At 60.0% G+C, this 57,671-nt stretch carries 36 protein-coding genes (2 of these 36 running past the window's edge); 17 read left to right on the top strand and 19 right to left on the bottom strand.

Annotated features, from left to right (window positions below):
* The 3 genes from EKD05_RS03415 to EKD05_RS03405 all read left to right on the top strand — a co-directional run.
* Nucleotides 1-3,110, top strand: partial view of a protein kinase gene (locus tag EKD05_RS03415; protein ID WP_129670900.1) — the 3' portion only. 562 nt of this gene lie to the left of the window's left edge; the window shows 3,110 of its 3,672 coding nt (coding positions 563-3,672); its start codon lies off the left edge, out of view; it ends in the stop codon at nucleotides 3,108-3,110.
* A 13-nt stretch (nucleotides 3,111-3,123) separates the two neighbouring features.
* On the top strand, nucleotides 3,124-4,224 hold the full coding sequence (gene hppD, locus EKD05_RS03410) for a 4-hydroxyphenylpyruvate dioxygenase (RefSeq protein WP_129670899.1): 1,101 nt from the start codon (nucleotides 3,124-3,126) through the stop codon (nucleotides 4,222-4,224).
* Nucleotides 4,225-4,347: 123 nt separating this feature from the next.
* Entirely contained in the window at nucleotides 4,348-5,400 is a 1,053-nt protein-coding gene (locus tag EKD05_RS03405; RefSeq protein WP_129670898.1) for a response regulator transcription factor, read from the top strand.
* A 189-nt stretch (nucleotides 5,401-5,589) separates the two neighbouring features.
* Here the strand turns inward: EKD05_RS03405 and EKD05_RS03400 are convergent, their stop codons facing one another.
* From EKD05_RS03400 to EKD05_RS03355, 11 genes are all read right to left on the bottom strand, one after another.
* A complete protein-coding gene (locus tag EKD05_RS03400; protein WP_129670897.1) occupies nucleotides 5,590-5,850 on the bottom strand; it encodes a hypothetical protein in 261 nt (86 codons plus the stop codon).
* Nucleotides 5,851-5,907: 57 nt separating this feature from the next.
* On the bottom strand, nucleotides 5,908-6,630 hold the full coding sequence (locus tag EKD05_RS03395; RefSeq protein WP_129670896.1) for an anti-sigma factor: 723 nt from the start codon (nucleotides 6,628-6,630) through the stop codon (nucleotides 5,908-5,910).
* 77 nt (nucleotides 6,631-6,707) lie between these two features.
* Entirely contained in the window at nucleotides 6,708-7,310 is a 603-nt protein-coding gene (locus EKD05_RS03390) for a sigma-70 family RNA polymerase sigma factor (RefSeq protein WP_129670895.1), read from the bottom strand.
* 170 nt (nucleotides 7,311-7,480) lie between these two features.
* Entirely contained in the window at nucleotides 7,481-8,818 is a 1,338-nt protein-coding gene (locus EKD05_RS03385) for an MATE family efflux transporter (protein WP_240695612.1), read from the bottom strand.
* A gap of 75 nt (nucleotides 8,819-8,893) precedes the next feature.
* The gene (locus tag EKD05_RS03380) at nucleotides 8,894-9,874 is read right to left on the bottom strand and encodes a 2-dehydropantoate 2-reductase (RefSeq protein WP_129670894.1); all 981 of its coding nucleotides are present in this window, start codon (nucleotides 9,872-9,874) and stop codon (nucleotides 8,894-8,896) included.
* A 205-nt stretch (nucleotides 9,875-10,079) separates the two neighbouring features.
* On the bottom strand, nucleotides 10,080-11,039 hold the full coding sequence (coaA, locus tag EKD05_RS03375) for a type I pantothenate kinase (protein WP_129670893.1): 960 nt from the start codon (nucleotides 11,037-11,039) through the stop codon (nucleotides 10,080-10,082).
* A 151-nt stretch (nucleotides 11,040-11,190) separates the two neighbouring features.
* A complete protein-coding gene (locus EKD05_RS03370; RefSeq protein ID WP_129670892.1) occupies nucleotides 11,191-12,720 on the bottom strand; it encodes an acyl--CoA ligase in 1,530 nt (509 codons plus the stop codon).
* Nucleotides 12,721-12,982: 262 nt separating this feature from the next.
* Nucleotides 12,983-14,605, bottom strand: coding sequence for a gamma-glutamyltransferase family protein (locus EKD05_RS03365; RefSeq protein WP_205703857.1), 1,623 nt, complete (start codon nucleotides 14,603-14,605; stop codon nucleotides 12,983-12,985).
* Nucleotides 14,606-14,793: 188 nt separating this feature from the next.
* Nucleotides 14,794-15,180, bottom strand: coding sequence for a DNA cytosine methyltransferase (locus EKD05_RS26635; RefSeq protein ID WP_240695611.1), 387 nt, complete (start codon nucleotides 15,178-15,180; stop codon nucleotides 14,794-14,796).
* The gene (locus EKD05_RS26630) at nucleotides 15,146-15,571 is read right to left on the bottom strand and encodes a hypothetical protein (protein ID WP_240695610.1); all 426 of its coding nucleotides are present in this window, start codon (nucleotides 15,569-15,571) and stop codon (nucleotides 15,146-15,148) included. Before EKD05_RS26630 ends, EKD05_RS26635 begins: the two co-directional genes overlap by 35 nt.
* Nucleotides 15,568-18,951 carry an AAA family ATPase gene (locus tag EKD05_RS03355; protein WP_129670890.1) on the bottom strand — a complete coding sequence of 1,128 codons (3,384 nt, stop codon included), beginning with the start codon at nucleotides 18,949-18,951 and terminating at the stop codon, nucleotides 15,568-15,570. The genes EKD05_RS26630 and EKD05_RS03355 overlap by 4 nt, the downstream gene beginning before the upstream one ends.
* Before the next feature lie 310 nt (nucleotides 18,952-19,261).
* Between EKD05_RS03355 and EKD05_RS03350 the strand changes: the two genes are divergently transcribed.
* The 5 genes from EKD05_RS03350 (at nucleotide 19,262) to EKD05_RS03330 (ending at nucleotide 23,927) form a co-directional block, all read left to right on the top strand.
* Complete coding sequence (locus tag EKD05_RS03350) at nucleotides 19,262-20,014, top strand: ABC transporter ATP-binding protein (RefSeq protein WP_129670889.1); 753 nt, start codon at nucleotides 19,262-19,264, stop codon at nucleotides 20,012-20,014.
* 370 nt (nucleotides 20,015-20,384) lie between these two features.
* The gene (locus EKD05_RS03345) at nucleotides 20,385-21,680 is read left to right on the top strand and encodes a hemolysin family protein (protein WP_129670888.1); all 1,296 of its coding nucleotides are present in this window, start codon (nucleotides 20,385-20,387) and stop codon (nucleotides 21,678-21,680) included.
* A gap of 204 nt (nucleotides 21,681-21,884) precedes the next feature.
* Complete coding sequence (locus EKD05_RS03340) at nucleotides 21,885-22,331, top strand: hypothetical protein (protein WP_129670887.1); 447 nt, start codon at nucleotides 21,885-21,887, stop codon at nucleotides 22,329-22,331.
* A gap of 52 nt (nucleotides 22,332-22,383) precedes the next feature.
* Complete coding sequence (locus EKD05_RS03335) at nucleotides 22,384-23,421, top strand: hemolysin family protein (protein ID WP_129670886.1); 1,038 nt, start codon at nucleotides 22,384-22,386, stop codon at nucleotides 23,419-23,421.
* Between the two features lie 83 nt (nucleotides 23,422-23,504).
* Nucleotides 23,505-23,927 (top strand): universal stress protein, encoded by a 423-nt coding sequence (locus EKD05_RS03330; RefSeq protein ID WP_165360562.1) that lies wholly within the window; start codon nucleotides 23,505-23,507, stop codon nucleotides 23,925-23,927.
* 25 nt (nucleotides 23,928-23,952) lie between these two features.
* Here the strand turns inward: EKD05_RS03330 and EKD05_RS03325 are convergent, their stop codons facing one another.
* Together EKD05_RS03325 and EKD05_RS03320 are read right to left on the bottom strand one after the other, a co-directional pair.
* Entirely contained in the window at nucleotides 23,953-25,497 is a 1,545-nt protein-coding gene (locus tag EKD05_RS03325) for a cryptochrome/photolyase family protein (protein WP_165360561.1), read from the bottom strand.
* 130 nt (nucleotides 25,498-25,627) lie between these two features.
* A complete protein-coding gene (locus EKD05_RS03320) occupies nucleotides 25,628-25,942 on the bottom strand; it encodes a hypothetical protein (protein ID WP_129670884.1) in 315 nt (104 codons plus the stop codon).
* A gap of 168 nt (nucleotides 25,943-26,110) precedes the next feature.
* On the opposite strand from EKD05_RS03320, the gene EKD05_RS03315 reads away from it, so the two are divergent.
* A complete protein-coding gene (locus EKD05_RS03315; protein WP_165360560.1) occupies nucleotides 26,111-27,325 on the top strand; it encodes a PAS domain S-box protein in 1,215 nt (404 codons plus the stop codon).
* A 90-nt stretch (nucleotides 27,326-27,415) separates the two neighbouring features.
* Here EKD05_RS03315 and EKD05_RS26265 read toward each other — a convergent pair whose 3' ends face one another.
* Nucleotides 27,416-32,617 carry an ExeM/NucH family extracellular endonuclease gene (locus EKD05_RS26265; RefSeq protein ID WP_205703853.1) on the bottom strand — a complete coding sequence of 1,734 codons (5,202 nt, stop codon included), beginning with the start codon at nucleotides 32,615-32,617 and terminating at the stop codon, nucleotides 27,416-27,418.
* A gap of 729 nt (nucleotides 32,618-33,346) precedes the next feature.
* On the opposite strand from EKD05_RS26265, the gene EKD05_RS03305 reads away from it, so the two are divergent.
* The 4 genes from EKD05_RS03305 to EKD05_RS03290 all read left to right on the top strand — a co-directional run bounded on the left by EKD05_RS03305 (nucleotide 33,347) and on the right by EKD05_RS03290 (nucleotide 43,933).
* Nucleotides 33,347-34,030 carry an RNA polymerase sigma factor gene (locus EKD05_RS03305; protein ID WP_129670882.1) on the top strand — a complete coding sequence of 228 codons (684 nt, stop codon included), beginning with the start codon at nucleotides 33,347-33,349 and terminating at the stop codon, nucleotides 34,028-34,030.
* 301 nt (nucleotides 34,031-34,331) lie between these two features.
* Nucleotides 34,332-35,015, top strand: a complete 684-nt coding sequence (locus EKD05_RS03300) for a carboxypeptidase-like regulatory domain-containing protein (protein ID WP_129670881.1) — start codon at nucleotides 34,332-34,334, stop codon at nucleotides 35,013-35,015.
* Entirely contained in the window at nucleotides 35,008-37,866 is a 2,859-nt protein-coding gene (locus tag EKD05_RS03295; RefSeq protein ID WP_165360559.1) for a CHAT domain-containing protein, read from the top strand. The genes EKD05_RS03300 and EKD05_RS03295 overlap by 8 nt, the downstream gene beginning before the upstream one ends.
* A 313-nt stretch (nucleotides 37,867-38,179) precedes the next feature.
* On the top strand, nucleotides 38,180-43,933 hold the full coding sequence (locus EKD05_RS03290; RefSeq protein WP_129670879.1) for a kelch repeat-containing protein: 5,754 nt from the start codon (nucleotides 38,180-38,182) through the stop codon (nucleotides 43,931-43,933).
* A 104-nt stretch (nucleotides 43,934-44,037) separates the two neighbouring features.
* Here EKD05_RS03290 and EKD05_RS03285 read toward each other — a convergent pair whose 3' ends face one another.
* The gene (locus EKD05_RS03285; protein ID WP_129670878.1) at nucleotides 44,038-44,871 is read right to left on the bottom strand and encodes an alpha/beta fold hydrolase; all 834 of its coding nucleotides are present in this window, start codon (nucleotides 44,869-44,871) and stop codon (nucleotides 44,038-44,040) included.
* Nucleotides 44,872-45,159: 288 nt separating this feature from the next.
* On the opposite strand from EKD05_RS03285, the gene EKD05_RS03280 reads away from it, so the two are divergent.
* The 4 genes from EKD05_RS03280 to EKD05_RS03265 all read left to right on the top strand — a co-directional run bounded on the left by EKD05_RS03280 (nucleotide 45,160) and on the right by EKD05_RS03265 (nucleotide 49,221).
* Nucleotides 45,160-47,307, top strand: coding sequence for a xanthine dehydrogenase family protein molybdopterin-binding subunit (locus EKD05_RS03280; RefSeq protein ID WP_129670877.1), 2,148 nt, complete (start codon nucleotides 45,160-45,162; stop codon nucleotides 47,305-47,307).
* 430 nt (nucleotides 47,308-47,737) lie between these two features.
* Nucleotides 47,738-48,379 carry a GAP family protein gene (locus EKD05_RS03275; RefSeq protein ID WP_205703852.1) on the top strand — a complete coding sequence of 214 codons (642 nt, stop codon included), beginning with the start codon at nucleotides 47,738-47,740 and terminating at the stop codon, nucleotides 48,377-48,379.
* Nucleotides 48,380-48,403: 24 nt separating this feature from the next.
* Nucleotides 48,404-48,955, top strand: a complete 552-nt coding sequence (locus EKD05_RS03270) for a hypothetical protein (protein ID WP_129670875.1) — start codon at nucleotides 48,404-48,406, stop codon at nucleotides 48,953-48,955.
* On the top strand, nucleotides 48,952-49,221 hold the full coding sequence (locus EKD05_RS03265) for a hypothetical protein (RefSeq protein ID WP_129670874.1): 270 nt from the start codon (nucleotides 48,952-48,954) through the stop codon (nucleotides 49,219-49,221). Before EKD05_RS03270 ends, EKD05_RS03265 begins: the two co-directional genes overlap by 4 nt.
* Nucleotides 49,222-49,886: 665 nt before the next feature.
* Here EKD05_RS03265 and EKD05_RS03260 read toward each other — a convergent pair.
* The 4 genes from EKD05_RS03260 to EKD05_RS03245 all read right to left on the bottom strand — a co-directional run.
* Nucleotides 49,887-54,266, bottom strand: coding sequence for a C39 family peptidase (locus tag EKD05_RS03260; RefSeq protein ID WP_165360558.1), 4,380 nt, complete (start codon nucleotides 54,264-54,266; stop codon nucleotides 49,887-49,889).
* A gap of 617 nt (nucleotides 54,267-54,883) precedes the next feature.
* Nucleotides 54,884-56,146: a hypothetical protein gene (locus EKD05_RS03255; RefSeq protein WP_129670872.1), complete on the bottom strand. Its 1,263-nt coding sequence runs from the start codon at nucleotides 56,144-56,146 to the stop codon at nucleotides 54,884-54,886.
* A gap of 114 nt (nucleotides 56,147-56,260) precedes the next feature.
* Nucleotides 56,261-56,917, bottom strand: coding sequence for a vWA domain-containing protein (locus EKD05_RS03250; RefSeq protein WP_129670871.1), 657 nt, complete (start codon nucleotides 56,915-56,917; stop codon nucleotides 56,261-56,263).
* 232 nt (nucleotides 56,918-57,149) lie between these two features.
* Nucleotides 57,150-57,671 carry the 3' portion of an SUMF1/EgtB/PvdO family nonheme iron enzyme gene (locus tag EKD05_RS03245; protein ID WP_129670870.1) on the bottom strand. 450 nt of this gene lie beyond the right edge of the window, so only the last 522 of its 972 coding nucleotides appear in the window; the start codon falls outside the window, past its right edge; its stop codon occupies nucleotides 57,150-57,152.

Raw genomic sequence — 57,671 nt, 5'->3', positions numbered from 1 at the left:
CGCGCTCGGATCTCTATGCGTTTGGGGCGACGCTGTATCATCTGTTGACGAATCGCCCGCCGCCAAGTGCGCTGACCCGCGCTGATGCGTTGCTTGGCGGCCACGACGATCCGCTTGTTCCTGCCCATCACGTTAATGCGGCTGTGTCGCTCGAAGTCGCCCAGTTTTTGGCCCAACTGGTTGCTGTTCACCGCGAAGAACGTTTTGCCTCGGCGACGATGGCGCGGAGGCATCTGCGCGAGCTTGCGTCGCAGGCGACCCATACGGTCATAATTGCCGGCTCTTCTTCGGCGCAGGCGATGCCCGGTCTCCCCGAGGCTTCGCCAGATCAGGGGCAACCAATTAGCGTTGGTTGGCAACAGGTGCGCGACGCGGCGAATGCCCAGGCCGAGCCTGCGCTCCGTGAGTTGATCGGGACGCCCCGCCGCCCTGGGCCGTATCTCCCCGAGCTCTATGTGCCTCGTGAGGCGATCGAGGCGGAACTGACCTCGTTCCTTGCTGAGTCTGTCGGTGCGTTGCTGATCCTCGGTGATGCCGGTGTTGGCAAGACCTGTTTGCTGGCCGATTGGGCGGTAGCGCTGCGCAAGGCTGGCGATGCGGTGCTCTTCTATCGCTGTGGTGGCTCGCTTGGCCCTGAACTTGACCGCGAGTTGGCGCGTGATCTCGGACGCGACCATGTTGATTTGGTGCTCCACGATCTTAGCCAGATTGCGCACCTGGCCCAGGTTGCACAACGTCGCCTCGTGCTTATTTTTGATGCGCTGAATGAGTATCGCGGCGATGGAACCGTCGGCCCCGAAGGGTTGCTCAAGCAGATTGATAGTCTCGTTGGCCGTGTCGCTGGGCTGTGGCTCAGGGTGGTCGTCAGTTGCAATACGGCGACCTGGGGGCAATTGGAACGTGCTGGTGCGACGCGCCTCTTCTGGAGCGCCTATTATCATGATGCCGATGGAAATCATGCGCTCTATCCCGGTCTCTTTTCCGAAGCCGAGTTGACTGCGGCGTATGCCCGTTATCAGGCTTTTTTTCAGTTGCAGACGCCCTTCGATCGACTGCCCCCGGCGCTCTGCGAGCGGCTGGCGCGCCCGTTGATGTTGCGCCTCGTCGCCGAAAGTTCGCGTGGTGGCCCGGTGGCGTTTGCGGCGCGTGGCTTGCATCTGGGCCTCTTTCGGCGCTTCTATGATGAACGGGTGCGCCAGCGCCGCGACCAGCTTTTTGTCGAAGAACTCGCCGAGCAATTGTTGCGTCAGGGCCAGACGGCGCTGCCCCTGCGCGACCTCGCTCGCAACGAGTTGCTCCGCGAGGCCTTGCTCAGCGATGAGCCCGACTCGACCTATATCCGCCTGCTTGATGATGGCATTCTGACCGAATTGAGTGGCGATCTGTTTGCCGGCGAGATGGTGAGTTTTGCTTATGCCGAGCTGGGCGCATATGTGCTCGCCAGGCACCTGCTGCGCAATCCCGCGACGCGCACCAGTTTGCCGACGCTGCTCAATGGCTTGATGGAGCGGGCGCGCAGCTTTCCGCTCGCCTTTGATATTGCCCGCACAACCCTGCTGATCGCCGGGCAGCCCGAGACCTTCGCGGCGCTGGCGCAGTCTTCCGATATCGAGTTGCGTGAACTGGTCGTCCAGAGTCTCGTTGAACTCTATGCCGACGAGCCCGCCCGCGGCCTCGAGTTGATGAAGCGGCTCTGCGAGCATGAGGCCGACGAGAGCCGGCGCACCGCGCTCAAGGCGGCCTACTACATCGGCCCGCAGGCGCGTGACCTCTTTCTCTGGGCGGCCAGTCGGGGCAGCACCGCCCTGCGGCGCGTGGCGCGTGATACGCTCTATCTGACCTGGCATTCCGATCCTGGGTTTACCTATGATCTGCTGCGCGAACTGGTCGCCCGCGTCAGGCCAGCGGCGATCCGTGATCTGCGCAATATTATCGAATTCTTCTTTGAACTCTCGGTGGTCATCTATATCAACCATCCTGAACGTGAGGATGTTCGCGATACGACCGTCGAACTCTATTATGAACTGGCCCGTCAGCGCTTGCATCTCGATCTGCTCAATACCGGGATGTTTGGCAAGACGATTGAAGATCTTATTTTTCAGGCGGTTGCTAGTGCTTTTTCACAGCCGATTCTCGATACGATGCTGCTGACTGAAGTGGTGCCGGTTGAGGAGTTTTTTGCGATTCCCAAGGAGCGGCGCTCGTTGCTGGTGACGGTTGCCCCGCTCTTTGATCCTGCGACGCCACTCCAACGCTATCAGCATGAACTCGAACTGCTACTGCAGGCCGAGAATGTCTTTTTCAACCTGGTGGCGATTGCTCAACTTGCCATTCACGCGACGACCGATTTTCGCTCGACCGAGACCTTTATCCGCACGCTCTATACCCGGCTCCCCGGTGAGGGGCGACTCTGGCTGTTGCTCAGTTTCTGTGTGCTGCTGCCGACGACGCCGCCGACCTGGACGCCACTGATCGAGTGGTTGACCGAGCAACTCTTTCGCGATCACCCCGATCTGGTCTACGGCGAAACGCCGGGCATCCTGCAGCGCCTCGAGGATCTGCTGCTTTTGCCGCTCGGCCTGGCCTATGGCAAAGTCGGCCAGACGATGCCCCTGATCGAGTTGATGCTCCAGGATGGCCTGCTCCGCGACGATGCCCGGCAGGTCAACCGCGTTGTCGCCGGTCTCGCCGCCGTTGGTTTCTACTACCCCGAGCCGGTGCTCCGCTTGCTCGGCAATGTCCTGACCGCCAGTGAGCACAACCTGCCTGCGACCCTGATTCATACCCTGGCGACCTTGCGCACGCTCCACCTTGATGCAGCCGATGTCTTTATGGCGCAGCACAGTCTGAGTGACGACTTCCAACGGCAGGTCGTCGCTGCGACCGATACCGAACTCGTGCGCCGCTATATTTATTGGCTCGGGCTCTACAATCAAGTTGTGCATTCGTGCTGTTACTACCCCAAAATGCGCCGCCAGATGGCGATGGCCGCGATGGAGATGCTGACTCAGGCTCAGGCACCGCAGGAGTTTATTGGCACCTATACCGCTACCGTGTTCCGGATGCTGCGCGAAGCTGGCTTCAAGCTCTCTGAGTGGACGACGATCTGAAGGAGGCCCATCTATGTTTACGCACGAGGTTGAGCAGACGCTTGACGGCATTGATTATCTCGAATTTTATGTAAGCAATGCCCGTCAGGCGGCTCATTTTTATCGCAGCATCCTCGGGTTACTCCCCGTGGCTTATGCTGGTCTCGAAACTGGTGTGCGCGATCGCTGCTCGTATGTGGTGGCTCGCGAGGGCGTGCGCCTGGTCTTGACGGCACCGTTGTTGCCTGATCACCCGATCGGGGCCTTTGTGGCGCGTCACGGCGATGGCGTCAAGGATATTGCGCTGCGGGTTCCTGATGCCACGGCTGCTTACCAGGCTGCCTTAGGGGCTGGTGCCGTCGGTCTGCTCGAACCGACGGTCTATGAAGATCAGCACGGGCAGATCATCAAGGCCACGATTGCCGCGTATGGCGATGTTGTGCATAGTTTCATTGAACGCAAAGCCTACACCGGCCCCTTTATGCCTGGGTTCACGGCGCTGACGCCACCAGGAGCAGACCTCGATACGGGCATTGTGGGCATTGACCATATTGTTGCCAACGTCGAAACGGGGATGATGGATCGCTGGGTTGCGTACTATCGCGACGTGCTTGGCTTTCGCCAGTTGCACCATTTTGATGATGAAGCCATCAGCACGGAGTATAGTGCCCTGATGAGCAAAGTGATGCAGAATGGCACCGGGCGCATCAAACTCCCGATCAACGAACCCGCCAAAGGGCGCAAAAAGAGTCAGATTGCCGAATTTCTCGACTACTTTGGTGGCCCAGGGGTGCAGCACATCGCCCTGGAAACCAACGACATCTGCGCCACCGTCGCAACCCTGCGCACCGCCGGGCTGCGCTTTATTACGGTACCCGCGACCTACTATGACGACCTGAATGAACGAGTCGGCCCGCTCGACGAGAATCTCGCGACGTTACGCGAATACAACGTGCTCGTTGACCGCGACGAAGAGGGCTACATGCTCCAGATCTTTAGCCAGCCACTGCAGGATCGGCCCACGCTCTTTGTCGAAGTGATCCAGCGCAAAGGCAGTCGTGGCTTTGGCAAAGGCAATTTCAAGGCGCTCTTCGAGGCGATTGAACGTGAACAAGATCGTCGGGGCAATCTGTAGCTTCTTGGACAAGGATTTAGAAGATAGAAAATAGGAAATAGCCGAAACGCATCAGGAAGCAATGCATGCCTTTGAACTGTAAACTAGCCTGAAACCTTGTCTTCTCGCAGAAAGGACATCCGCGTGGACACAACGAGCCTCACGGTTGTGGGCCAAGTATGCATCGTTAGCGGGGTTGACGAAACAACCCGATGGCTTACCGAACTGTTGTCGAACCAGGGCCACGCTGTGTCGGCAGTAGCTGATCTGGGCATGCTCGCTGAGACCTTGACCGCAACGCCTGATGTCCTGGTCATTGATGCGCGCGCCGATCTGCCGCAGGCTCGGGGGATCCTGGCGATGGCTGAGTCTCGTTCAGTGCTGGAATGTGTGCCGATCCTGCTGTTGGATGAGGAGCCGGCGGCAGCGCTGATCAAGCTCATCGCCGTTGCATCTGGCGATTATCTGGTGGGGCCTTTGTACAGCGAGGCGATAGTGGCGCGGGTGGATCTGGCGTTGCGGCGCGGGGCATATCAGCGGGCTACGCAGCAAGCGTCTAGTTCCTCTCCACAGCCGTCGGAGGCGCCAGCCCATGCGGGTGCTCATCGCCAAGCGTCGGTTCCTGCCGCGCTGTTTCAGCGGGCTATTGAGTACCTGCCCATCGGGGTAATGATTGCCTCGCCGATGAATCAGATTGGCAGCCGTGTCTGGGTCGAGGATCAACTCGCTCGCTATACCCGCTATCAACAGGCCCTTGCCAACGCCTCGCTGACGATGCTCACCGCCGCCCCGGATGCTGCGACGCGATCGACCGCGTTACGTCAGGCTCTCCAGCAACTGCTTGATGGTGCCATCGGCGTTGTCGGCGTACTGTGGGGCCGTCTTTGTCGCTGCCGCCCGCAGTTCACGGATCTCCGTCCGCCGACCACGCCAGGATGCCCGTTCGGCAATCATCACTGCGAAGCCGAGGTGAGCCGGCAGGCGACTCAGCAGATCGAGTTCCTCGGGGGTGTAGCTTGTTCTTGCGCTCATCGTGTTCCTTATGTCGGCTGTGAACCTACGTCTTCTCGACAGCTTTGCGCCTGTAGTAAGGTGTCAGGATGCCTTCCAATGTACGCTCATCGCAGTGCCGACTTATTGGTCTGTAACTTAAGTTTTCTGCCAGCACCGCCGTCAACGAATGCTGATAACGAATAAACGAATATGGGCTGCTCCATGCGCTATTCGGTCATTCGTGGCCCCAATTGGTGGACGGCTGAGGACGCCTAGTGCCTCACGCATGCCTCACCCCGCCGCCTCTGGTCGTACGCGGAACTGGGCCATATACAGATCGTAGTAAAGACCCTTGTGCGCCATCAGTTCCTCATCTCGCCAATCGGCTGGAGGTCATAGAAGTTGAGCGAGAGCGTCTGGATGTGATCGAAGAGCTCGGTACGCAGACGGAAGAGCGCGTCTTGGGCCAGGAACTAACTGGATGTTGCGGTTGCTCTGCCAGGCACAGATCCAGTAGAGACCCGCCGCACCGACGGTGATGAGCGCGATAGTGGCAAGCTCGTCAAGATCGCCCCTGGCACCGATCAGATCCACGGCGCGCCCCATTAGGTAGGGCAGCAGGGCGCTGAGCAGCACCGAGGTGATAAGCAGCACAAAAACCGGCTATGCCGGTTTTTGTACGCCTGCAAGCAAGAGTTTTAGGGTGTTCGCCTACCCATAACGCCGTCGCCAGACCACATACCAACCTACCGCGCCCCCCATCAGCAAGATGCCTACCCCAAGCAAAACTTGTGCTGCCACCGGCGAACGTCCACCCTCAGCAGGTTGCGCCTCGGCTGAGCGAGCCTCGTTGTTCGGCAGCGCGTCAGCCTCGGGCGCAGGTTCAGCCGCCATCATCGGGGCCATTGGCGCTACTGGGTCAACCCTCGCTTCAGGGGTTGCTGCCGCTCTGGCCGATGCCTCGGTCGGGACGCTTGCGACCTCGGGAGTCTCTAGGCCGCCAGCATACCCTACGCCTGCCTCAGGGCTAGCCTGGGCCTCTTGTTCAATCATCGCACTCATTGGCTCGAACATGGCGGTATCGGCCATCGCTTGGTTGCCCATCCCGAGCAACTGGACACTGGCAAACACGACGAGCAGCAGCCCGACGAGGCCACTGCCAAACTGCATCACCCAGGCGAGCGGCCAGGCAAACCTGGGGCGCACGGTTGTCGCTGGGTCAAGCGTGAACGACCGCGGCGGCACGACCGTTTCAAGCTCGCGCAGACTCGCCACCGTTGCCCGTAATGCTTCAAGCTCGGCTTTAAGTGGCGGCTCACGTTCGAGCCGACGCTCGAGGTTGACCCGCTCGGCCACGGTCAGTTGCTGATCAAGATAGGCCGAGAGCAAGAGCTCATCGTGTTCAGAGAGATTCGCTTTAGATGCGTGATTCATCGTCATGGCTGTCAGGTCATCAACCGGACAGATGGGCACCTCGGGAGATGGTGCAAGGCCAGGGCAAGCTGTATCAGCTAGCTATCATCATCATGACGGAATTGCGCTGGCAGAAGTTCCCCTGCGCGGAGCAGATCGCGCATCCGCGCTCGGGCGCGGCTCAAACGCGATTTGACCGTACCCAGGTTCGTGCTAGTGATCACGGCAATCTCTTCATAGGCCAGCCCTTGAACATCACTGAGGATCAGCACAACGCGCTGATCCTCGGGGAGTTTTGCCATCGCTTGTTGGATTGCGGCCGCCAGTTCATGGCGCAACGCCGTCTCTTCGGGCAACTCACCGGCGTCGGCCAGTTCTAGCACTGGCCCGCCCTCTTCGCTCTGCGTAGCCGCTTCCAGCGAGATGCTCGGGCGGCGTTTCTGGGTGCGCAGCACATCGTAACAGGCATTCGTCGCAATGCGCAGCAACCACGAACGAAAAAACCCGCCACGGAACTGGTTGAGCTTGCGGTACGCGGTGATGAAGGTCTCCTGGGTTACGTCAGCAGCAGCCTCAGCTTCGCCAAGCATCCGGTAACAGAGGTTGAAGACACGGCGCTCGTAGAGCCGCACAAGCTGATTGTACGCCTCGGCATCACCTCGTTGACTGGCTTGCACCAGCCGCTGCTCTTCATGCTCCATAACACCAGATCGACTGCTCGCGGGCGCATTTCCGGCCCGTATTATACCAGAGTTACCCTGTGAGGCTGTCTGAAAAGGGTGTCAGCATCGTTCGCCACCACGTGGAGTGCCGGCTTTAGCCGGCTAAAGCCGGCACTCCGGAGTAACCCGTCGACGTTTCAGACAGCCTCTCAGGCTTCCCATGCCCTCACCACGCTGCGCCACGCCCGCCACAGCAAGTAGGTTTCGATTGGCCCGCTGATTAAAAAGGCCCCCCAGACAATCCAGAGCGCAGGTACGAAGAGGACGCCAATAAAGGCGATGACAACGGCGAGCCAGTTGATGATACCGGTGATGATCAGCGGCGTACGTGTGTCGCCGGTTCCCCGTAACGCGCCAGCATAGACAAAGGTTGCTGCCCAGAGTGGTTGGGCCAGGGCGACGGCAATGATCGCTGCGGTGCCGTGCGCGACAAGATCCGGATCGTCGTTGAAGAGCCGGATCAGTGGGCCGGCAAAGAAGATGAAGATCAGGCCCAGGGCGCTCATCCAGAGCACCGCCCAGCGCAAGGCGACCCTGGTATATGCCTGTGCTTCATCCATCCTGCCCCTTCCAACAGCCTGCCCCACCAGGGCGGTTGCCGCCAACCCAAACCCGAGCCCCGGCAAAAAAGAGAGCGAGAGAATGTTGAAGGTGATGCGGTGCGCCGCCAGATCGATGGTGCCGAGCATTGCCACAATCGGGGTCAACGCTGCCAGCGCGGTGATCACCAGCACCTCTTCGAGCGCCGCAGGGAGCCCAATGTGCATCACCGACCCAAACGCCGTGCGCTCAGGACGCCAACTCCCTGCGCCACCTATCTTTACCCCGTTGCGCCCTCGGACAAGCACCAGCACAAGGAGTATCGCCCCCATCCCTCGCGATAACACGGTGCCCCAGGCACTCCCCACCGCCCCGAGCTCTGGCATCCCCAGGTGCCCATAGATCAGCGCCCAGGACAAAATGAGATTCACCAGGTTCGCCATGGCCGTGATCTGCATAGGGGTCTGCGCATCGCCAGCCCCACGCAGCACGGCACTCGCCAGCAACATGATCGTCAGCGTCGCAAGCGCACCCATCGTGACCATCAGATACTCGGTACCAATCGCCGCAACCTCTGGTTCAAGCCCAAAGAATCCCATCAGCACGGGACTCAGGGCAAGACCGAGCAGCGAGAGTGGCACCGCAATCACCACGCTCCAGATCAGCGTCTGGCGGGCAATGCAGCTTGCTTCAACCAGGTTGCCTGCGCCAACGGCCTGGGCCACCAGCACCGACGCCCCAACAGCCAGGGCGCTCATGGCGGCCAGCAGGACAAACACCACCTGCAGCGACGCCCCGACCCCGGCGAGCGCTGCCACGCCGAGACCGGCCACCAGCAGCGTATCCACGACACCCATCAAAGTCTGGAGCAGGTTTTCGCCAATAACCGGCACAGCGAGGTCAAAGACCCGCCGCCGAATTCCTTTTTGTTCACGTGAAACAATCACAAAGTTGCTTACTAGTCTCTAACGTACATGAAAAACGTTGCGCCGTTGCGCCTTTGCGTCACATCATCAGACTCCTTACCTGGTGATGACGACCTGCTCAAGCAGCTTCACATTCGCATAGACTGCATCAATGTGCGGCGTCGGCGTGTCGGTCAGGCGGCCAAGTTCAGCGACTGCCCCCACCAGCGCATCAATCTCGGTGCGCCGCCCGGCCTCGATATCCTGCAACATCGAGGTCTTGTGGGCACCGATATCTTCGGCCATCTTGATGCGCCGTTCGATCGAAACTGGGAAACGGATGCCGAGGGTTTCCGCCACGGTCTGGGCTTCGGCCATCATGCGCTCGGCGAGCGTGCGGGCAAGCGGATCGGCAATAATGCGATCAACCGTCGCCCGCGTCAACGCACTGATCGGATTAAATGAGAGATTGCCCCAGAGTTTCAACCAGAGTTCGTTGCGAATATCGGGGCGCGGCGGCGCCTTGAGGCCAGCCTCGGTCATCAGGCGCGACAGGCGGATGACCCGTTCGCTCCGCTCGCCATTTGGCTCACCAAGCGTAAAGCGATTGCCCTCGATATGTCGGATCACCCCGGGGCGCGTGATTTCGGCGGCAGGGTAGACGACACAGCCAATCACCCGCTCGATCTCGGTGGCGGCAGCGATGACGCCCCCCGGATCAACCGTCGCGATCCGGCGGCCTTCGTATGGCCCACCGTGCTGCTGAAAATACCACCACGGAATGCCATTTTGCGCATAGACGACCGCCGTATCTGGCCCATAGAGCACGCGCATCGGTTCGACCAACCCCGCGAGACTCTGGGCCTTCACAGCAACAATAACATAATCTTGCGCCCCTGCCGCACGCATATCATCAGTCGCCAGCACCGGGTGAGCCACCTCGCGCCTGCCATCATCATAGGTCAACGCCAACCCATCGCGCTGGATCGCCGCCAGATGCGCCCCTCGCGCAATTAGCGTCACCTCGGCTCCCGCCAGCGCTAATTTGACCCCCAGCAGACCACCAATCGCCCCCGCGCCCACAATGCATATACGCATACGCAAACCTCCTTCCACGCTACCTGGCACCCCATCCTACCACGCTTTCCCGCAAGCAAGCTCCAACGTGCAATCGCCCTGAGCGTTGGACTCTCCATCTGCCCCTGGGCACGAGGGTCTCCGCGATGTCCCTGGGCGCGAGGGCGTCTCGCCCTGGAACGCCGAACGAGGGCATCCTCGCCCTCGTTCCAAGAAGAACTGCGTGCTACAACTTCCGCAGATAGACTTGCTCCAGCGTATGACGTACCCCTTTTTCCAGGATCAAGTCGGCCCGCTCACGCGTTGGCTCAATATTCTGTTTAAGGTTGACATAATTGATCTCACGCCAAATCCGCTGCGCTGTCGCAACCGCTTCGGCTTCACTCAGATCCGCATAGCGTCGAAAATAGGACGTCGGATCGCGGAAGGCCGTCCGCCGCAGACGCAAGAAGCGTTCGATATACCACTGATCGAGCAGGTGTTCGTCGGCATCAACATAGATCGAAAAGTCAAAGAAATCCGAGACAAAATTCTGAGGAGCCTGGGCGACCCTTCCCCCACGTTGCAGCACGTTCAACCCTTCGACAATCAGGATATCAGGGCGATCAATCACCATCGTCCGATCCGGCACAATATCGTACACCAGGTGTGAATAGATCGGTACCTCAAGGCGTGGCACCCCCGATTTGACATCTGACATAAATTGCAGTAACCGCCGCCGGTCGTAGCTCTGCGGGAAGCCCTTGCGGTGCATGATCTTGCGCTGTTGCAGCACCGTATTTGGATAAAGAAAGCCATCGGTGGTGATCAATTCAACCTTGAGATCACCGTGATAGCGTGAGAGCAAGGCCTGGAGAATACGGGCTGTACTGCTCTTGCCCACCGCCACACTCCCGGCGATGCCGATGACATACGGCACCCGATTGGCCGTCGGGTTGCCCAGAAAGACATTTGTCACCTGATAGAGCTGCTGCGAGGCATCATAATAGAGTTGCAGCAAACGGACGAGGGGCAAATAGATATCGGCAACATCTTCGAGCGAGACCGTATCGTTCAGGCTAACTAGGGTATCCAGTTCTTCAGCGTAGATCGGCAGTGGCACCCCCTCGCGCAGACGTGCCCATTCGTCACGGGAAAAGATGAGATACGGGCTACAACGTCGCTTGGCAGCGAGCATAGATGCCATCACGCTTCCTCTCATAACTTGTTACTCATCTGTCAACAGAGTCTTCCGGTCTTCCCGGGAGCGCGGGCGGCCCGCCCGCTTCTCCTTCCGAAGAAGGTTCTTTGCGCCTTTGCGTCTTTGCGTCAAATCATCAGCAAACGATGCTGAACGACTATTGACTCAACCCGAGCGCCTTGGCCATCGTGATCCGCTGCAGTTTGCCGGTCGCCCCACGGGGCAGGCTTTCGAGCATATGGATGCGCCGTGGCACTTTGAAGTCGGCCAGGGTTGCGGCACAATAGTCCCGTAACGTCTGTTCGCTCACCTCTTCTTTGAGCACAACCGCCGCATGGACTTCCTCGCCCAGCGTTGGGTGGGGCACGGCAAACGCGAGCGCTTCGGTCACCGCAGGATGCCGCAAGAGCACGTCGTCGATCTCGAGTGGCGAGATCTTTTCGCCGCCACGGTTGATCAGTTCTTTCAGCCGTCCTGTCAGATGCAGATAGCCGTCACCATCAAGCATCCCCTGGTCGCCCGTGCGAAACCATCCTTCCACAAACGCGGTGGCATTGGCTTCGGGGTTATTTTCGTACCCATCAACCACATTTGTTCCGCGCACCACGACCTCGCCGCGTTCACCCTGGGGCAACAGTGCCCCGTGCTCATCCATAATCCCAACCTCGACGCCAAACCCGATGCCCACCGAGCCAGCCTTGCGCGGGGCCGGTGGCAACGGGTTCGACGTCATCTGGTGGCTCGCCTCGGTCATGCCATAGCTCTCGAGCACCGGTGCCCCAAAGACGGTCTCGAGGCGCTCCATCACCACCGGTGGCAGAGGTGCGCTACTCGAACGGATAAAGCGGAACGGATTGGCCCGAATCAGGTCGAGGTTGCGTTCGGCGCGCGCCAGCAGCAACTGGTGCATCGTCGGCACCGCCGAATACCAGGTCGGACGGAACTGCTCGACCCAGTTCCAGAATTTCAGGCCATCAAAGCCCGCCGGACAGATCACCGTACCCCCGGTTGCCAGGGTACTCAGCAGCGAGGCGACAATGCCGTGGATGTGAAAGAGGGGCATCACGCAGAGTGCCCGATCCTCGCCATTGAGGTTGTAGGTCGCGCCAATATGGGCTGCCGAAGCCGCCAGATTGCGGTGACGGATCGGCACGCGCTTGGGCCGACTCGTGGTGCCGCTGGTGTGCAGGATCATCGCAACATCATCAGGGGTTGCGAACGCCGCATCTCGTGGCTGCGGCGCAGGCGTAGCGCCCCCCGGCTGAAGCGTAAACGTGCCGTCATCGGCCGCCACCACTTCCAGCACAAACATGCCCGGCAAGAGCGCCGCCCGCGCCTCGGCCTGGGTCTCCGGCAACACCACGAGCGCCTTGGCCTGGGTATCCTCAAAATAGAAGGCAAACTCCTCTTGCCGATACTTCGGGTTGAGCGGCGCAGCGGTGGCGGCCGTAGCCGTGGCGAGAAAGGTGACCACCATCGCCGGGCCATTGCCCATCGCAATGGCGACCCGATCACCACGGCCCAGCCCGAATGACTGCAACTGGGCCGCCATCGCGACCACCGAGGTGCGCAAGCCTTCATAGTTCAACCCTGGGTACTCCGGAGCAACAAGGGCGGCAGCTTCAGCGTCGCCCTGTTGCAACAGGTCAAGCAAGGTTTTCTGTATATCATTATCAATCAGCGCCATTGATACAACCCCCTTGGATCACATTGACTTACTAGACAAGGATTTAGAAGATAGCAAATAGGAAATAGCCAAGCGCATCGGGAAGCGATGCATGCCTTCGAACTGTAAAGTGGTCCCTTGTCCTAGTATGTAACGTACTTTTTCTGCCAGGCTCACCGCCTTGTCATGCTGAGCGCAGCGAAGCATCTTTGCCGTCTGGACGCCTAAGACCCTTCGCTTCGCTCAGGGTGACAAAATATTAGCAAGCTTACGTCACAGCCCCTTACCAACCGACGGCGACCCCATCGCAGCGTGTTTCAGTGCCGGCCACATACTCGCCCGAGTCGCGCCGCCAGATAATCTGACCACGCCCAAAGCCACCGACTTCGGCTTCCGCGATCACCTGATGCCCACGGGCCATCAACCCCTCGATAACATGGCGGGGTGTCTCAAGCTCAACGCGCACGCTGCCATCCCGTTCCCAGCGCCAGCGCGGTGCATCAAGGGCTGCCTGGGGATGCATCCCATAGGTGAGGCTGTTGACGATCACCTGGGCATGGCCTTGCGGCTGCATATGGGCACCCATGACGCCAAACGGCCCGATGCCCTGCCCATCTTTCAGCAGAAAACCGGGAATGATCGTGTGGAAGGGGCGTTTGCCGGGCACGAGCATATTGGGATGCCCAGGGGTCGTGACAAAACCACAGCCACGATTATGCAGCGCAATGCCCCAATCGGGCACTACCACCCCCGAACCAAAGCCCATATAGGTTGACTGGATCATGCTGACCATCCGCCCTTCGCGGTCGGCAGCACAAAAATAGACTGTACCACCTTGTGGCAATTCACCGGGGCCAAAATCTTGGGCCTGGTCACCAATCAGGCTGCGCCGTGCAGCCAGGCGTTCACGGTCAAGCATCGCCGCTACCGGCACCTCGGCCATCGCCGGATCGCCAACATACGCAAAAATATCAGCAAAGGCCAGCTTCATCGCCTCGATCTGCAGATGGAAGCTCGCCGCCGAGTCACGCGGATGGCGCGCCAGATCGACGCCATCAAGGATACCGAGCGCCAGCAACGCCGCGATGCCCTGCCCATTCGGCGGAATCTCGGCCACCGTATAACCACCATACTCCATCGTAAGCGGTTCAACCCACTCGGAACGATGCGCCGCGAGATCATCTGCCGTCAGCAGACCACCGGTTGCCTGACTGAAGCGCGCGATCGCCTCAGCGATCTCACCCTCGTAGAAGGCACGCGGCCCAACCTCAGCGAGCATCCGCAACGTCCGTGCGTGCCCAAGGCTACGGAAACGCTCACCGGCCCGTGGCGCACGACCATCGAGGGCAAACGTCTTGAGAAAACCGGCAAACTCAGGGCTCACACGGTCGTGCGCCGCAGCGACCCCCTTCGCCCAGAAATGGCTCACCATTGCGGCCACCGGTGCGCCCTGTTCGGCATAGGCAAGCGCTGGACCCAACACCTGGGCCAGCGGCAGCGCCCCAAAGCGGCTATGCATATCCCCCCAGAGCTGCACCACCCCGGGCACCGTCACCGGCAACCAGCCAAAGGTCGGCATCGTACCGTGTCCCGCACGCCCAAGCGCCTCCACACTCAACGCAGCCGGCGCCCGCCCCGACCCATTGATCCCGTGCAGTTTAGCCCCATCCCAGATCAGCGCAAAGCCATCGCCCCCAAGCCCATTCGAGGTTGGCTCAAGGACCGTCAAACACGCCGCAGCGGCGAGCGCCGCATCAACCGCCGTCCCCCCGGCCTGCAACATCGCAAGGCCAGCCTGCGACGCCAGCGGATGGCTCGTCGCCACAACGCCATTCCCCGCGATCAACGGCACCCGGCGAGCAGCATAAGGAACATGTAACAGATCGTTGTTCACACGGCACCCCATCGGGCTAGACAAGAAAGCATCAGGCAGGCACCAATGCACACGCCTTAGGTGAATTATGCCACAGAATTGCAACTGTACGGGCACGGCGCCGCCGTGCCCCCACCGCCGTGCCCCCACCGCCGTGCCCCGCCGTAGGGACACGGCTTGCCCGTGCCCTGCCCGTCCCCATCTGCCTTAGGTTGCTCTTCTCAGCTTTGTCCACTTTGATGCTTTGAACTGAACCCCTCCCGAACATACAGCGTTCTGCGGATGACATCGTTTTTATCCATTTGTGCTTCAATCTGGACTTCCACAACTTCTGCAAGAGGCCGTAAGAGGTGCCTTTCAAGCCAGGAGACGACCGGAACAACGACTGCGTCACCCATGACGTGATAGCCTTCATTGTAGCTAGCAGGCAAAGTGTAAGAGTCAGGCAAACCCATGAGTCGGGCCGCCTCACGTACCGAGAGTAAGCGTGAGCGAATACGTTCACCTTCTACAATGAGGAGTGTTTGCCTGCTTGACCCACCGGCAGGTGTTCTCAGGCAGCCACTAATCCCATCAAAGCGAACTTCTGCGCGCTGGGTTTTTTCCATCCTGGGTTCGTGTGCGTTTGTAAATCGTGCCAATCTGTAAGTCTTGCATGAATTGAGCTTGCCGAACTTTCGCGAGATTTTGCGGAGACATCATGGATAAGAGGCGCATTGTTTCGGCTTCGCTGTGCCATTCTATCTCTGTCGATTCAGTATCGATCAGATCAAGCAATGATTGTCGCCCAACAGGTGCCGCAGGTACATTCCACCATGTCCAATTATGTTTCAAAAAAAGAGGTAAATCAGCATAGGCTTTCATGAGCGCTTGATTGTGCCAGGAAGGTTGTGGTGACGGGTGCATCAGATGGCTCGGGATTTGCACAGCATGCTTCACCGCTACAAAAAACAAGCGTGGGCGAGATTGTGGCACAAAATGGACTGCATCAATCGTCAATGCGCCGACCTGATAAGTGTTCTCAAGGCCACCTCACGCACAAAGGCTTCCCGCAAGGCGCTGTCGGTGAACCGTGCGGCCTGGCGCTGTAGGGCTTGCCGGGCTGCGTCGCGGTCGTGCAGCGTGCCGGAGATCTGGTACTGTACGATGAGGAGGCGCAGGCTGTAGCGCTCAAGGTCGGTTTTCGCCAGGTGCGCTGTTGCTTCGTTCAGCGCTGCCTCGGCCAGGGTGCGATCCCCCGTCGCCAGGGCGACCTGCGCAAGCAAGATGAGGATGTCGGCATCGTGTGGGCTTGCATGCTCGCGCCACCAGGCGATGGCTGGCATCAATCTTGCCAGGGTGTCGCTTGTTGCAGTGGTCGCCAGGTCGTATTCCGCCCACGCTCGTGCCCAGGCGAGATACGGCCGTCCCGAGGTCAAATCAGTCGGGTGCAGGTGCCGCAACACTGCGTCGGCTTCATCATGTTCGCCTGCCGCGATCAGTACCCGCGCAAGTCCGGCACGGTGCCAGATGCCATACGCAGAGTCTGCCGGTAGGCCGACGCGTTCACTCAAGACGACGAGTTGGCGCATGGCGGCGATTGCGTCGCTGTGTTGCCCCATGTTGCTGCTGTAGAGGCCGTAGTTGTAGAGTAAGGCCCCATACGCCCAGGGGTCATCCAGGGTGCGATACAAGGGTAGCAGGGGGCGCAGGTAGCTACGCGCCGCTTCCCAATGCGCAAGGTAGGCGTTCGCTTCACCAAGCTCGCGCAGAGCGTCGGCCCACGCCGGGTGCGGCGGGCAATGTGGCTGGTACGGGGTCAACGCGAGCGCCCGCTGCGCACTGGCAAGCGCCTCGTTGCACTGGCCTTCGGCGCGCTGGGCAAAGGCGCAATGACACAGCGCCTGATAGAGCACCGATGTCGCCTCAGCTGCCTCGGCCAGCCGACACGCCGTCTGGAGATGCGTCAGGCCTTCCCGCGAACGCCCCAACGCATCGGCCAGGTGCCACCCGAGCGTCTGGTGAAGGCGCGCTGCCGCGACCTGATCGCCGGTCGCCGTCGCCAGCGCCAGCGCTTCGGTCGCGGTCACGTCAACCTCTGCGGCCCGCCCTTGCAACACCGCCAGGCTCATCTGCGCCTCAAGCGCCTCAAGTTGCGCCCCTGACTCACCAAGCTCGTGCGCCATCGCCAGCACCTGCGCAGCGTCGCTGGCCCAGGCCTCAAGGTGCAACAGGGTGCGGTGGAGCGCGAGGCGTTGGCGTAGCAGGGTCAGGTGCCGGGTTGTCGGTTGTTTGATCTGGGGGAGCAGTCCGCACGCAGCCTCAAGATTTGTTAGGGCAACCCCATAGGCATAGAGCGCCGAGGCTTGCGCGGCTGCCTGCTGATAGGCGCTGAGCGCCGCCTCCCCAAGCCCCGCTTTGGCAAAGTGAGGCGCCACGAGCGCTGGCTGATCCGGGTATGCCTGGGCGAAGGCTTGCCCAGCCCGCCGATGCAAGACCATCCGTCGCCACGGCGAGAGCTGCTCGAGCACGGCGCTGCGCAGCAACGGGTGCGCAAAGGCGAGCCGCGCTACGGTTGCGTCTGCGGTGTGTATCCCAAGCACCTGGTGTGTCGTCAGTTCTTCGAGGCCTTCACCGATCGCCGCCGCTGACCGCGCCGCCACCGTTGCGAGCAGGCGCTCATCGAGGTGAGGGTCGAGGATCACCGCCGCTTCCAGCACCTCACGGGCCAAGTCGCTCAGGTGGCTGATCCGCGCCAGGATCGCCTCGCGCACCGTTACAGGGAGTGGGAGCGTGGCTGGAGAGGGATGTGGTTGCGTGCGCTCTTGCAGTGCGCGCACGATTTCGAGCATAAAGAAGGGATTGCCCCCGGTCTCCTGATGGATCTGGGGCACCAGTGCAACGGGTGGCGGCGGTGAGAGCGAGCCAAGCAACTGCTGGGTTGCCGTGATGTCCAACGGCCCAACGTCGACCTCGGCCAGCCGCCCGGCACGCCGTAGCCGCTTGCGCAACTGGTCAAGTCTAGGCGTTACCGTGGTGGCCGTCGCCACCACAACCAGCGGGGTAGCGCCCCAATTGGTCACCAGCGAGCGCAACCATCCCAGCGTCGCTTCATCGGCAAACGGCAGATCATCGAAGCAGAGTAGCAGCGGTTGTTGGGCCGCAAATGTGCCCAGCACCTCGGTCAGCGCCGTATAGAGGTGCTGTTGCGCAAAGGCCGTCGCGACCCCGATCGGCAGTGGGAGATCGGGGAAGTGCTGGCGCAACTCGGGTAGCAACGGCAGCAACTCGCTGCGCCAGTGGGCCGGAACTGTCTGCCACAACGCCGGCGTATGCAACGTCTGACGCAACATCTGGATCAACACGGCATACGGCATATGCTGCCCATCAATATGGCAGATGCCCGTCAGCACAAGCCCCGCTTGACGCGCCACATAGTCACGCATCAGGCGCGACTTGCCCATCCCCGACTCACCGCTGATGAGCATGAAGCCGCCCCGTTGCGGCTGCTCCATCATAAAACGCGCATAGGCTACCTGCAAACGCCCAAGCTCCTCAGTGCGCCCAACCAGCGGCACCTCCAGTGAAGGTAAAATTGGCACAATTGACACTGTATCAAATAGGCTTTGTTGCCCCGACAGTGTCTGCGTTGGGGGCAACGAAACGCCGTCAGGCGGCGCGTCAAGGCGTGATCGTTGTGCTCCTGGTTGCAACACCGCACGCGTTGACGGCAACGGCCCAACGCCCAACTCACGTTCGAGCACCCGGCAGCACAGCTCAAACTGCCGCCATGCAGCCGCCCGATCGCCGACAGCCATAAAGAGCTCGATCAACCGACGGTGCATTGGTTCAGCGAGTTCATCGCCTGCGAGATACCGTTGGGTAAACTGGATCGCTGCCGTCAGATCGCCCAGGGCAACGGCGCGCTCAGTTGCCACTTCGAGTCCACCGAGGTAACGTGCGTGAAACTCGCGGGCCGTCGCCGCCTGCCACAGCTCATATTCAGGCGCATCAGGCAACGCAAAGCCATCCATAAACGGACCCCGATAGAGCGCCAGCGCCTCAGCGAGGCCAGCCAGATCGGGGGCAGCCGTGCCACGCACAAACGCATGGCAATCAACCTCAACCAGCGCGGCAGCGAGGGCCACCATCTCCTCATCAACCAGCACCAGGCGTGGTGTCGGCAATGCCGCACGCAGACTCGAAAGCAAGCGCGTCATATGGCGTCGTGCCATGTGATCGGGCGCATCAGGCCAGAAGAGAAAGGCCAGCCGATCACGCGGCAGCGGCTGAAGCTGCGCCGCCAACCGGTACAACAATGCACGCACCCGTCGTCGTGGCAACACCAGCGGCTCTCCCTGCCATGTCACCCGACACCCACCCAGAAGCTGAATTCGCATAGCCTGATTGTAGCACTGCCCCGCCGCCACCAACGCCACCTGTGCCCCAACTCATGCTACAATGCCTCCGGCGTGCTGCCTAGTGAAACCCTTGCCCTCATCTCTAGGGCGATCGCATCATACGAAACCGGATAAAAATACGCTCTATGTGGCAGCATGTGCATGCAACCAGCAGCGCAAACGGCGGCCCCCGGCCCTGTAGGGGCACCCCTTGCGGGTGCCCTGGTGGGGTGCATGCACGGAAGATGCAATCGCCCTGCCCTCATCTCGCTGCGTGGCGGCGAAGCCGCCACGCAGCGAGTATAATCCTATGAACGAACCAATCATTGAGGCCGTGGGCCTGCAAAAACGCTTTGGTGATACCGTCGCGGTCCAGAACGTCGATCTCAGCATCTATCCTGGTGAGATTGTGGGCTTTCTGGGGCCAAACGGGGCGGGCAAGACGACGACGATCAAGATGTTGATCGGCTTGCTGCGCCCAAGTACTGGGGTGGCCCGCATCGGCGGGTTTGATCTGCAAAAAGCCCCTTTGCGCGCCAAGGCGCTGCTTGGCTATGTGCCTGATCAGCCCTTTTTACCCGAAAAGCTCACCGCCCGCGAATATATCCAGTTTATGGGCGGGCTCTACCGTCTTGACCCAAAGATCGCCCGTGACCGCGGCGAGCATCTGTTGCGCCTCTTTGGGTTGACCGACCGTGGCAATGAATTGCTCGGCGGCTATAGCCACGGTATGCGCCAGAAGGCCGCGCTCACCGGGGCACTGCTGCACCAGCCACGCGCCTTTTTTCTCGACGAACCAACCGTTGGCCTCGATCCGCGCAGCGCCCGGTTGATCAAGGATCTCCTGCGTGAGGTCGCGGCCCAGGGCACCGCTGTCTTCATGTCAACGCATATCCTTGAGATCGCCGAGCGCATGTGCGACCGGGTCTTTATCATCAACAAAGGGGCCATCATTGCCTCGGGCACCCTCGATCAACTGCGCGCCGGCGGCGACGCTAGTCTCGAAGATATCTTCCTGAGCCTCACTGGTGACCCCGATGAAGTTGCGTTGCTTGATGAGTGATTAGGGTCGCAAACGTAGCGCTATTGGGGCACTGGTCGGTCAGGGTGAAATGAACTGGTGCCCCATCGGTTCGCGCTCCTAAGCAGCAAAACCCGCCTGAGACCTCACAGGTCTTCGAGACTTGTGAGGTCTGGTCTGGCCACAATACCTGCAAAGAAGACCTCACAGGTCTGCTCGTCCGCATTGGGACGCCATCATCAAGACCTGTGAGGTCTCTTCTCGTGCTTCTTTGCAAGGTATTGGGTCTAGCCAAGCAGAACTGCTATAATTGCTTCCATTGCCTTTGGCTTGAATGGGTGTCAACCAATACGCCGGTGGCATGTGCTCCAGATATGATCAGCATAACACACGAGAAGGTAACACAATCAATATGACCATTGAAATTACTATCATTTTGGTGTTGATTTTAGCCAATGGGATCTTTGCAGGAACAGAACTGGCCATCCTGGGAGCAAAACGGGGACGGTTAGAGCAGCACGCGGCTGATGGAAGTGCCGGTGCGGCGGCGGCTCTCCGCTTACAAGACGATCCCAATCGCTTTCTCTCCGCTGTCCAGGTTGGCATTACCCTAATTGGTATTCTCACCGGCGCGTTTGGCGGTGCCAGCATTGCCGCTCGTCTGTCGCCGTCGCTAAGCAGCCTGCCTGTGGTTGGGCCGTATGCGACCCAACTCGCGTTCGGCATTGTGGTTGTGGTGATCACCTTCTTCACCCTGGTTTTTGGCGAACTGGTGCCCAAGCGGCTTGCGTTGCTCAAGGCTGAGCAGTATGCCATGCTGATTGCCACCCCAATGACCTTCATTGCCCGGTTGAGTAGCCCGGTAGTCAGCCTGCTTGCCTTCTCCACCCAACTCGTGCTGCGCCTCCTCGGTCTCGATAAAACCCTCCCGGCGCAGGTGACGGAAGAAGATATCCAGGCTCTGGTTCGTGAAGGTGCCTCTGGAGGCGAGGTCACATTGCACGAGCAGCAACTTATTGAGAGTATTTTCGAGTTTAGCGATCAGCAAGTGCGTCAGATTATGACCCCGCGGCGCGACATCGTTATGATCGAGGCTGAGGCAACCCTGGGTCAGATCATGCCTCAGGTGCTGGAGGATGGCTACTCGCGCTTTCCGATCTATCAGGATACGCCTGACCAGATCATTGGTATCGTTCATGTCCGTGATTTGCTGATGCTCTATCACCGCGAAGGCGAAGCTGCGCTGGTGCGGAGCGTCATCAGCCCGCCCCTCTATGTCGCCGAACATAGTCTGGCCGCCCAGCTCCTGGCGACGTTTCGGAAACAGCAGCGGCATATGGCGATTGTCGTTGGCGAAGAAGGGGGAGTGGAAGGCCTGGTCACGCTGGAAGATGTGCTCGAAGAGATTGTGGGCAACATTGAAGATGAATTTGATGAACCTGAACCCGAATTCATTGTGAGTCGCGAGGATGGTTCATGGCTCATTGATGGGCGTCTGCCCACGGATGATCTGAAAGCCCTCTTGGAGGTGGACGAACTGCCAGACGAAACAATCTATCGTTATGATACGCTCGCTGGCCTGGTCATCACATTGCTCGGCCATATTCCCACCACAGGCGATCATGTGGAGTGGGATCGCTGGCGGTTCGAGGTCGTCGATATGGACGGGCGGCGCATTGACCGCATCTTGTTGAGCAAGCACACGTAGGGGCAATACCTTTTAGTATGTAACCTACGTTTTCTGCGACCCCTGGGTGCGTGGGCGGCCCGCCCGCGCACCCAGGGGCGTATCATAGCAAGAAACCGTACGTTACATTTCCTGTAAAACCATTAGCCGACACTCCTCAGATACAAATTGTCTAGGACTGCTATCTTCATCACGGTGCAAGCTTTTGCTGGTATCATATAAAGCATGGAGAGTCTCTGGATGCTGGCTGAACTTGATATCGTATATATTTTTTCGGATCCGCTTTTTGATGCTACTCTTGTCGTATTAAGCAGCTTGCTCGCTGCTATCTTGCTCATTTTGGCCCATCGGTTGTTTACCTTCAACCTTTACCATGCCTGGTTGGTGCTTCGTCAGATCGTAGGTTGGCTGTTGATCATCATCGGCCTCCTGGGCATGATCCTCCCTGGGCCAGGCATCCCGTTCTTCGTCCTTGGGGTGTTGCTCGTTGGGCGGCGGCATCATCTGATCCGCCGGAGTTGGGTCTTGTTGCGGTTGTCCCTGCGTCGCTTGGGCCAACGTCCTGGACTGCTTGGGCGGGCCGCACAGTTTGCGTATCGACATATTCAACGTATGCGTGCGCAGATCAGACCGATGCTCCGCAACATAAGCGCTAGGTATCACCGCTCATAAACAGTGGCTCGAAGCATCGTATTTTCGTAGCGCTACAGCGCTTATAAAACATATGAGTTTACTCTTTTTCATCATCTTCCTGACGTTAAGTGTCTCAGCCGTTTGTTCTGGGGCCGAAGCGGCCCTCTTCTCGGTCAGCATGGTGCGGGTACGCCAACTCGCCGAAGGCGGTGGGGCCTCAGCGAAGGCCTTGCTGCACATCCGCGAAAACATGGCGCGTCCGATCAGCACGATTGTGGTGCTGAACAATGTCGCGAATATCGGCGGGAGCCTGGTGATCGGTAACCTGGCGACTGAAGTCTTTGGCAGTCAGTGGATTGGCGTCTTTTCAACTTCACTCACGCTCGCCGTGATCATTTTTAGTGAGATTATCCCAAAGACGCTTGGCGAGCGTTATGCCGCGACGATCGCGCCAATTGTGGCCAGGCCTGTCCAGTTCTTGACGATCCTCTTTACGCCGATTGTCTGGCTCATCGAACGCATCGTTGCCCCGATTGTCACAACGAATCGGGCCCCCACGACCAATGAAGCCGAAATTCGCCTGCTGGCGCGGATCGGTCAACAGGAAGGGGTCATCGAGCATGACGAGTCAGAGATGATCGAGCGCGTCTTCCGCCTCAACGATACGGTCGCCGGGCATATTATGACGCCGCGGGTCAGTATCACCTATCTCCACGCCGATGATACGCTCGCGGCGGCACGCGCGACTATGCTCAGTGCTGAACATTCGCGGCTGGTCGTCATCGGTGATTCCATTGACGAAGTGCGTGGCATCGCGTTACGGAGTGAACTGCTCGCGGCGTTGTTAGCCGGGCATGAACAGCAGGCCGTCGCAGCGCTGATGCGCCCGGCAAACTTCGTGCCCGCCAGTATACGGGCCGACAAACTGCTGGAAGTCTTCCGCCAGACACGTCAACACCTCTCGGTCGTCATTGATGAGTATGGCGGTCTTGCCGGTGTGGTCTCGCTTGAAGATGTGCTCGAGGTGCTCACCGGTGAAATTGTGGACGAAACCGACCGGGTCGCCGACCTCCAAGCCGAGGCACGCCGGAAGAATCAGAATCGCTTTGACCAACCATCCGACACCTGATGCGGTGAGCGATCGCCGTACAGAGGCAGACGTTTCGCCACATCGATTGGATGCGTTGCGCCAGACGTATGAGGAGGTTCACGATGTTTGAACGTATTGCCTTCGCGACCGACGGTTCGGCAGTGTGTGAGCGAGCGCTCGACTATGTTGCCTCATTAGCGCATTGTTATGCCGCGCATGTCCTGGTATTGAACGTTGCCGCCGCCCCACCAGTTGCGATGAGTGAACCCTACCTCCATCATGCCTTGCAGTCCAGACGCCAACAAGCCGCCGCGTGTGTCGACGGAACACGCGAGCGCCTGCGCGCCCTGGGCGTCGTCGAGGTTGAGATGGTGGTTCTTGAAGGCCCTCCTGCCGAAGCCATCCTTGAACAGATCGCGCAATGGCGCGCCACTTTGCTTGTGATCGGGGCCCATGGAGAACACCCGTGGCGCGATCGAATCTTGGGCAGTGTGAGTTTGGCCCTGACGCAGCGTGCGCCATGTCCGGTGCTGGTGATGAAATGAAACCTGAATGAAGGCCTCGACACGCTCAGGTCGCTGCCTGCTGAAAGCCGAGCCGTTCCAGAACGAGCCGGGCTTCTTGCTGGATCACGGTTCGTTCTTCCGCCGTGAGCCGATTGAGGCCCAGTACCGCCGGCCCGAGCCGTGGGTTGGCGCGCAGGGCTTCTTCATGGGTGATCAGGAAATTCCAGTAGAGCAGGTTGAACGGGCAGGCGTCAGGGCCGGTGCGCTGTTTGGCGTTGTAGCGGCAACTGGCGCAATAGTCGCTCATCTTGTTGATGTAGTTGGCCGAGGCGATGTAGGGCTTCGTGGCGATGCCGCCCCCGTCGGCGTTGAGGCCCATGCCAAAGACGTTGGGCACCATCACCCAGTCGTAGGCGTCAAGGTAGGCCGCCAGGAACCATGTGTTGACCTCGTGCGGCTGCACTCCGGCCAGCAAGCAGAGATTGCTCAGCAGCATCAGGCGTTCGATGTGATGCGTGTAGCCGGTCTGCAAGGCGCGGGTGATCGCGTGGTGCAGGCAGTTCAGGTCGGTTGCGCCCGTCCAGAACCAAGCGGGCAAGGTGCGGGTGGCGTTCCAGGCATTTTTGGTCGCCAACGCGGGCATCTGACGCCAGTATTGCCAGTACATATACTCGCGCCAACCGAGCACCTGCCGCACAAAGCCTTCCACTGAATTGAGCGGTGCCTTGCCGTCGTGATACGCTTGCTCGGCGGCCCGGATGAGGTGCATAGGTTCGAGCAGGCCCAGGTTGAGATAAGGCGAAAGCCCCGAGTGGTAGAGCAGCGCTGAGCGCATCGTCATCGCGTCTTCGTACGGGCCAAAGTCCGCCAGGCGCTCGGCAAGAAACGTTGCGAGCAACTGCGCCGCCTCGGTATGCGTGACAGCCAGGTTGAAACCGGTCACGTCGCCGATGCCACCGGGCCTCCGGGCGACCTCTTCCATAACCTGCTGCGTAAGGGCATCAGGCTCGTGCACCAGAGGCTCGGGCGGGGTCAGGGCGCGTGGCAAAGGCTTGCGATTCTCGGCGTCAAAACTCCACTTTTGCCCGATAGGGGCGCCATCTTTTTCCAACAAAACCGCAAAATGACGCCGCATGGCACGGTAGAAGGTCGCCATCATCACGGTGCGTGTGGGCGGGGCGTCGGGGAACGGGTCGAACTGGCCGACGAGGAACTGCGCATTGGGCAGGATCGTCACGGGGAGACCGAGCGCATCGGCAAGGGTCTGTTGGAACTGACGGGTCGCATATTCGGCGGCGGCCATGGTGAAGAGGTGGCCCGGCTGCGTACGCTGACAATGCTCACGCAACCCGCTAAGAAAATCGGGGGCGTGCAGATACTCAACCGCATACCCTTGCGCCCGCAGCATGGCCACATAGTGACGCATCGCACTGAGCAACAACACCAGCTTTTTGCGCTGGTAGGGCTGCTGGTTGAGGCGAGCGGTACTCTCAAGCAACACCACGTGTACGGACGACGTCCCCGCCACAGACGCAGCCGCAACAAGCGCAGGATGCGGATCGAGCAACTGATCGCCCAAGATCCAGACGGTTGGCATGGCAATTTTCACCAATGAATCCTTATATAATTTCAATATCTCTTGTGATACAAGTGTTCATGCTCCCCCTAGGAGCGCGGACTGCCTAAGACCTCACAGGTCTTCAAGACCTGTGAGGTCTTACCCATTTTCTGCCTTTGCGTCAATACGGATCAACCTTAAGCCGCACCATGTCCCAGCCCATGCCTTGACGCTGGACTTCAAAGCGTTCAGTGCGGCGCAGGTCGTCAATGGTAAGGGTAAAGCGGAAGGGCAAGAGTTCGGGGAGGTGGATGAGGTCGGCAAAGGGGAGATCGTGCGCGGGATGGGCGGCAAAGGCTGCTTCGAGCATCCATTGTTCGAGCGCTGGGCTGGTTGCGGTGTGTCGCTGCAGAGCGTAGCTCGAGCGCTGTGCGGTTGCCTGCAGGATGCCCCAGTTGCGTAAGGAGAAGATCAGGCGCTCGGTGGCTTTTGGCAAGCCCCCAAGTTGGCCCAGATGACGCAGATGCGGAAGTTATAATCTGCGTCATCTGCGAACGATCAGAATGACTTTGCATTAGCCCTGAGGGCACCTACCCTGATGTTGCAAGAAGGGAGTATACTTAAGCTTGATGAAGGTGACGCGTTTCATCAAGAAAGTTGCCCTATGCCGACCTTAGAAGAACGTCTTGCCTCGCTCGAAGCAGAGAATCGGCAACTCCGTACGCAGATAGCGGAGTTACGCAAAAAGACCACCCGGTTTCGCGACATTATTCTGTCAACCCCGGTGGCAGTGGCTGTTGCATCAGTCGAGACTGAACTGGTTGACTATGGCAATCCAGCGTTTGCGAGTCTTCTTGGCTATGATCTCGAAGAGCTTATGGGCCTGCCGCTCGCCAAGGTTTTTGCCGAAGAACCAGACTATATCCAGCATCTTTTTCGCCAGTGTGTTGCCGAGGGCTCGTGGCAGGGTGAATTGCGCTATTGCCATAAAGATGGTGCCCCAATCCCGGCTTTGCTGACGGCCAGCGTGCTGCGTGATAGTGATGGCAAGCCTTATGCGGTGGTTGGTTTTGCCCATGACCTGCGAGAGCAGAAAGAGCAAGAAGGGCAGTTACGCATCTTCAAGTTGCTGGTTGACAATGCACCAGATGGCATTGCCCTCTCTGATACGGATCTGCGCATTACGTATGCCAATCCTGCGTTTGAAGCGATGTTTGGCTATCAGCAGACCCTGATTGGGCGCCCCCTCACCGAGTTGATTTTTTCCGAAGATCTGGATCAACTTGCACTATTCGCCGAGACCGCGCGTACCTGTGGCACCGTGATTGGCGAAGTGCGGTATTGCCGGGCTAATGGCGAGGTTTTTGTGGCTCAGGTGTCGGGGATGATCCTGCGGGATGCGACCGATGAGCCGATTGGGTTTGCTTCGATCAACCGTGATCTGACTGATCAGTTGCAGGCCGAGCAAGAGCGACGGGCGTTGCAGGAAGAAGTGATCCAGGCCCAACAGGCTGCCCTGCGCGAACTTTCGACCCCGTTGATGCCGATTGCCGATAAGGTGGTGGTGATGCCAATTATTGGCAGCATTGATCAAATGCGGGCACAGATGATTATGGAGACGCTGCTTGAAGGGATTGCTGCCCACAATGCGACCTTTGCGATTCTCGATATTACCGGGGTGCGCGTGGTTGATACCCAGGTTGCCGCAGCGATGATCCGTGCGGCCCAGGCGGCGCGTATGCTCGGGGCCGAGGTTGTTTTGACCGGCATTGGCCCTGAGGTGGCGCAGACCCTGGTGCATATCGGGGCTGATCTGCGTGAGTTGGTTGCTCGCAGCAGTTTGCAGCATGGCATTGCGTATGCGATGAAACGTACCTAGCCCGCGAGCGCAGAACGAGGTTTTGCCTCGTTCTGCGCTCGCGGGTTGTTGTGCTGCCCGTCTTTGTTAACGACCAGTTTCCTGGTTGTCTTAGGGCAGGTTGCCTCCGCCAAAGTCATCGAAGGCGGCCCCTGCGGCGTTCATAAACCAGACGCCAATCTGACCACCCTGTCTGACATAGGTATTGCCAGCGACCGTCCGTGTATCGGCTGTGCCAAGCAGCAGGCAGTCGGCATACACGGCGATTGTGCCGTCAGCAAAAGCCCTTGCCCCAAGCAGCGCACCCGGTTGGAGGGTCACCGGATAACTTGCTACGCTGCGCCAACCTCGCCCTGGCACGAGCGCCTCGACGCTTATGCGTTGCCCCGGTGCGTCGTAGCTAACCAGAAGGGCTCTGCTCTGCCCACGTACTTTCAAGGCCAGTGTATAGTGCGTGCTCGTCGGGTTGAGCGTGCTCAGGCGCATGAAGGCTTCCTGGTCAGGCCCGAAGGCCGGTGCGCGCCACATGAGCAACCCACCTTTGCCAACGCTGACGAGGCCGTCATTGAGACGGTACTGATCGAGTTGGGTTGCACCACGCCAGTTGTTGCCCAGTCTCCCGTCGGCTCGGTCGAAGTTGTCGAGGACGCCCCTGGCAGGGAAGTCGCTGACTTTGACGACGATGTTTTGCACCGCTTCGCGATTGCCAGCATTGTCGGTGGCAAAGAACTCGACCCGGTTCGTGCCCTCGGTGGTAAGCACGATCGGGGCATTGTAGGGTGCGAAGTCGGCTTCCCCGATGCGGTACCAGATCGTGTTCACCCCAGCACGATCATCCTCGGCCTTGAGCGTCACGGTTGCGCTGCCAGCAAAGCAGTCGCTCGGGCAGAGCGGATTGCTTTCACCACTTATGCTGGCTGTGGTCGTGGGTGGGGTGACGTCAGGAGTGCGATCCTCGAAGCTGATTGTTCCTGTTGCCACCGGGTTGATGCCGTCGCTCACGCTGGCGCTGACGGTCGCGGTGTCTCGTGCGTCTGGTGCTGGCGTAAAGATGAGATTCGCGCTCAGCGTGTTCAGCGTGGCGGTGTTGCCGGTTGCCCGATACAGGCCACCACCCAGGTCGTCTAGCCCGGCGAGGCTGCTGCTGAGGCTGCCGAGACTGGCCGGGCTCACCAGCAGATCGAGCGTCAGGGTGTCGCTGCGATCACGGTCAATGGCCCCAAGCCCAAAGTTGCGCGGCGTGGCTTCGGTGTAGCCTAGCGTGATGTTCGGGGCGTTCACCGGAACCGTCGCAATCGTCACGGTGCCTGAGACCTCGTTGGCACTGAGCGCAAAGAGTTGCCCCGTGCGCTCAATGAGCTTGATGCTTTCAGGGGCCAGGCCTGTTCGTACCAACCCGAAGGCCTGCGGGGCCGTCGGCGTGGTGATGTCAACAAAAGCCATTGCATTGGCCCGCTCAAGGCCAACAGCGACCAGGATGCGTCCGTTCACCCTGATCACGTCAAGCATTTCGGGCTCGACGCCACCATTCGGGCTGCGATTATCCGGGTAGACGCCATATTGGTTGGCAAGATCGGCCAACTGGTTGCTCAGATCGGTGATGAAGGCCCCGGTGCTGGCATTGAAGATGCTGATCGTGCGGCCACCACGTGGGTTGGGGCGCGTATCGCCTTCGTCGGCGGTGATCAGATAGAGCGTGCCGCCAATTTCTACCGCACGGATGCCATCCGGCTCGCGGAACGCGACCAGGAGCTCGTTCGGGTTGTAGATGCCGTCGTTGGTGCGGTCGGTCAGCAACGCAACCTGGCCCAACCCGAAGATGTTGTCGGTCGGCATGATCGTGGGCAACGGCTCAGCCAGACTCAACCGTGCGATGGCGTTGTTCTCTTGCAAGGCCACGAAAACCGTCTGGCTATCGGGCGCAAACGCGATCCCTTCTGGCTCGATGGTGCCAGGCGCATTGGTTATCGCTGCGCCGCTCGCGTCACCGTGCGTACGACCGATGCTAACCCCCGGCACACCCGCGATGTCGGGGAACTCAACTGTGCTGACGGTCAGTGCCGATGCATCAGGGTTGGCCGGGTCAAACGCGCTCAAATCCATCACCACGAGCGCACCTGCGCCACCATCATCGGTTGCGCTGACCTGCTCGGCTTCGATCGCAATGACGGCAAAGCGTCCGTCAGGCGAAATTTCCACCGAGTCAGGCTGGCGTCCGTCAGGCGAGGTGGCATCAAGGCCGACAATGAATTGCACCAGCGGCATGCCGTCCGAAAGACGGAAGACGAAGGCGCGGCCCGAACGGGGGTTGCTGTTTCCGGCAACGGCCACAAAGAGATCTCTGGTCGGGTGGATGGCAACCGAGGTCAGGTTGGCAAGTTCGGGGAACTGTAGCCGTTGGATCAGGCTGAGGTCAGGCAACGCACTGAGATCGAGTAGATCAACGCTACCATCACCCGCGTTCGAGAGTACCGCCCGATCACCACTGACACTGATGATCTCGGCCCCACGGTCGCCAAGGCCGGTATCGTACGTAGCGAGCGCCGACAGCGCCGGCGCGCTATTGGGCCGCGTCAGGTTCAAGCCGATCAGCACCGGGTCGTGATCAGAGGTGCGGAACTCGTCGGGGGCAAAGAGGCTCTCGATATGATTCGGACTCTTGAACTCGACGTTGTAATCGAGCACGCTTGGTTCGTCGGCATTGATATGGTACTCGCCGGTGCCTGTCACCTGCTCGGCCAGGCCGGGCGAGGCCAGGGCGTGGTCGAGGTAGCCCCATTGTCCATCGAAGACGTATGAGTAGGCATTGACTCCACCAAACCGCTCGATCAGATTGACAAAGCCAAACTCCTCAATGACCGCAATCGGATCTTCTTTGGCATAGGCATTCAGATCGCCGATAATGAGCCAATCTGTATCGCCGCTGCCGGTCGGATCAGTCGCGATCCATTCCATCAGGGCGAGCGCAGCGGCGGTACGGGTACCATTGCAGTTGCCCTGGCCGTCGGTCAGATCATCATCGCCGGGACCACAGGCCGAACCCTTGCTCTTGAGGTGATTGACCACGACCGTCACTTCGCCGCCTGTCGCGATTTCACGGAAGGTCTGGGCAAGTGCGGGTCGGTTGCGGTCAGTTTCGGCATTGAAAGGATTGACGAATGCTGCCGCATCAAGCACCGCAAAGTCACCTACGAGCTGGACGCGGGTCGGCTTGTAGAGCAAGCCGACCCGAATGGCGTCGGTGCCGATGATGCCCGTATCGACATAACGATAGATATTGGCTCCCAGGGCGGTGTTGAGTGCAGCGGCAATATCGCCCTCAGGCGAGACACCGGGCGTATTCTCGAGCTCGATCAGGCCAAGGATATCGGCATCGAGCTTGAGCAGGGCCTGCACCAGTTTGGTGCGCTGGCGCTCGAACTCCAACAGCGAATCAGCCCCACGACAATCAGCATTCTGCAGCGGACCGCAGTCGCCAACGGTTGAACTGGCCGTCGTGTCAATCGTCAAAAAGTAATTGAGCACATTAAAGGCTGAAACCTTGAGCGAGCCACCAACCTCAGGTCGGGCCGTTGGGCGCGGATTGGTTGGCTGGAAGTCAGGGACGCCCCCACCGAGCGCACCCACGGGGCGCAGGCGGTAGTTGTTCGGGCTTGCCGCATTGCCGGCCCACCCATAGGTCATCACGCCAACCATGCCAGTGATACTATCGCCACCGCGCAGCGTATTGCTTGCGCTGAGGGGCTGGCCGCCGCGTCCGAAGAGGATCGGATCGGGGTTCTGATTGTTCAGGTTATCGTCAACAATGATGCGATTCAGATTATTGGCGGCCTGCAACGCAATGGTGGCAGCGCCTGGTTCAACCACATTGCTTGGTTGACGCAAGCGATCCCCCGACGACATCACGATCTGCCCAAAGCGCCCAAGCTGGAAGAATTCGGTGGCAAAGAGTTGCTGCGGGAACTGTACCAGCATGCCCTCGTAGCGCTCAAGATAGGGTACGCCATTCACCGCATCGGGGAAGGGCATCATCACATCAGTTGGTGTGACGGTGGCAGCGATTCCACAATCAATGATGCTCGCAACCGAGCTGATCTGCGTTTGCTCCTGGAATTCGCCGGCTGTGCCGGTGATGCGTACCTGTTGGCCGAGTTGCACCGTGACAGCATTGCCATTGAAGACAAAGATGCCATCAGAAGTTGTCGGGTCGCCGTCGCCAACCGGATCTTGCAGATAGAAACCGCGGAGGGCAGGGGATGGTCCCTGGAAATCGCCAACCACAATGCCCTGCGTGGTGACACTGCCGGTCACGGCCGCACTATTGCCGTTGCCCTGAATGGCATAGATCGGCACAAATGCTTGTTCGCAGATCGGCGTCGGTGGCGTAACCGTCAGCGTTGCCGTCTGGCTATCAACACTGCCCACCTCGTTGCTCACGCGCACCCAATAGCTGGTGGTTGCATTGAGGATCGGCGTGGTAAAGGTTGGACTATTGTCTCCAACAGGATTGGTTGTGTCAGGTGCACTGCCCTGGTACCACTGATAGCTCAGCGGGGCGGTGCCAGTTGCGGCGACCGTCAGGGTGGTGGTTGTGCCATCAGCGATGCTCTGACTCTGCGGTTCCGTCGTGATCGCCGGGGCTTCTGGCCCGCTCGCCAGGGGCTCACCGATCACCGTCACCATATCAAAGCGCCAGGTTCCCGTTGTGCCATAGGTTGAGGTGGCATTCGAGGCTGCGTAGGCACTGCTTCCAGGTGCAAAGGCCGCCACAATGCGAAAGGCAAAATTGGGATTATTATTGACGCCAGGCAACCCGGCCAGACTCACGCTACGCCCGTTGAACCAGGTATCGCCCCCGGTGGCCTCAAAGAGAGGCTCGACATTGGTAAAGTTGGTGCCGTCGGTACTGTACTGAAAGCGCACAAAACGCGAGGCGGTATTGCTATGGCGCTGATCCCAGCTCACAACAATATTCTGACGACCAACCGTACTTACATTAAACTGCACCCCACGTGTCTCGTTGCCGGTGCCTTGAGCCGCAAAGGTAGTGACATTCCAACCCGAGTTATCAGTTGCAGCCGGATCAGAGCTACCATTGCCTGCTGTGCCACTGGCAAAAACACCGCTAGTGCCGCCGACGAGGGCAGTGGTACCGGCACCTGTTGCCGGGTCAAGCGTTCCGGTTCCTGTGCTGCCATCAGGCGGTACCGAATTGAACGTCCACTGCGTGAACGTGGTTGTCGCAAAAACCGATGCTGGTGCGAACCCAATGATGGAAACCAGTAGGGCGAGTAATAGCCCAAGACTACTCACTAGGCGTATGCCTGTAGCACGTCGCCGATGTCTACCCAAAGCCATCATGCCTTTTTCTCCCTCAGATCGCTATACAAACCTCAAACGCTGATCGATCCACCCCTATGTCAAAGGCACCATCCTGGCTTAGTAGTCTGGGAATTAAGTTTCCCGGTAGCACCGCCGACCACGAATACTGATGACGAAGCAACGAAGATGGGCTGCTCCATGCGCTCTTCGTTGCTTCGTGGCCCCAATTCATGGACGGCTGACGACACCAGAAAACTTCTTTCCCAGACTACTTAGAGCATTGCGCGCTCTTCGGGTGAGTTCCCGTGTCGTGCAATGCACATTACCGACGTTTGCAAAGCACAAGCAAACTGACCCTCGCCATAACGTCGAGAGCAAGCAACAAATCGCCTCGGGGCGCAGAATGTCACAGCTTTGGTGCAGCCGTGCTAGGGATGAAAACGGAGGGTGTGATCAGCGACGATAATAGCAGAGCAATGTTAAGACTCGTCGGATGTTAGGATGACAAAACTGTTATGTGCATACCCTCGCACCAACAGGCCCGACCTCTCCCGATATGAGCGAGCCGAGGCCCAGCCAAGGGACGGGGTTAAAGGTTTCAGCCGCAGAGCAGTTGAACCTCGTATCTGTTTGTAGTACAATTCAGGTAGCGCGAATAAAGTAAAATGACGCTGAGCGTCACCCATCGTAACCACATCATTGTCGTTGAGGGTTCTCGTTATGGGCGCTACTTCTTCTTCTGATCCCGATACCCCGCTGGGTTCGCTTGCGCTTGATGATCTGCATAGCCGCTGTGAAGCCCAACTCGCTGCCTTTCAGCAATCACGCGACAACCGCCAGGATAGTCGCAGTTGCGAAGAGATTCTGCGCCGTGCGGCCAACCGCGACCAGGCTGCCTTTGCGCGGCTCTGGCTGATTAGCATCCCCCTCGTCCGCAAGCTGTGCCCTGTTCAGTGTCGTCCAGATCTGGACGACCTGCAGCAGGAGGTGGCGATCAATCTGCTGCGCAAATTTCGCCATCCGACCTCGCCGTATCAGGCGCGTTCGTTTGCCGAATACCGTGTGTATGTGCATACGACGGTCGTCCACACCTGCCTCAAAATGCCCCGCCGCGCCCCGACGGTGGATCTCGAGGCGCTGCGTGTTCAGCCAAGCCAGGGCGAAGCGACAGATGCTGTGATGCGCTATGCCTTCTACGACCGTTGCCTCGAACTGCTGCCTGATGAGTTGCACCGCGAGGTCTTTCGTCGCCGCTTTGTGCTCGATGAAGATCCCGCGACGATCACGGCGGCGCTCCGTGATCGCGATGCTTCGCTGACGATCAAAGCTGTCTATCGCCTGATCGAGCGGTGCATTAAGCTGCTCCGTACGTTGCCTGAGATCCGTGATATGCTTGAAGATTGATGTGGAAATAGGTTGTGATTCTGGTTTATGTTGCTAGTATGGATGATGCGCTAGGTAGACCAGACCTCACAGGTCTCGCCCGTGTCGCGCATACCGAATTATGTACTGGAAGACCATAAGTAGTGTGTCAACTACATTTCCCGGTAGCGCCGCCGACCACGAATACTGATCACGAAGAAACGAATAGGGGCGGTGCGGTATTCGTTTCTTCGTGGCCCCATTCGTGGTCGGCGAACGACCCCAGAAAACTTAGGTTACAGACTACTAGGATTGCTATATACCTTATGTAGGGAACGTTTGTATGAATAATAAACCGCTTGAACCTGGTGATTTGCTGGCGTATCTCGATGGTGTGGCGCTGCCGCATGTTGAACAGGCTCTGGAGGCCTCAGCCGAGGTGCGGCAGGAGTTTGCGCAATTGCGTCGAACTGTGCAGCATCTCCACGAACGCTTGGAGGGCTTGTCTGTCCCTGAGCCCCAGGATCTCGTTGATGTGGCCACTGGTCAGGCGACGCCGCAGCAACAGCTTCGCGTTGCGGCCTATGTGCGCGCTAATCCCCGCGCCAAAGCGACGTTCACCGAACTCTTGGCGCTCCAGAGTCAACCAGCCGATCGGCCCGTCCGCTTCAGGTTGCCGCGTTTTGTGGCGCTGCCGCAGTTGCTTGGCGCTGGTATGCGCAGTATCGCGCCAGTTGTGCCCGATCAATCCTTCTACGCGAGTGAACTTGCCGTCCAGATTGTGCTCCGCCTTCCGCCGCCAGAGAACGATTACTGGCGGATCGAGGGCTATGTGACGCACCATGATCAGCCTGCCCCTGATGTGCGGGTGAGGCTCCGTGGTGATCAGGCGCGGCCTCGCCCCCGTACGACTGATGCCGACGGCTTCTTTACCTTTGCGCGTCTTGCGGCTGGCACGTATCTGGTACAAGTGCATTTTGCCGAGGGGGTGGTGCTGCTCCCTCCGCTCACGCTTTCCCATGCTTGAGGCGCTGCTGCCAGCACTATGGGCGACCCAGGGTGAGCCAGCCCGGATCGCCGCGTGGCTGGCAGTTAATCAGGTCGAGCCACTGGCGCTCCTGGCGCAGTTGCGCGATACGATGCTTGACCTGCTCGATGCCGGGGCAGTCTCCGAGGTTGAACTGGCGGTGGCGTGTGCCTGGGCGGTCGCGCAGCAGACGCAGCACCCCGAGGCGACGGCCTTTGCCCACTGGTGTCATGGGTTGGCGCTGCTCAATCGGGAGACCAGGCCAGCTTTGAGCCACCTTGATGCCGCTTATGCCTACTTTGTGGTGCAGGATCGTCGGCTTGAACAGGGACGCCTGCTGATCGGACGGGCCGGGTTGTTGGGGCAACTCGGTCGGCTCGACGAAGCGCACGCGGCGATCCGGCGCGCAGCTGAGTGCCTGGCAGACTTACCAGACGCCCAGAATCGCTTGTCAGCGCTCTACATGAACCGGTCTGATCTTGAAGGGCGGATGGGCCACTACGAGGCCATGCTCGCGACGGCCCGCGAGGCCGAGGCGCTGGCGGTGAGCCATCACCAGCCGGCCGCGCAGGCCGAGGCGCTGATCAACCAGGCTTTTGCGGTGCTCTTCCTGGGTCAATTTACGCTGGCGGAAGCGACGCTCGAACGTGCAGGTGCGGTGGCTGAGGCATGTGGCTCTGCCGAACTGCGTGCGCGCGTCGCGGTGAATCAGGCGCGGCTCGCCACCTATCGTGGCGAGCTCTTCACCGCGCTGCGCCTGCTGGATCAGGCCCGTACCGATTTTGCCACGGCCCGGATCGAGCTTGACCAGGCGACGGTCGCGCTCGAAGAAGCGGCGCTCTTCGAGCGCCTGCAATTGCCCCTCGAAGCCCGCCGCGCCGCGCTTCAGGCGGCCCATATGTTTGAGCAGGCCGGGTTGCTTCAAGAGGCGGTTGAGGCTATGCTGTCTGCGGTGCGGCTGGCCCTGGCTCTCGATCAGAACGCGCTTGCCCGCCAGGATCTTGCGCGTGCGACGGCGCTCGCCACCCAGTCCCCGTTGCCGCCGGTGCTCCAGGCCTTGCTCCAGGGGTACACGGCTCACCCGCGCTTCCAGCGTACCTCGGTTGAGCGTCGCCGTGCCCTGGCCCAGGTGGTGGCGGCTCAGGCGACCATCGCGGACGCCGGGGTGCTGGCCGAGCAACTCGAACTGGATTTATTGGCGGCAGCCTTGACCCAGTCTGGCAGGGCCGCTGTGGGGCGTTATCAGCACCTGGCTGACGTGGCCCGTACGCATGGGCTCGATGGCCTCGAGCAGCGCGCCCTCGTTGAGCAGGCCAGTCGGCTGCCTGCCACCGAAGCCTGGGTGCCCCTGCAGCGGGCGGCCGACCTGGCCGCGACAACCCGGCGGATGCTGCCGAGCGAAGAGTTGAAGGCAAGCTATCTGACAGGCACGGCTCTGCTCTATGCTCACCTGATCAGCAGCTATCGGCACGCCGGTCGCCTCGAGGCAGCCATGCAGAGTCTGCTCGAAGCCAAGGGCGGGATCTGGGCTGAGCTCGCCGCGCCGAGCGCCGACTCACTGCACGTGTCGCTGCTCCAGGATCCAGCCTGGCTCGGTGCCAAGACCGCGTGGGACTACTGGCGGGCGCAGATGCATCCCGAGGACGAGCTCGCCTACCAGACCCTCTGTGCCGAGCGGATCAAGCAGGCCGAGACGACTTTGCAGCGCCTGGCGCGCCAGCACCTCCGCCAGCGTACCGCGCAGACCCTCCCCGCGTTGGCGTCGATCCACCAGTGCTTGCCGTCCACCAGTGTTGGCGTCGAGTACCTCGTTGCCGAGGGGCAGATCTGGGCGTTTCTGCTGACGGCTGACGCAGCGGTGCGCCAGGTGGAGCTTGGTCCGGTGGCGCAGGTGACGCAACTGCTGAGTCGGCTGACGCTTCAGCACCATGCGTTGGGGCACTGTGGCTCGGCCGCGCAACAGCAGCGCATGGCTACGGGGCAGCTTGCGACCAGCGAGCGGTTATTGGGCGAACTCTACCACCTGCTGATCGCGCCGATCATCGCTACCTTCGCTGCTGATGTGAGCCAGGTGATCATCGCCCCGGATGGGCCGCTCTACAGTGTGCCATGGGCGGCGCTGCGCGACCACACCCAGGCTGCGGCGCGCTACCTCGACGAGCGGTACGCCCTGCACCTGATGCCCTCGCTTGCGCTGCTTGCCATGCCACCTTTGCCCCAGGCTACGGGAACGCCCTTGCTGCTTGGCTGGGAAGGCCAACCCCCTCTTCCTTATGTCGTCGCCGAACTTGGGGCCATCCAGCGCCAATTCCCGTCAGCCCGTCAGGTCTACCCAGCGCACCTGGGTGATCTGCACTGGGAAGCGCCGCCGACCTTCCTGCACCTCGCTGTTCACGGCCAGGTCAACCCCTATGCCCCCTTGCTCTCCCAACTCAACCTGGCCGACGGCCCGCTCTTGCTCGCTGACGTGCTCAATCTCTCGCTGGCTGGCACGGCCCTGGTGACGCTCAGCGCCTGTGAGACCGGCACCACCCCGGAACGAGGCGGGGTGGCCCTGGCGCTTGCGGGGGCCTTTTTGAGTGCAGGGGCCCGGGCGGTCGTCGCGAGCTTGTGGCCGGTGCATGATCAAGCCACCAGCCTGATGATGGAACAGTTCTACCAGGGGCTTGCCGCAGGGCAGAATCCGACCGAAGCCCTGAGCGCTGCGCGTACGGCGGTGCGGGCCAGGGGCTACGCCCATCCCTACTACTGGGCCGCGTTTCAACTGTTGCTGCGAGAGGGAACGCCGACGGTGGCTGGAGAGCCTTACCTTATACCAATGGCACTTGAAGGAACTGCATTGCCATGCTGAGTAGTGTGTCAACGAAGTTTTCTGGTGTCGTCAGCCGTCCACGAATGGGGGTCACGAATGAACGAATATGTGCGTCACAAAGCCTGTTTTCGTGTCTTCGTGAGGGTTCTTCGTGGTCGGCGGCGCGACCGGGAAATGTCGTTGACAGACCACTTACGGTCTTCCAGAAATGAATCCGCTAGACCTCACGGGTCTAGCCGGTGCCACGCATAGCGGGTCATTTGAGCGTAAACGGTACAGCACCCTGAAACCTTGTCTCAGGGTAACAATGCGGCACGATCAACAGTACATGCTCTGAAACAAAGGGACTCCTATGAGGCGCTTCACCCACCCTGCCAACCTGCTCTTGCTCATCACGTTGCTGATCGTGCTCTTGTCGTCGCCGTTCACCACGAGCGCCACTGTCCAGGGTGTCCCAGACGGGCCGCTTGCCGTGGATCAGCCCGCTGCCGAGGCGAGTTTGACTCTAGCGGCCACTCAGGGTGTCCCCGAAGGGCCGCTTGCCGTGGATCAGCAGGTTACGGCGACCGCTGATCAGGCGATGATGCCGCTCGCGGCCACGCTCGCCCCGCCACCGTTGCCGCGCTCGTGCATCCGTGGGGCGGCGCTCGACAGCTTCGCCGCCGTGATCTGCTGCGTGAGCGGCTACGTCTACCTGAACGGTGTGCCGATTGCCGGGGCCGAGGTGACGATCAGCATCGGTGACCGCACGCTCACGACCCAGACCCAGCGCGGTGAGGCGGGTGGCTTGCCCTTCTTCGCGGCGCTGCTCAGCGATAACCTTGGTGATCCCAATGCACTCCTGGCTGAACCGGGCGACACCGTGACGATCACCGCCACCGCCGATGGGCAGAGCAAAAGCGTCAGTTTCATCGCCCAAGAGGGCGGCCAGCAAGTTGATGTGGTGCTGCCCCAGCGTACGGTAGAATCGGCCTGGACGCGAGGGGAGATACCAGGGCGTTATAGTTATGCCATGGTGTACGATGCCGCCCGCCAGCGCATCGTCCTTTTTGGCGGTAATAGCGCGAGTGGTGTGCTCAACGATACCTGGGAGTGGGACGGGGCCAGCTGGCTGCGGATGACCCCGGCGGTGAGTCCGCCCGCCCGCCATAGCCATGCCATGGCCTACGATGCCGCTCGCCAGCGTGTGGTGCTCTTTGGTGGCTTCGTATCGAGCATGAACTACCTCAATGATACCTGGGAGTGGGACGGGACAAATTGGACGCAGCGTTTCCCGGTTGACAGCCCGTCGGCGCGGTATGATCACGAGATGGCCTACGACAGTGCCCGTCAGCGCACCGTCCTTTATGGAGGCAGTGGCAAGATAGACATAGGCACATGGGAGTGGGATGGCACCAACTGGATTGTGCAGACACCGACCGCACGTCCCGATGGGTATTCGGGCCATGCCATGGCCTATGACGCAGTTCGTCAGCGTGTTGTTGTCTTCGGTGGTATGAACGGGGGTACGCATAATAACGATCTCTGGGAATGGGATGGCACAACGTGGCTCAAGCTCTTCCCAATCAACAAACCCACTGCCCGCCGCAATCATAGTCTGGCGTACGATGCCGCCCGTCAGCGTGTGGTGCTCTTCGGCGGTCACGACACCTATAACAATTATTACGACACCTGGGAATGGGATGGTGAAAGCTGGCACGAGCGATCGGCGGTGGTCAGACCTGGGGCTACCCTTGGGGCCATGGCTTATGATATTGCACATCAGAAGATGATGCTTTTTATCAGCCAATCCGGCAACATGAACAGCGAAACCTGGCAGTGGGATGGCACTAACTGGCAGCGCAGCGCACCAATGCTGAGTCCGTCGGCGAGTACTCATGATGATAGTCTCGTCTTTGACCCACGCACTCAACAGTTGCTGCTCTTTCGTGGCTACGAAACTTGGCTCTGGAATGGGCAAAGCTGGCAACGCGCTTGGCCAGCCACGAGCCCCCCGAACCGCGATGAGTATGCGATAGTTTACGATAGCGCCCGCCAACAGGTTCTCCTCTTCGGCGGCAGTTGGCGCAATGACACCTGGGTTTGGGATGGGCGTACTTGGACCGAGCTCAAGCCTGCCAGTCAACCATCGGCCCGAACTGAGCACGCGATGGCCTACGACCCCGTCCGCCAGCGCATCGTGCTCTTTGGCGGGTCAGCTTCAGGCTCTGGGCCCGTGAACGACACCTGGGAATGGGATGGTACCAACTGGACGCAGATGACTCCTGCTGCGAGTCCCACCGCCCGCACCGAGCATGCGATGGTCTATGATCCTGTTCGTCAACGGGTCGTGCTCTTTGGCGGATATAGCGGCAGCCTGAACAATGACCTTTGGGAATGGGATGGCACAAATTGGACGGAGCGTACCGCTGATGTACGGCCCCTCGCCCGATCAGACCATGCGATGGCTTATGATAGCGCCCGTCAACAGATCGTGCTCTTTGGCGGCCGGGGCACGACGAATCTGAATGATATGTGGCTTTGGGACGGTACTAACTGGAGTCAGCAGGTCCAGGCTTTTAGTCCCACCGCACGTTCCCGTCACGCCATGGCCTATGATCCCATCCGTCAGCGCATCGTCCTCTTCGATGGCACTCAATTGGAAGATACCTGGGAATGGGACGGTACCCGTTGGCGCATGTTGCTCTCGCATCCGTTACAACGCCCTGGTGCGGCGCTGGAATATACCGTGAACGGGGAGAGTCTGCTCTTTGGGGGCAAAACTGCTGACGACCAGACCTATCTCTGGGATGGGCAGCGGATGACGCTGCAAGCGCCGACCAACGCACCGCCAACGACGCGTTCGGGCCATCGCCTGGCGCGGAACAGCGACGGTGCGCAGGTGCTGCTCTTTGGTGGGCTGAGCAACAGCAACAACTACCTCGATGACACCTGGCTCTGGGAGAGTGCGTCCGCCAACTGGCTGGTGCAAGCGCCGGCCACCAGTCCCACGGCCCGCGCCAATTACGGCCTCACCTTCGACCAGACGCGCAATGTCTGGCTGCTCTTTGGCGGGCAGGATGCCAGTGCCTACCTGGGCGATACCTGGGAGTACAACGGGACGACCTGGACGCAGCGTAGTCCGGCGACGAGTCCACCAGCGCGGGGCAAAGCCACGCTTACCTACGATCCGGCGCGGGGCCGAGCAGTCTTGATCGGGGGGCAAAATAGCCGCGGCCTTCTTGATGACGTGTGGGAGTGGGATGGAACCAATTGGATTGATGTCACGCCGACGCTGCGCCTCACTGCCCGTAGTGGTCACGCTGCTACCTTCGACAGCCTCCGCAGCGCCGTCGTGGTCGCGGGTGGCACCGGCCCGAGCGGTCTGCTCAGCGACACCTGGGATTGGAACGGGATCTTCTGGCGTGAGCGGGCGAGCGTGCCTGCCCTCCCGGCGATGACGAACCTGGCGATGACCTACGACCCGGTGATGGATCGGATCGTCGCGATCGGTGGTGAAGGCGCGTCGAGCAGCATCGAAGGCGTATGGCTCCATCGCGCCAGCGGCAGCCTCGTGCGCCCCTTGCCAGTCGCCACGATCAACCGCATCTTGCCGCGTGATGCCAGGCAGGGTGTTGATACCATCCGCTTTGAGGGAACGGGTGCCGACTCTGATGCGACCGATGTGATCAGCGCCTATCGTTGGATGCTCAACGGTAGCGTGATCACGACCGAGCGCAGCTTCAGTCGTGCCGCCGCCGATCTTCCTGTGGGTGTGCATACGATCAGCTTTGCGGTGCAAGACGACGAGGGCGACTGGTCGCCCACCGTCGAGCAGCAGATCATCATTCGCGACGGTGGTGGGGGTGGATATGGGAGCCAGAGCTGGACATTGCTGATCTACGCTGCCGCCGACAATAACCTCGACCCCTGGATGGGCGAGAATGCAGCCCTGAACGGCATGCTCTACCGCTTGCAGAAGGCCGGGCCGCAGGCTAACGTGCAGGTCGCCGTGCTCTATGACGGGCCGAGGGTCAACGATACGCGGCGCTACACCCTCGATGCCGCGGGCAACTGGACGCGCACCGATCTCATCGAGGCGCGGATGGATGAGCCTGGCACCCTGCGCGACTTGCTCACCTGGGGTTTTAGCAGTCTGCCCGCTACGGATCACTACGCCCTGGCGATCGTCAACCACGCCAACGGCATTGTTGGCATTGCCCAGGACGATACGAGCAAAGTGGAGAACACCCCATCCCCCTTCCTCACCTCGCTCGAGGTGCGGGCCGCCCTGATCGAAGCGACCGATGATGGCGCACGCAAACTCGACCTGCTCGTCTACGATGCCTGTTCGTTCGGTCTCTTCGAGAACGCCGCGATTGCCGCGGGCCTGGCCGACTTCGTCGTCGCGTCGGCGAACACCGCCTGGGGTATCTTTGCCTACGACCACTACCGCCAGATGCTCGGCCAGGCGAGCGACCCGCGTGATGCAGCCGTCAAGATCGCGCAGCACTATGCGACAGCCATCAATGCCGAGGCGCTGCCCTACACCATTGCGGCCTTTGACCTGGGCCATTTTGCCGAACTCGAAGCGGCGCTCAGTGCGCTCGGCCAGAGCCTGTTGAACTACGTGGAAGCTGATCGCGAGCCACGCCGCCAGGCGCTGCGTGAGTTGCGCAGCACCGTGCAGAAGTACGAATCAGGCCAGGGCCAGCCCTTCGAACCCGACAACGAAGACAGCTACGTGGATGTCGTGGATCTAGCGCGCAAGCTACGCGATGGCGTACCGGATGGCGCGGTGCAAGCCGCTGCCGAGCGGGTGCTGGCGGTGGCCGAGCCGAGCAACCAGCGCTTCGTGGCTTACACCTCGCGTGCGAGTCGCTCCTTCCAATATGTAAATGTCTACGAGGGGGGCGAACGCACCTACAACGTGCAACTCGACAACGCCCATGGCCTGGGGATCTTCTATCCGCCGCGTGCGAGTAGCACGGATGAAAGTGCCTTCATGAACTACGTCGGGCACCGCCTCTTTCACATCACCCGCGACAACGGCTGGACACGCTTTCTTGCGCAGGGGTTGCTCGCGCAGCAAGGCAACGATCCACCGCCGCTGATGAACGATGTGCTGATGCCACCGTTCATTGCGCCAAATTCTGACGGGAGCGATGGGATGGACGTTACCGTCGAGGTTCAACTCGAAGGCGAGCCCGGCGTTCCGGATCCGCGCCTGAGCCTGCCGCTCACGGTGAGCCTGCGTGCGGCTGGAACCACCACGCCCGTCTATCAGGCGACCCCGACCCTTGACCAGGCCGGATACTTCCAGATCGCGGGGATCGCCCCGGGGTCGTATACCCTGAGCGTCAAGCATCCCCAGACGCTGCGGGTGGAGGTGACGCAGGCGTTGACCGGAACCGAAGCAACCATCGCCATCGGGCCGCTCTCCTCGGGTGATGCCAACAATGACAATCGGGTCTCGTTGCTCGACTTCTCGGTGCTCGCCAGCACCTTCGAGCGCAGCAGCGGCAGTGCGGGCTACGATGGGCGGGCTGACTTCAACGGTGATAGCATCATCAATCTGCGTGACTTCTCGCTGCTCGCCATGCACTTCGGCAAGCTTGGGGCTGAGGCGGCACCACCCGCCGAACCCCGTGCCAGCAGGCCAGCGGTGTGGGCACAGCAGGTCGTGCCGAACCTCACCGCAGGGGCAAGCGTGACCCTGGAGGTGGCGGTGAACGCGCCACCGACCGGGATTGATGGGGCCGCCGCCACGTTGGTCTTTGACCCGACCGTGCTCGAAGTGCTCGCCGTGACGGGTGATGCCACGCTCGACCACCCGCTCCAGCAGGTGGTCGATCCCATCGCCGGACGGATCATCCTGGCGCGGGGCACCCTCGCATCGCCGCTCCCCACGGGCCAGGTGCGACTCGCGCAGATCCAGTTGCGGGCGCGCACCGACACCGCCGCGACCGCGATCACGCTCGTGGATGACGGCGAGCACGGTCAGAGTTTGGTCACGGCGCGTGGGCAGGTGATGCCCATGGCAGCAACGGAGTGGCGGCTCATGGTGAGCCCGACGCAGCATACCGTCTATCTGCCGGTGGCGATCCGGGCAGCAACGACACGGTAAGAGTAGGGGCAACCCTTGCGGTTGCCCCTACACCCATCAACCACACCGCCCGCCCCGGCGCTGCTGCGCCCTGCCGTGGGTATGGCCCCCCCCCGAGGATCGCCTCACCCCAGACCAGCGAGAAAGCCGGTGAGTACCCCTTGAAATAAGCGTGGGTTTTCGATCTGTGGAAAGTGTCCGCAGCGGGGCAAGACGACCAGGTGCGCTTCTGGGATTTCGCTGCGGGCAGCATAGCCGCACGCTTCGACCGAAAAGACCTGGTCGCTCTCACCCCAGACCAGCAGGGTCGGCATCGTGAGTTCGCCGAGCCGGGTACGCAGGCCGGTGAGTCCCAGATCAGTCGCGGCATACTGGCGACTCAAGGCGGTCAGGGCACGTCGATTATCTGCCCCGATCAGGGCCGCCCGTCCGCGCTCGAGGATCTCGGCGGTCAGATGGCGTTCGGGATCAGCAAACGCCGCCGTGAGCAGCATCCGTACCACGCGAGGCTGCGCCGAGAGCCAGAGGATCGCCGGGCCGACGAGCGGCCATCCTCCCGCCATGGTCAAGCGTGATGCTTCAACAAAGCCATCTGAGGCAACGAGCACTAGCCCATTGACGCGCTCGGGGTGCAACACCGCTGTTGCCAGGGCGTATTTGCCCCCCATCGAATGACCAATCAGCGTCGCCTGGGTGACGCCGCTCTGCTCAATAATCTCCGTATAGATCCGCGCCATCAACGCCAGCGAATAGGGCGCATCCCCCGGCTTGGCCGAGCGCCCAAACCCAAGTGCATCTACGGCCATCGCCCGGTAGCCCATGTTGGCCACCGCCGCCACCGTAGGCCGCCAATCTTCGGCTGAACCAGCAAACCCATGCAGCAACAGCACGAGTGGGCCTGTACCTGCCTCCAAAACATGGATCTTATAACCAGCGATCGTCACAAAGCGACTATGCATAGGTGCCTTTCAAAATTTGACGCAATGTAGGTATAATATACCAAGTTTGCGAACACGTCTTGACTACCTCTGCAGGGTGAGGGCTGATGCAACGTCATCTGCGGGCGCTATCTAACCCTATATTCCCGGGCGCGCCGCCGCCCACGCAGAATCCTCACGAAGATACGAAGACAGGCTAGGTGACGCACGTATTCGTTCGTTCGTGGCCCCCATTCGTGGATGGCTAACGTTGCGCCTTTGCGTCAAAACAACCGCCTTCTTTGCAAGGTAGCGAAAGGATCTGAGCATATGATCGGCACATCCCTCCCGCGTCCTGATGCAACTGCAAAGGTGACGGGGGCGACCCGTTATCCAGGGGATCTGATCGAGCCGGGGATGTTGCACCTGAAGGTTGTCTTTGCCCAGCGGCCCCATGCGCGCATTGTGCGCCTGGAGACGGCGGTGGCGCTGGCCTATCCCGGTGTGGTTGCGGTGCTGACGGCGGCTGATGTGCCCCATAATGCCTATGGTCTTGTCGAACCTGACCAGCCGGTGCTCTGCGGTGAGGTGGTGCGGTTTGTGGGTGACCGGGTGGCGCTGGTGGTGGCAACGAGCCGCGAAGTTGCCGAGGTTGCTGCGGGCCTGGTCGAGGTTGCGTATGAAGATCTGCCGGTGCTGGCCGATGCTGCGTTGGCGCTGACGTCCGATGCGCCCTTGATCCATCCCGAACGAGGCACCAATCTGCTCTACCATTGCCCGATCCGCAAAGGCGACGCCGAGGCGGCTCTGGCGACGGCGGATCTCGTGCTTGAAGGGGAGTTCTCGACCGCCTGGCAGGAACACGCGTTTCTGCAACCCGAGGCGGGCATTGCCTACGTTGACGCAGACGACCGCGTCATCATCCACACCGCCGGTCAGTGGCTCCACGAAGATCGCCGCCAGATCGCCGAGGTGCTCGGCTTGCCCGAAGCGCAGGTGGTCATCCGGTATGCGGCGATTGGCGGCGCCTTCGGGGGGCGCGAGGATCTTTCGGTGCAGCATCTGCTGGCGCTTGCGGCCTGGAAGTTGCGTCAGCCCGTGGCAATTGTCTGGAGTCGTGCTGAGTCGGTGATGGCGCATCACAAGCGCCACCCGGTGACGATCCGCTGTCGCTGGGGCGCGATGCGCGATGGGCGCATTGTGGCCGTGTCGGCCACGGCGATCGGTGATGGCGGGGCCTATGCGTCAACCAGCCAGGAGGTCATCAAGTGTGTCGCGCTCTTTCTCACCGGCTGTTACGAGGTGCCCAACATCCACGTTGATGCCTATGCCGTCTATACCAACAACCTCCCTGCCGGGGCCTTTCGCGGCTTTGGCGCGCCACAGGCCCAGTTTGCCAGCGAAGTGATGGTGACCCGGCTTGCCCACGCGCTTGGGCGTGATCCTGTGGCGATGCGCCGGATCAATCTCTATCGCGAGGGGAGTCTTGAGCCCACGCAGCAGCCCTTGCCTGCGGGGGTCAGCGTGCGCGCCTGTCTCGACACCTGCCTCACGACGCTCGCGACGCTGCCCGCACTGCCGCCACCCGCCGCGCCGCACCTCAAGCGAGCCTGGGGCCTGGCCTGTGGCATCAAGAATCTCGGCTATTCCTTTGGCTTTCCCGAGCAAGCCACGGCTACCGTTGAACTGCACGGCAGCACGACCATCGAGCAGGCCATCGTACGGATTGGGGCCGCCGACGTTGGTCAAGGGGCGCATCTCATCTTGCGCCAGATTGCCGCTGAAGCACTCAACGTTAGCCTCGAGACGGTGCAACTGATCGCCGAAGACAGCGCCGAAGCCCCCAACGCTGGCTCGGCCTCGGCTTCGCGGCTCACCCTGATGGCGGGGCGAGCCGTGCATGACGCCGCACTCGGTGCGTTACGCGAATGGCAGAATGAAGAGCGCCCGGCGTGCGTGACCGTACAATACCGCGCCCCCGCGACGACCCCGCTCGACGCGACAACCACTGCGGGCAAGCCGAACTATGCCTATGGCTACGCCGCGCAAGCCGTGGAAGTGGAAGTTGACATAATTACAGGACTGGTGCGCATCGTGCGTATCATCAGCGTTCACGACGTAGGACGAGCGATCAACCGCCAGCAAGTCGAAGGCCAGATCGAAGGCGCACTCGCTCAGGCGCTTGGCTACACCCTGATGGAGCACTTTCAGATGCGTGAGGGGCGCGTTGCCACGCCCGGTCTCAGCACCTATCTCATCCCGACGATCCTTGACACGCCTCCCGAAATCATCCCGGTCATCCTCGAACTCGCCGACCCCGAAGGCCCGTATGGTGCCCGCGGCATGGCCGAACTGCCCCTGATCCCCTTCGCCCCCGCCGTCGCCGACGCCATCCACAACGCGACCGGAGTCTGGCTCAGTGACCTGCCCTTCACCCCTGAACGAGTCGTGCTTGCGTTGCACCCACCAGGGTCGTAGGGGCAAAGCGCCCGTCCGAGATGGTTCAGCGTAGCGTTGCCCACCCCACCATAGGGATGTAGCATCAGGCCGTGCTTCTACTTGGGTCGGGAAACTCTTCACATTTGAGGGAACAGGCAAGCCTGGGAGCGAGGGTGTCCCGCCCTCGCACGCACCCCGAGGCGGGACGTCCTCGCTCCCAGGAGAGAGGATCATTCGCCTCCTATCCAACAGGATAGCCCGCTCTCCGCCGTACAACCTTATACTGCATGCGATGGTAACTGTACACAGTTGTCCCGCCCTCGCTCCCAGGCTTGCTTGTTACCGCAAAGGTGAACACGTAATGCTATGGACAACGTGATCGATCTTGGTTATACGTCCAGGTAAGTGCGATCCACGCTGGACAGCAAAGGAAAAGGCTATGTTCCCCCTATTCGGCGAATTACTCCCGATGATCCTTGGCAACATCCTGGCCCCCCTCTGGCTCATCATTGTCCTGTTGCTGCTCGCCAGTCCGAACGGTCTGCTCAAAGCCTCTGCCTTCGTTCTCGGCATGACCCTTACCCGCGTCGCGCAGGGGGTGCTCTTCGGTCTCGTCTTGGGCTCCTCAGACAAGGCGGCGGAGGGGGATGGCCTCGTGGCCGCGACGCTGAAACTTGTGCTTGGCATCCTGCTTCTGATCGCCGCGTTCAAGAAATGGCGCAAGGAAGAAGATCCTGACGAGCCACCCCCCAAATGGATGCAGTCGCTTGAACAGGCTACCCCGCTCAAGGTACTGGGCATCGGCGCACTGGGGATCGCGATCGGCGCGAAGCTCTGGGCGTTCACTCTCTCTGCTCTTGCCGTCATCAACGAGGCAGGCCTTGACCGAACCGACGCAATCATCGCGTACGCGGCGTACATCTTCTTCGCGCAGATCTTGCTCATCCTCGCCCTGCTGTTCGCCGCAGTTGCGCCAAAGCAGTCCCAGTCAGTCCTTCAGCGTGCGAATACCTGGCTAACGACCTACAATCGTCCGATCTCCATCACCGTCTCGCTCATATTTGGCCTGCTATTCACCTGGAACGGCGTGAGTGCCTTCCTGGGTGGATAGATGTTGCCTGAAAAGAGGTTGCTGATGTTTCCCTATCTGCTGATTGCGCTGGGACTCGCGGTGCTCGCCTTTGGCTCACGGTTCGCCATCCTGGGGGCGTCGGTTGGGGCTATCCTCGGGGTCGCCCTGTTGCGCCTGTTGCCATGGGATCAGAGTTTCTGGCTGACCTTGCTCGTCACGAGCGGGCTAGCGGCGGTCTTCTTCTTTGGCTCGGGCATGGCGAAAGGAGCCGTGGATCGTCTCACCCTCATCCTCGGTGCCGTGGCGGGTGCCGCGATCGCGCTGAACGTGCTCGACCTCTTCCGCCTGAGCTTCGGCCTGTTTGACTGGATCCTGGCTGTCGTCGGTGCGGGCGTCGGGGCCGTGCTGGTGATCGGTTTCAAGCAATGGGCGATCATCATTCTCGCCGGACTGGTGGGCGCAATGTTGACCATGCGCGGTCTCAGCGCCCTGCTCCCCTGGTTGGATGGGCTCTTGGCTACCTCGCTCGTCCTTCTGCTGAGTGCAGCGAGCATCGCCTACCAGGGTGGCTTCTTCAAGCGCACCAAGTCTCAGGCTAGACCTCACAGGTCTTGAAGAGCTGTGAGGTCTCAGGCGGGTTTATTTTTAGCGATGAAAGTCGCCCTTCCAAAAAGGAGAAGCGCACCACCCTGGACGAGGGGAGGACACGCGCCAGTACGTTGCAACTGGCGCTGAGCGATATTCGCCAGGCCCTCACCTTCTGGTCGACCGTCAGCACAACCGCCATCACCGCCCTGCTAGTGCTCTTTGCCCTCGGCCAGATCAGCCTTGCCGCGCAGGCCTGGGGCTGGATGTTCGGTCGGCGGAAGACTCGGCAGTAGGGTCATCCGTCGGCCCAAAGCATCATCGTACCCCACAACAGAAGTTATGGAAGCGGATATGGCCCAGTTGTGGCGGTTGGGGTCGGCGACGGGGTCAGCGTTGGCGACGGGGTCAGCGTTGGCGACGGGGTCAGCGTTGGCGACGGGGTCAGCGCCGGGGTGTCCCCTTGATGGATGATAGGTAGATACGTGCAGGAGCCAGGCATAGGATAGGGATAGGGATAGGCAAGCGATGCATCTTCAGCACAAAGAGAACTGGTTTCTTCATGTACTGAACTTGCGGTGGAATTCCACGCCTGGACTACGCCCCATACAGGAAGGGTGATAAGCAAGCAAGCGATACCCCAAACTAGCGTTTTGTTCATCTCGAGTTCCTCCTGAAAGATTGAAGAGTGTGAAGGGAAGAGATAATCGCTCGTGGCTACGCCGCGAGCAATTACCCAAGAGCTTTTACAAACCCGTTAAGGTTGCTGTATCTGTGGTGTCGCCCGGCTCGCTGGGGCATGACCCAGAGCTGCACTGGCTGTTAAAAAACAAGCACCCATATTATACCAGATTCTACGGCTTTTTTGGATGCAGAACATTCCTTTTCTCTGCCCGCTAAAAAACCGGCGTAGCCGGTTTTTTGTGTGTGCTGGGTTATCGTTTGAGTTGTTGCGCCTCTGCTAGCGCATAATAGAGGGTAAATAGACCCGTGCGGCAGGCTCTTCACTCGACTCGACGCTAACGGGGAGCAGAATGGCATACGGCTCGCTACGATTGCCAACCGCATCAGTCAGCATAACCCAGACGACCTGGCGCGGATCAAAGACCCATGGAATGGCTTCGTCGGTGTAGCGCACCACGGCGACGCCTTCCACCATCGCGGGATCATTGCTTAGGTAGACCCAGGCCATACCTGCGCGATCGTCTTCGATCAGCAGGCTTAACTGAGGGATGGTACTGCTCTGGTCAACGAGGCTGCCGAGCAGGCGCGGTGCGGTGGTATCGAGCACATGCAGCTTTGCGTAGACCTCGGAAAGGTTGCCAGCCTCGTCACGGAACTGAACATAGATCGTTCCACTCGCAGGCAGAGGATTGGGTACATTCCAGACGACGCGCTCGCGATAGGGTTGCCACGCAGCATCGCCAAAGTCTGGATCGCCACTGACGCGGAGTGCCTCAACACCTGAGTTGTCGTCTTCAGCCTCAAGATAGATGAGGAAACTGGTTGTATCCGCGCTGATAATTGGGTTGTCAAGCATGACGCTACCATAAGGGGCTGTCGTATCGAGCACAAAGGGAATTGTACTTACTTCAGAAAGATTCCCGGCCCGGTCACGGCTGCGAACATAGAGCGTCCCGCTCCGATCATCTCCTTCAAATGTCCACGCCTGCTGGGGATCGTAGGCCATCCAGACAGCGTCGGCAAAGTCTGCTTGCTCGCTAAGCTGCAACTCACTCAGGCCACTCACAGTGTCCTGTCCAATGATCTGGAGGGTGATTGCCCCGGCGGTGACAATCGGATCAGAGGTACTGGGTCTGCTCTGGTCATTGAAGGTGTTCTGGCGACTGCTCACTGGATTCAGACTCTCCGTACTTCCCTCAACCCAGGCGCTACTGACAGGTGCGACTGCATCGTAGATAATCGCTGCACTATAGCTTCCCAGGATCGTCCCATCAGCGTTACGGAACCAGACATAGACGATGCGCGGGGCAGCCGGGTCGCCCGTCGTTGTGAAGAGCCAGGTTCGTTGCTTGGCGTAGGGTTCCCAGTCACGATCGGCAAATGTAGGATCACTGCTGAGGCGCATTGCCTCGGCGAAGGGTGCGCACAGCGTGAGGTTGACCGCTGCCTGCTGGGTATAGTGCGCCCCACCGTTGATCTGGATCGTGGCAAAGGGGCAAGCCGGAGTCGGCGGCGGCTCAGGTTCTGGGCCAACGGGCAGAAGGGCCACTGCGCTGATCGGGAAATCGGCCAAAAAGCCGGGCCGGTGCTGATACTGCTGGCTGCTTAACGTTGCCTGGTTGTTGGGCAGTGCGGCCTGACCGATGCTATTCTGCATCTGGAAGCTACCCGAGCGCAGTGGCATTGCGCCGGTGCCTGCACTCATACTGCCGCCGGTGGCGGTGAAGCGCTCAGAGCCAGGTACAAGGAGAGGAATGGCGCGCAGGGCCGTTTCGTAGCCTGAACTGATCACATAGGAGGTGCTCTGCATCGCGCTAGTGCTGTAGCCCTGGCCTAGCGTACCGCGCCCAAAGAAACTCGCCGAGCCAGCTTCGGCGCTGCCGCCATCAAATGATGAGGCGAAGAGCCGGAAATTGGCCGAGCGTGGATAGCGCCGATTGACATTCAGCTTGACTGCACTCACCGCTACCTCAGAGCTCAATCCGACTTGATCACGTACCTGCGCATAGACCGGCCATGACTGGCGACTGATGCCCGGAATTTGCCAGATCTTGGTGGACGCAAAGGCCTCCCATTCTGTCCAGGTAGATCCATCGCCCGAGAAGCGCATTGCTGCGACGCCAGACCCACGATCAGCAGCCTCCAGCTCCAGCGTCACGCGGGTCTGCGTCGTTTCAGTGATCCCGCCACTGAAACGAATGGCGACCGTCGGCGGATCATTATCGTAACGCAGCGTGAAGGCTGTTGTGCGCTCGCTCAAGTTGCCGACAGCGTCGCGGGTGCGAATAAACAGCGTATTGGTGTAGACGCTCCCCTCATCACAGGGCGGGCTATCGCTCTGGAAACGCTCGCTCGTGAGCGTAGCACTATTTTCAGTGACCCGCCGTCCATCGTCAATCCGCCAGTTCGCCTCGTAGCCAGCCACGCCGGAACCCTCATCATGCGGCCTGGCCCAACTAAAGTCAGCCTGACAGGCCGTGCGTTGCCAGCGCTCATTCTCCACTCCGGCGGCGTGACTCAGGGCAACCGGATTCTCTGGGGGGGTGCGGTCATAGCGGAAGGTGAAGAGACGGACTTCGGCACTCGCGTTGCCAGCATGATCTACGCTGCGCCCTAGCAGGTTGTAACTCCCGGTGGGCAACCCCTCCGGGGCAAGCGACCAGTTGGGTGGCGCGGCACCAGTGTAACTGAGCGTATTGATGAGTCGTCCATCGCTCGTCATCAGGCGCAACTCGGTACGTGCAAGGCCCGCCCCGGCATCGCTCCCGTTACTCCAACGAAAGACCGGTGTGCTCACATCACGCTGCCAGACGCTATCGCTTGTCCCGCCCAGTTCACCTGCCTCAGCGGGTGGCGTTGGTGGGGTACGGTCAATGCGTACCACCAATTGACGGGCCGCCTCAAGATTGCCCACATTGTCGAGCGCCTGATACTCGATTGTCCAGACCCCGTCGCGTTCGAGGCTGAGCAGCGCCTCACTACCCGGCCAGGTGCGTTGCTCGTCGACCCCTGGCCCACGCAGCCACGTTCTCACTTCGCGTACCTGACTGAGTGCCTGACCATTGCCGCCATCCACCGCCCTGATGTGCAGTTGCTGCGGCGTGTTGTACCAGGTGCGCCAACGACTCGGATTGGTCTCGCCATTGAGCGCAGGCGTACTGGTGGGCACAGTAAGATCGATACGAAGATCGAGCAGACGACTCCGCACGGTCACGCCCTTATCGTCGGTTGCGACAAAAGCGATCAGATTTTGTCCCACCATATTGTGCCGCTCATGCTGCCAACTCGTACCATTCAAGGTCGCGCTGGCAAGGTTCCCGGCACCTTCGCAGTGCGCGCAGTGCAACTCAACCCGCGTAACGCGCCCATCGGGGTCACTCGCAGCCCCAGCGAACAGCCAGTTGGCCTGATTTGCCCAGAGCGGGCTGTTTTCGGCGGGCAAAGGCTGCCCATTTGCGCTGGCAAAGCTGATCGCTGGCGGGCGATTCGGATTGATCACAAAAGGACGCGCCGGCGACCATTGACCACCCGAGACCTCGGGAATGACCGACCAGTAGAGCGCCCGGCCATAGAAACGCGACGGGAAATGCTCGGGCTTGCCATAAAAGACCGTATCCTGAATCCCCGAGCGATTCAAAACCGTCTCACCGCCACCGTGCATATCGGCAACCGTCTTGACGCGCAGTACATACGTATTACCGGCACAACTGACCGCTTCCCAGCGAAAAAGCGGGCTATCGCCGACAGTTGCCCCGGCATGTGGCTCGGCCATGCCGACCGGTCCACAACCAGGTGGAGGCGGATTACTCCCACCGCCAATCACGATCTGCCGCGAACTCCAGGCACTGCGGGTATTGCCCTGCCACGACGCAACGTGCCAGGAATAGGTGCCATCCTCAGGGAAAGAAAAACTATAGTTCGAGGGTGTCACCCCGGTATCAAGAATGATCCCATCTTCAGGGCCGCTCCCCCTCGTCACGTGCAACGTATAACCACGTGTCCCAGCACAGGTCACATCGGCCCAATCGAGGTGCGCGGTACGGCCCTCAATGCGTGCAGAGAGATTTTGGGGGGCGCAGTTAGGGGCGGGTGGCGGTGGTGGGGGTTGCCCCGGAGTAGGAGTTGGGATTGGCTGATTGGTATCTCCTCCTCTGGGGCCGTTAATCGTGATAATCGAATTAATTTCACTGATGCTACGATCTGGATTAGTGTTTTCTGGATCTCTAGTGATATACAATCCGTTGCTACGTTTGCCAATAATGACAACCCAGTGATAACTATTTTGCCCTGGAATTCCAAGACCAACTATTACAGGAAGGCGTTGCTGTAAATAACTGTCAATTTCGCTTGAATTAGCTGATTGCCAGCGTCTGCTAGCATCGACTGAAACACCCTCTGGTGCACATAGACCTCCCCAATTCAATAAACATCCTGAAAATCCTCCTCTTTCACTTATGCAATTATTTAGGGATGGTGGATTAGTATAATCTGGTTGATGGTAGTTATAGACCATTGCAAGTGAAGTGATTGTACAGCCGTGGCTTGCAATGGTGAGGCCACAACTCGTAGAACCCAAGCGATCCGCATAATCTCTTTGCTTAAAACTTGGCACAGGGATTTCCGCAATTGCCTGCGTCAACTGAGCTTGTTGTGGCATAGCAGCAGGTTCAGTTGACGCTATGAAAGCATAATTCCGTTGTGCCTCGACGACTGTAGATAGGTAGAGTAAGGCTACAATACAGGCAAACAAGACAAACCCTTGTACGATCAGGCGTTTGTATTTTGAGGTGGCTTGTAGCGGTGACATAGGCGTTTCCTGGATCTATCACTGTGGAGCAAAGTTATGGAGACATCTCAATAGTGATATGCGCCTATGCACATTCCACGAGCATCGATCCGTCTCTTTCCAACTCCCTCTCCCACCGGTTTATGAGCGGACAAAACATTTGCTCCTGAAACCATGCATAGGGCATTGGCATTGATCTACATAGTTCTCACCCCTCCCGCTCGCGCACCTTGCGTGAGTGGGGCGAAAGCCCCCCGTTTTTTGCGTTCCTTTGCGTTCTTTTGCGGCAACGAACATATTTTCTGTTGACCCATAAACCCTCAGGTGCGGCAGGGCAGGGTAGGAAAAAACAAGTTGATTTGCCCCCTTATTTTCCCGATATGGTGTCACCCTGAGGATCACATAGCCTGTGATCCAGTCGCACCGAGAGAAAGAGCGTCCGTCAGCCTTCACAGGTCTTCAAGACCTGTGAAGGCTCAGGCCCACCCTCACTGAGCAAACAGAATGTACGCCAACGTGGAGTTCTCGGGATTGATATGCGCCCCCGATCCGTTCTGGCAAAACGCCAGCGCTTCAATCGTGTGGGTGCCCGGGGCCAAGGTGATCTGGAAAGAGCCTGAAACCGAGGCCCGTACAGAGCTTCCACCTCCCGACAGCACCAGGGGCTTGATCAGGTTGCCATTGACCGTCAGGTACGTGACCACCGCATCACAGGTGCCCTGCCGCGTGGCATCAACTGTGGCACTGAGGTGCAGCACCTGATGCGTCGTTGGGCTCACCGTCACAATCATGCCAGGGATGCGCTGGCGGGTCGTGTTGAGCATGAATGAACCGGCAGGGCTGCCATAGACTTGCCCATAGGTTGGTCGCAGCTTTGAGGAGGTCACGGCACCATCGGCGATCTTCTCGGGTGTCACGGCCCCATTGGCGAGTTTGACGGTGCCAATGCTGCCATCAGGGGGCACGAGGTTGATGTCCGGCCCGAGTTTGGCGCTCGTCACGGCACCATTGGCCAGGTCAGCAGTCACAAGCGTGCCATCGGCGATGCTGGCGCTCGTCACGGCACCATCGGCAAGGTCAGCGGTCACAAGCGTGCCATCGGCGATGCTGGCGCTCGTCACGGCACCATTGGCCAGATCAGCGGTCACGATCGTGCCATCGGCGATCGTGGCGCTCGTCACGGCACCATCGGCCAGCTTCGCAGCCGTGATCGCCCCATCGGGAACCGTCAGCGCCTGCACCGCAAAGGGCAGCGTGCCGATCTGAACTCGTGGCGTCATCTCATCGTCGGTGCCCACAGTCACCCCGAGCCACAGATTGGGGTTGGTGGTGATCACGCTCGGCGCAATCGGACTGAGGCTGCCCAGCATGACATTGAAGAGCCCATCACTCACCTGCACGCCATTCGGCCCCGTCCACTGCTCCTCCCAGAGCGGCACCCCCTCGGTTGAGGCAGCATAGAGGCGAAAGACCATGGTGTAGGTACCGGTGAGCGGCAACCCGCCAGCATCAGCGAGGCGGCCCTGATACGGGATCGTACTGATACTACTCGCCGCCTGCGGCAGCGGCAGCGCCCCCGCCGTCTGCGCCCAAAAGAGCCCGGCCAGCAGCAACAGCGTAAAGAGCGCACTGCCAGGGGAAGGGAGAAAGCGACGTGCGTTGACCGGCAGCGACACCCTTAACGAAGGGCGATAGTCACGTAGCAACTGCAAGAGCGCTTTGTGGAACGGTGGATGGGGCTGAGTCTTCATAAAAACCCTCTATACTAAAGCTGCACCTTCAGCACGCTCACGAAGTTCGTTAACTTCCTCCTGATAGTTCCCTTATTCCGTTTCAAACTGCTATTCGTCACCATTTACCATGCATCACCAGGCAATATGTTGGGTGCGCTGGATCACTGTAGAGACCGAAATGGTGATTGCTTTAAAGAGATCCTCAAAACGTGAAATGGCATGCACAGATGTCGCGTACTGCCCAAGTTGACGTAGCTCGCGGTTGGCACCATTGCCCACACCGACAACCGCTAGGTGTTGGCTAGTAGTATGGAAATAGCCCAGATCGGCCAACTTCAGCCGGGAATCGTTGTCTTCGCCGTCGGTGATGGCCAGTACGACCTTGAGGTAACGATAAGGCAGTTGTGCGTCGAGTGTTGCTAATTCACGCGATGCGATGGCAATGGCATCATAGAGAGCAGTCCTTGAACCATCACGACGGAGATTCTGAATCCAGTTGCACAACGCTTCAACATGTCCAGTGCGATCCATCTTTGTTATGTTTAAAGGCTTGGCAGGGCCGAAGATGTTGTGGTTTTCCTTGAAAGCGGTGACTGAAATAAAGTCTGAAGGTTGTCCGGGCAAGAGTCGTGCACGATAGTTGACATTGTGTAGGAAGTTGCATACTTCACGCTTAGCAGTTGCGAAATCACGTTCACTGATAGAAATGGTACAGTCAAAACAAATGCCGAGCAGCCAAGGAATAGGTGTATGGAATACAGCTGTCTCTTGAGCTATGAGAGTGCCCATGATACCTCCTGAGGGATGAAGTGATTGAACCCAATTAGCTCTTTGGCACGATGTGTTGTGGTCATCCAGCTACCATGCACACCTTGCTTTGCAGGCCCTACGTGTGATTTTGCTCATCAAGCTTCCTTCACCCCTCCATATAGGACGCTGAGTTTTACCCTGTCTTAACCAAAAACGGCGCGGGTGAATCTGCTTCACCCGCGCCGTTACCCCACCCCCTCGCTTGCGTCGCTTATCCGTCGCGTGCGCAGCGGAATCCGGTGGTGTTGTTGCTTGTGCTTGGTTCCATCACTCGCCGCCAGCCGATGTGGAAGAAGCCGGCTCGGGTGGCCCATCCGCCTCCGCGAGCTACCCGTAAGGCGTCGTTGTCGTCGGTGAGCAGGACGGGATCATTGGTTGGTCCGCTGGCGTAGAAGTTGCCGTCGTAGGCGTCAGCGACCCATTCAAAGACGTTCCCCAGCATCTGGCGTGCGCCGTAGGGGCTGTCCCCTTCGGGAAAGGCGGTGATTGGCATGGTGCCAACGGCTTGTTCATTCGCTAGCACGCCGTTGACGTAGGTTGGTTGCCAGTCGTTCCCCCACGGGAAGCGCCGTGCATCCGCTGCGCCCCGCGCCGCTTTTTCCCATTCGGCTTCGGTGGGCAAACGCTTCCCCTGCGCGGCACAGTAGGCACTTGCGTCGGCCCAGGTTACGTGGATGACGGGATGCTCGAGCCGTGCTTCAATGCTCGAACCTGGCCCTTCAGGGGCGCGCCA

Origin of the sequence: Candidatus Chloroploca sp. Khr17 (genome assembly GCF_004138165.1) — a bacterium.
Taxonomy (GTDB): domain Bacteria; phylum Chloroflexota; class Chloroflexia; order Chloroflexales; family Chloroflexaceae; genus Chloroploca.
This window is presented reverse-complemented; position numbering and strand designations above follow the sequence as displayed.

What these genes read in the sequence shown, in the direction of transcription:
- hppD (WP_129670899.1), top strand. Translation starts at nt 3,124, where the DNA reads ATGTTTACGCACGAGGTTGAGCAGACGCTTGACGGCATTGATTATCTC.
- EKD05_RS03395 (WP_129670896.1), bottom strand. Translation starts at nt 6,630, where the DNA reads ATGAATCACGCATCTAAAGCGAATCTCTCTGAACACGATGAGCTCTTG.
- EKD05_RS03390 (WP_129670895.1), bottom strand. Translation starts at nt 7,310, where the DNA reads ATGGAGCATGAAGAGCAGCGGCTGGTGCAAGCCAGTCAACGAGGTGAT.
- EKD05_RS03380 (WP_129670894.1), bottom strand. Translation starts at nt 9,874, where the DNA reads ATGCGTATATGCATTGTGGGCGCGGGGGCGATTGGTGGTCTGCTGGGG.
- coaA (WP_129670893.1), bottom strand. Translation starts at nt 11,039, where the DNA reads ATGGCATCTATGCTCGCTGCCAAGCGACGTTGTAGCCCGTATCTCATC.
- EKD05_RS03370 (WP_129670892.1), bottom strand. Translation starts at nt 12,720, where the DNA reads ATGGCGCTGATTGATAATGATATACAGAAAACCTTGCTTGACCTGTTG.
- EKD05_RS03365 (WP_205703857.1), bottom strand. Translation starts at nt 14,605, where the DNA reads ATGGGGTGCCGTGTGAACAACGATCTGTTACATGTTCCTTATGCTGCT.
- EKD05_RS26635 (WP_240695611.1), bottom strand. Translation starts at nt 15,180, where the DNA reads ATGGAAAAAACCCAGCGCGCAGAAGTTCGCTTTGATGGGATTAGTGGC.
- EKD05_RS03355 (WP_129670890.1), bottom strand. Translation starts at nt 18,951, where the DNA reads ATGCGAATTCAGCTTCTGGGTGGGTGTCGGGTGACATGGCAGGGAGAG.
- EKD05_RS03350 (WP_129670889.1), top strand. Translation starts at nt 19,262, where the DNA reads ATGAACGAACCAATCATTGAGGCCGTGGGCCTGCAAAAACGCTTTGGT.
- EKD05_RS03345 (WP_129670888.1), top strand. Translation starts at nt 20,385, where the DNA reads ATGACCATTGAAATTACTATCATTTTGGTGTTGATTTTAGCCAATGGG.
- EKD05_RS03340 (WP_129670887.1), top strand. Translation starts at nt 21,885, where the DNA reads ATGGAGAGTCTCTGGATGCTGGCTGAACTTGATATCGTATATATTTTT.
- EKD05_RS03335 (WP_129670886.1), top strand. Translation starts at nt 22,384, where the DNA reads ATGAGTTTACTCTTTTTCATCATCTTCCTGACGTTAAGTGTCTCAGCC.
- EKD05_RS03330 (WP_165360562.1), top strand. Translation starts at nt 23,505, where the DNA reads ATGTTTGAACGTATTGCCTTCGCGACCGACGGTTCGGCAGTGTGTGAG.
- EKD05_RS03315 (WP_165360560.1), top strand. Translation starts at nt 26,111, where the DNA reads ATGCCGACCTTAGAAGAACGTCTTGCCTCGCTCGAAGCAGAGAATCGG.
- EKD05_RS03305 (WP_129670882.1), top strand. Translation starts at nt 33,347, where the DNA reads ATGGGCGCTACTTCTTCTTCTGATCCCGATACCCCGCTGGGTTCGCTT.
- EKD05_RS03300 (WP_129670881.1), top strand. Translation starts at nt 34,332, where the DNA reads ATGAATAATAAACCGCTTGAACCTGGTGATTTGCTGGCGTATCTCGAT.
- EKD05_RS03295 (WP_165360559.1), top strand. Translation starts at nt 35,008, where the DNA reads ATGCTTGAGGCGCTGCTGCCAGCACTATGGGCGACCCAGGGTGAGCCA.
- EKD05_RS03290 (WP_129670879.1), top strand. Translation starts at nt 38,180, where the DNA reads ATGAGGCGCTTCACCCACCCTGCCAACCTGCTCTTGCTCATCACGTTG.
- EKD05_RS03285 (WP_129670878.1), bottom strand. Translation starts at nt 44,871, where the DNA reads ATGCATAGTCGCTTTGTGACGATCGCTGGTTATAAGATCCATGTTTTG.
- EKD05_RS03280 (WP_129670877.1), top strand. Translation starts at nt 45,160, where the DNA reads ATGATCGGCACATCCCTCCCGCGTCCTGATGCAACTGCAAAGGTGACG.
- EKD05_RS03275 (WP_205703852.1), top strand. Translation starts at nt 47,738, where the DNA reads ATGATCCTTGGCAACATCCTGGCCCCCCTCTGGCTCATCATTGTCCTG.
- EKD05_RS03270 (WP_129670875.1), top strand. Translation starts at nt 48,404, where the DNA reads ATGTTTCCCTATCTGCTGATTGCGCTGGGACTCGCGGTGCTCGCCTTT.
- EKD05_RS03260 (WP_165360558.1), bottom strand. Translation starts at nt 54,266, where the DNA reads ATGCCACAACAAGCTCAGTTGACGCAGGCAATTGCGGAAATCCCTGTG.
- EKD05_RS03255 (WP_129670872.1), bottom strand. Translation starts at nt 56,146, where the DNA reads ATGAAGACTCAGCCCCATCCACCGTTCCACAAAGCGCTCTTGCAGTTG.
- EKD05_RS03250 (WP_129670871.1), bottom strand. Translation starts at nt 56,917, where the DNA reads ATGGGCACTCTCATAGCTCAAGAGACAGCTGTATTCCATACACCTATT.